Below are 51,960 nucleotides of genomic sequence, written 5' to 3'. Positions count from 1 at the left end.
TTACAACGGGTTCAATCATTTTAACAAGAGCTTTTAAATTGGCAATTGCATTTTCTTTGGGCAAAAATTCATAAAAGAAAATCTTTACCAAATGGTCTTGTCTTGACTTTTCGAAAAGGACCGGTTCCGCAACCCAATTCAAAAAAGCTTCTTTTCCGCTCTCGGTGATCCGGTATACCTTCTTATACTTACTCCCCTCAACAGATTCATGAAACAGAACCAGGCGCTTACTCTCCAGCCTCTTTAGCGCCGGATAGATACTTCCAAAGCTCGCATCAAAGAAATAGGATGTTGAATAAGTCATCCATTGCTTTAAGTCATATCCGCTTTTTTCACCGTTCATGAGGAATCCAAGAATTATGAATTCTAGCATAATTGCCTCCTTTGTCTATTTTATATCGATCATATATATATCGTATCGATATATTGGTTTTATATTACACCTCAATATTTTTCTTGTCAATCTTTTTTTACCGCTATCTTACGCTATTTTCCGGTAGTAAAAAAGCCAGCATAAAAGTTTGATAAAAATCAACTCCTTACACCGGCTTTTCTGCACTCCATTAACAGGCCACAATTTCTTTAATCATAAACTCCCGTCCGCCAAGCAATTCCCAGGAAGTACTCCCGCAAACAGGGCATTTATGTAAGTTCTCCAGGACATGGAATACTTTACCGCATTGGCAGCATCGTCCATTTCCCGGAATGATTTCAATCTCCAGACGGGTGTTTTCCAGCAGCGTGCCGTAAACAGCGGCGGGATAACACTGCTCCACATAATAAGGTACCACCGAAGCCAGCTCGCCGATCTGCAGCACCAGCGTTTCCACCTTTGTCAGCTGCTGCTCGCGGGCGATATTCTCTACCACGCGCACTACCTCAGCGATAATACCCAACTCATGCATGGAACGCCTCCTGTCTGCTCATTGCCTTACGAATTTTTTTCATGGTTATTTTCGCTCTGCGTTTTACCACATGGGGCAAAACCGCTTTTTTCATATCCAGCAGGGATACGCCTTCCCCGTCATATCGGCGTATCAGTGAGATTGCATCAAATTTACACTTGGTGGTACACTGGCCGCAGCCTACGCACAGGAATTCATCCACCACTGCGGCCCCGCAGCCCAGGCAGCGTTCCGTCTCTTTTTGTACCTGCTCTTCGGTAAAGGTACCGCGTTCATCGGAGAAGCTGTGAGGATTTGCCTTTTGTCTGACCTTCTGACGGGGCATGCGGTCATAGGTCTCCAATACAAGGGAATCTTTATCCAGGGACTTATATTCACGGCGGTCCCGTCCAATGACGAGGCTCTGGCCCGGCTGTACAAACCGGTGGATGGAAACCGCTCCCTGCTTACCCGCCGCAATCGCATCAATGGCAAATCCGGGGCCGGTAAACGCGTCTCCGCCGGCAAAGATATCCGGCTCATCAGTCTGGTAAGTAAAGGGGTCGGCCTTTATGGTACCGTCAGGATTGCAGACAATCCCTGTGCCTTTAAGCAGATTGCCCCAGCTTATGGTCTGACCGACGGAAAGCAATACCCAGTCAGCTTCCGCTATCATAGTATCACGATCATCGAACACAGGCGTAAAACGGCCGTTTTTATCAAACACCGATACACAGCGCCGGAACTCAACCCCCGTAACCCGTCCGTTTTCCGCAATAATCCGGACCGGGCCCCAGCCATTATGAATCCCTATGTTTTCTTCCTTTGCCTCCTCCAGTTCATCATGTGAGGCCGGCATTTCCTCCGGGCTCTCAAGACAGTAAAGCTCCACGTTTTCAGCCTCCGCACGGGCAGCCGTGCGCGCAACATCTATTGCCACGTTTCCGCCGCCGATCACAATGGCCTTCCCAAACAGCTTCACATCTTCCAGACGGTTTATACGGCGGATAAAATCAATGCCGGAATATACCCCCCCGGCTTCTTCGCCTTCTATCCCAAGACCGCGGCCTTCCTGAGCGCCGATTGCCAGGTAAAAAGCCTCAAATCCCTGTCTGCGCAGCTGCCCGATGGTAATATCCCTTCCCACTTCCACGCCTGTTTTGAATTCCACGCCCAGCTTGCGGAGTACATTGATTTCTGCATGAACCACGTCTTTTCCCAAACGGAAGGACGGGATTCCCATCATCAGCATCCCGCCTGGCTCCTTTTCCTTTTCAAACACGGTCACCTTATATCCATCCACTGCAAGAAAATAGGCACAGGAAAGGCCGGCCGGACCTGCTCCGACCACAGCTATGGGCCGGCCATAGCTGTGGCGTTTTTCCGGAACAAAACAACGGGCTTCATTTAAGTCCTGATAAGCGATAAATTTTTTAATCTCATCAATTGCTACGGGTTCATCAATGTCTCCCCGGGTACAGGCCGATTCACACCGGCGGTTACAGATGCTTCCGCAGACAGCAGGGAACGGGTTTTCCTTTTTAATCAGTTCCAGTGCTTCGGTATACCGTCCCTGGGCGGCAAGCTTTATGTATCCCTGTACTGCAATGTGCGCAGGGCATTGGGTTTTACAGGGAGAAGTGCCGGTATCAACAACATTTTTCCGGTTGGTGCGGTACTCTGTATTCCAGCGCTCCGGCGTCCATTCCGTATTCCGGGGTGTTTCCTCACGTACGATCCTGTTTATCACCGGCTTTGTTGAACAGATCTTCTGGCCGAGCACAAGTGCATTGACCGGGCAGTTTTCCACACATTGTCCGCAGGCCACACATTTTTCCCGGTCAATCTGTGAGATATAGTTTGACCGGACCATATCGGCATTCAGAAACATCTGTGCGGTCCGCATGGAAAGACAGCCGCATCCGCAGCAGTTGCAGATGGCGTGAGTCCTGCCGTCTCCGTCCAGGTTCGGTATCTCATGCATCAGGCCGTTTTCCTCTGCCCGGTGCAGGATCTGGCAGACTTCTTCTTTTTCCACCTTTCTTCCCCGCCCGGTCCGTATGTAATATTCGGCTGCATGCCCCATCTGGATGCACATATCCTCCTTTAAATGTCCGCAGCCCTCTCCCATGATCTCCCGCACCGTACGGCAGGAACAGTTGGACACGGAAAAAATGTCATGCTCATCAATATGCTTTGATAACTCTTCATAGGAAGCCCGGCGGCTCTCGCCGCTTATGGCTTTTTCAATAGGGATCACCCGCATGAGGCCGATTCCCACCGGTGTCATTCCTGCGGTCTTTCCGCCGCGGATGCGGCCGTAGGCTTCAAATGCCTCTGGGATCTGCGGATACCTGATGGGATTGGTGGGGTGATTTGTCATCATCTCCATAATGCCCGGTACCCAGGTATCATACCAGAAGGTATCCTTTCCTTCTATGGTATTGACAAAGCACACGCCAATATCCGCAAGCTCCAGAAGGAGCCGGTGGCATTCCTCTGCCGGTTTCTTTAAGCGTCCCGCAACCGTTTCGGCAGTTACCTTCTCGCGAATGGCCATGGCCATGCAGATATCAGCCATGGAATCGGTAACTACCGGCTCCAGGATCCGGTATTCGGGTGCATTGTAATCATAAGCGTCTTTCGCCCCCGGTTTCTTTCGTCCAATGTGATTTGCCAAAGCAAGAATTTTAGGATTCCCGATGTATTTTTCATTTCTGTCCACGGTGGAAGGTTTTATTGTTTTTTCAGCCATATTCAAAGGAACCTCCTTACCTCATCGCGCAGCCAGCCGGCCCATTCGTCCATTCCTTCTCCGGTACGGGCGGAAATCGGGATCACTTTTGCACCTGGGTTCCGCTCCCTGATCCGTTCACGTACTGCTTTAAGATTGAAATCAAAATAAGGCAGCACATCAATTTTATTGATCAGGACCACCTGGCAGACGCTGAACATGAGCGGATATTTAAGCGGTTTGTCGTCCCCCTCCGGCACTGACAAAATCATGGCGTTTTTCACCGCTCCGGTATCAAACTCAGCCGGGCAGACAAGGTTTCCCACATTTTCCAGAATAGCGAGGTCAAGCCCAACTGTGCCAAGGCCTGTAAGCCCCTGCCTCGTCATGCCTGCATCCAGATGACACATACCGCCGGTGTGCAGCTGTATGACCTTTACACCGGTCTCTTCTATGGCACGCGCATCTACATCAGAATCAATGTCCGCTTCCATAACTCCGATGGAAAACTCATGTTTCAACCGTTCCAGGGTCCCCCGCAGAGTTGTTGTCTTCCCCGCTCCGGGAGAGGACATTAAGTTAAGCAGAAATACGCCCTGCTCTTTCAGCTCACACCGCAGTTTATCTGCCTCACGGTCATTATCTGCGTACACGCTCTTTTTGATCTCCAGTATTCGTAAGTCATTCATGCCCGTTTCTCCTCCTTTCTGTTATCTTGCCGCTGCTGATTCTTCTGCCAGAATTTTTACGGTATGATAGGCTTTTAAATCAATATAGAGTTCCTGGGTATAAGGGTTCCGGTGACTCTTTCGTGCTTTGTAAACCATATAAATTGTAACGCCGGCATTGAACAGCAATGCGGTCAGGCTGACTGCAAAATAAATCCCTGGATTATAGGTGGAATCGACCCGGAAGCGTCCGGTATCCTGAAACATCGGAAACGTCTGGGCAAACATGCACCACAATGCCAGCGTATGCGCCCGGTGCTGCAGCCATGCCCCTTTTCCAATGGTAAATGAGCAGACGGTGGGTGCCAGCAGCAGGGCAAGGCCGCAATACCACGCATGATGGGGCAGGCAGTTATAGGTGTAAGCAAAATTCCACAGATCGTAAGCTGCAATCCAGAACCACAGCATATCCGGCCAGAGCATATCCCGGCTGCCGTCTTTTTTCGTAACCTTACGGAGACAGATGCCGGACCACCCGGTTATGGTGACGATATTAAGCAGTCCTGCAGCCGCATTCATAAAATTCCAGGGACCTCCCATCAGAAGAACCGGCACGTCAGCGGTCACCTCCTGTGACATCAATTGACAGGTAATTCCCACTTGTATATCCCGGGTAACAGCCTCCAGGATGTTAACAGCCAGTATCAAAGGCGGGAAACACAGTGCAATGCGGCTGTCGGCAAGACGCCAGACCGTTCCATCCCTGCGTTTTCTCACAAAATAGCGGATCAGCCAAAAGCCGATGCAGCCCGCTGTTGCAGAATAGACCTTGGCAAGGTGGAACCAGTCGGTATAGGTTCTCTTTCTCAAAACCGTGAACCAAAGGGCCGATAAAACAACCGGCATCACAACAAAAAAAAGGACCCCCATGACCTTATAACGGCGGGACACCTCATTGAAAAGGAATAACGCAGCAAAAACACAAAGCCATGCAAGCAGCGAAGAACTGAGGGAAGCTCCCTCACCATAATGAAATACAAACATTTTCATACCTCCATCATGTAAACCTTTGGCGACTTCTTCTGGTCATACCAAAAGTAAAATATTTGTTTATATTTTAACGCTTTCTTAATTTGAATGTCAAAGACGATTTGATATATTGTTCTAAAATCAGGATATTCAACAGATTTAGCCCTTGCTTTTTGTATAGGATAACTGTAAAATAATGGTTGTGGTCATTGGTCATACCAGTGACAATAAAATAGCAGCGGGGGATCATTTATGATGGAATTCAGAAAGCTTAGCGCACCTACATTGAAAGAACTTTTTATAAAAGAACTGGAGTCTTACATTCTCTCCGGCCGCCTGCCGGTGGGCACCAGACTTCCTCCCGAGAGGGAACTTGCCTCATCCATGCAGGTCAGCCGCTCGGTGGTCAACGCCGGAATCGCAGAACTGGCCGGCAAGGGTTTTCTCGTGATCCGTCCACGCTTAGGTATTTTTGTAGCCGATTACCGGAAGGATGGTACCATTGACACCTTTTTATCAATCGTTAATTATAATGGCGGCATCTTGCGGCGAGAGGAAGTCCGTTCCATTTTAGAGCTCCGTATTGCTCTGGATACGCTGGCCATCGAACTTTTTGCGGCGCGCATCACGGATCAGGAAATCGCACAGCTTCGCGCCTTCACCGAAGAAATCGGCCGTATCAATCACCCGGAATACGCCGTAGATCAGGCATTTTCATTTCATCATCATCTTGCGCTGTTTTCCGGCAATTCCCTGCTGCCGTTAATCTTTCGTTCTTTTAAATCACTGACCTGTACCCTGTGGCTGCGCTTTTGCGCATTATACGGAGTTCCTGCACTGTATGAAAATACAAATGAACTTTGTACCCATATTGAAGAACGGGACTTTTCCGGAGCGGTCAGTTATTTGAAACGCTCCCTGCAGGAGAGCATTGACGGTCACCGGCAGATTTATTATTAACAGCAATAAAAAAACTGGTTATATCCGTATCTTTGCTTCATCAAGCATACGGATATAACCAGCCTCGCGCCAATTACAATCAGCTTCCCATTTTTTCATCCACTGCAATCTTTATAAATTCCGCCATAAGCAGTATATAGCTGAATACAAAAACAACACCCGCTGCTGCAAGAGGCCATTTCCTCTTTTTCTCAGGAATTGATAATCCTATCATGATCCCTACTGCACACAGGCATATCTTTAAAAGTGCGAAATCCTTTAACTCACACCTTTGAACATATATGTTTGCATAATCAAACAACTTTTTCATCATTGCCGCCTCCTTAAATTAATTTTCTTCCGCTTGTGCATCTGTCCTGTCATTAGTATACGCTTTTGGTAAAATTTTATTATGTGCGAAGAAAATCATTTTAAAAAAGCAGATGCCGCCTAGATCCTGTTCTCACTGCCCCAGACGCACATCATATCCAGAACAGGTATTAGCGACTTTCCTCTCTCGGATAAACAGTATTCCACTTTTGGCGGAATCTGAGGATATTCCGTCCGGATGATCAGCTGGTCCGCTTCCATTTCCTTCAGCGTGGTACTCAGCGTCTTAAATGAAATGGTACCGATACATCGCTTGAGCTCATTGAACCGCATGACCGTTTTATGCTCGGATAACCAGTACATAAAAATCAAAGAGTGTATGCTTCTTACATGCGGAGAAACAGGAGATACCGCTGATTTTGATGGCATAACCGCTACCTATAAAAGCATAGCCGCTTATCAAAAATGGACTGACAGAGGGATCCTGGCCGTACCCGGCGTTAATGCAAGAAGTGATATCAGAAACACTTCCGCGCTTGAGACCGCAGAAAGACTGGGGAAAACGTTTTAACCATTTCCCGTTATATTCGGATAATACATGAAACATATACCGGCATATCAGAAGGAAAAGGCAGGCCTGCCTTTTCCTTTTCCTGCATTACCGATAGTCCTGTACATCAAATTCTCTATCCTTATAATAATATTTCCGGTCCTCCTCCACGATCTCCCGGATTACCCTGCAAGGGCTTCCCACAGCAATCATATTATCCGGTATATCCCTGGTCACAACACTGCCCGCGCCGATCACCACATTGTTTCCTATGGTAACCCCGGGATTAATGATGACATTGCCTCCGATCCACACATTGTCCCCTATGATAACTGCGATCCCGTATTCATACCCCGAATTCCTGGAATCCGGATGAACCGGGTGGCCAGCGGTATAAATTGAAACATTGGGTGCGAACATCACATTATCACCGATCACCACCTTGCCGACATCAAGGATCGTACAATTGTAATTGGCAAAAAAGTTGTTTCCAACCTCGATATTCGTTCCATAATCACAACGAAACGGCGCTTCAATGTGGACATTCTCTCCTACTTTTCCAAGAATACGCCGAATTAATCCATCCTTTTTTTCTTCTTCATCCGGGCGCAGCGAATTATACTCATAAATCTTAAGCTTATTCTCCATTCTCTCTTCACTGAGTCCATCCAGCCAGGCTTTGTAAGGCAGTCCTGCAAGCATTCTTTCCTTCTGGTTCATAATCACTGATTCCTTTCCTTTATTCTATTGATTCGAGCAGATAATTGTTCGATATCATTTCTTATTTATACGGACATGCTTAATTATATCATATCATAAGCAGAAATGAGGAGCGGTATTCCGACCGTTCCTCATTTATTTTGACACATTTTCTTTTTATTTTCAACCGGAAAAGTGCCATCAGCAACCTGGCTTCTCTCTTTTCAGATGATGATATGGGAAGGAATTCCATTCACATACATGACATTCGCTTCCCCCTGTATCAGAGGGAGCAGATATTGCATCATTTCATCAGTAATATCATGACCATTTTCATGTATCATTTCAGCCGGAACCTTTTTTTCGCGGTTGGCTACGCGGCCCACCGGAACCGATGTATACTCCACGGCATAAGGGCTGGAACCCAGCCTCCGGATGGACGCCATTACTCCGTTTTTTCCCTCCACCGCACACTGCAGAGCTTTCCCGCCAAGCATTCTGGCTTCCTTTAAATCCGTATCGCTGGCGACATGGGCAGCGCAGCGCTGCATTAAGTTCAATTCAACTGACCTTACTTTGCACCCGATTTTTTCACGGATAAGCGATTCCAGTATCCTGCCTGTTCCGGAAATATATTTGTGGCCAAAGGCATCCGCCATATCCGATTGTGCTTCTTCCGATATATACTTGCCGTTTCGGTCCTTCAGTCCTTCGCTGACCGCGATCAGAAGTGCTTTTTTCCGTTCCATGGCTTCTTTTACATCGGAAAGAAATTTCTCCTTGCTGAAAACATGTTCACACAAATAAATCAATTCCGGCCCTGCTCCGCCGTTTATCCTGGATAGAGCCGATGCCGCAGTGAGCCAGCCGGCATTTCTTCCCATGACCTCCACAATGGTAATAGCCGGTACAGGATAAACGGATATATCCCTCTCCAGTTCTGCAAACGTAGTTGCGATATATTTCGCCGCCGAACCAAACCCCGGACAATGGTCCGTTTCTGCAAGATCATTATCAATGGTTTTCGGCACTCCTGCAACCATGATATCTTCGATCTGTTTTTCCCTGCAGTATTCGGAAAGCTTATAAACCGTATCCATGGAATCATTTCCCCCGATATAAATAAAATAGGAGATGCTGTATTTCCTCATGATGCGGATAAATTCCTCATACTGTCCTTCCTGTTCCTTCCAGGGTTTCAGGATGAAACGGCAGGACCCCAGAGCAGAGGAAGGGGTCTGGCAAAGCAGTTCAATATCCATGGCGCTCTTTACTGCTTCTTTTAAGTCAATGATTTTCTCTTCAAACACCCCCTGGATTCCATTGACCGCACCATAAATGCCATCCACCCCAGCACTAATGAGTGCGGCTTCCATGACTCCCGCCAGGCTTGCATTGATCGCTGCCGTAGGCCCTCCGGACTGGGCTATCAAAAGATTCTTCATAAAAACTCCTATCTGATATAAATTTTATCTCTTGTCACATTTTCTGCAATCAGCTTCATTACCGGTATAAAGAATTCTCCAAAGCTTTCCTTCGGTAATATGAGCGCTTCCTCTTTGCCGACATAAAAGGCAATGTCCTTTGGAGTTGAAATGGCTTTTTCAACCTGACTCCAGGAATAGCTGTTCTCACGTTCCAGAATCCGTTCCGAGATCCCTTGTTCATGGAATACATAGGAGATTTCCTGCTGATAGCAGGGAGCCATCATCATTTTCCTGGCTCTCATCTTTAGGGTAAAGGGTGTATAAGATAAAAACAGCATACCTGCAGCTGCATACATGACTGCCTGGGGGACTTCTATTTTATCCATGCCAAGCAGGATCCCGCCTGTGATCATGACGGAAAGACCAAGTACATTTATCAGAAAGCCTGAAAATTTTGAATAAGTATGGAACAACAATAAATCATAGAGAAACTCACTTTTCATTCTGACGTTAATTTTCATAGATACCTCCAATCCGCCTGCTTAAGACTTAAAACCTGCCCCCTTATGATTTTATTTCGCTTTAGCAGCCGCCCAGCCTTCCGGAGAATAGATTCCTGCTTTCCTCTTTCTCATCATGTTGTCAAAAAAGGCCACAATAAACGGACACAGGAACAAGGTTATGATGGAAGCTGTGGCACATTGAGCGGTTGCCATTTCTGTGTACTGGGCCATGGTTGGATCTGCCTCGGCAACGGCAGCCGGTGTCATGGCGGAATTTAAGGCTGTGGTACCGATTGCCGCTCCCATAGCGTTTCTCTCCTTCTTTGGAAGAAGAAGATTAAACAATAAAAAGAACACCACTGCAGTAGCCGCAGATATAAGGCCAAGTATGATTCCGGAAGCGCCGGCTGTTATGATTGTTTTCATATCCGTTTTCGCTCCGATTGAAATGGTCATAAAGAATGTGATGATCGGCTGTGCGGTGGCACACACCCTGCGGAACTCTTTGTCGATATTTCCCCAGATAAAACCGATCAATATGGGGATTATGGTTGCGACCAGGCTGTTGATCGGAATCGAAGCAAGTCCTGTTGCCCCCAATGCGATCAGGGTAAAGAACGGTCCGTCATTTAAGGATAGTACGGAAATCGCGCCTGTGTCCGTCGCATTGCCAAACTGTGAGGATAACGAAATATATAAGGATCCGTTTGAGTTTGTAATGGCAGCGATCCATACAAAGGGAGCGATTCCCAGGAAACCGTTCACACCGCATAATTTTCCCACCAGCAATCCGATCACAACACCAAAAATAAATTTGATCCCAGTCAGGGTGATGCCTTTATAAAGGGGCATTCCAACCTGCCTGATATTAATGGATGATCCGCAAACGATCAGGAACAACCCCATCATGGCAGCGTTCCCCTGATAGAACAAAGCCGTTACATATCCTCCGATCTGAAATGCCTGCGGAAAAAATGTTGCAATTAAAACAGCCATTACCAATGGTATGATAACCAGACCACCAGGCAGCTTTTTCATCTTATTCAGTAAATCCAGATCTGTCCCCTGTTTCTCTGCATTATTTGCATCCTTCACCGTAAATACCTCCCATACATTTGATTAATTACTTCTTTCCTTCTCCAGATACTCTCTTTCATATTCCATGATCTTATCTACCTTTGGCGCGGAACCACCTCCTGAAAAATCGCATTTTAACCAGATATCAACCAGACATTTTGCAAGCTCTGCCCCGATGACCCGTTCCCCCATACACATGATCTGCGCATCGTTGCTTTTTCTGGACCGTTCTGCTGAGAACGGATCATGGCACACCGCGGCACGGATACCCGGAACCTTATTTGCAGTGATCGCCATTCCGATTCCTGTTCCGCAGACCAATATCCCCCGTTCAAAATCACCTCTTGCAACTGCCTCCGCAACCTTTACTGCCACATCCGGATAAAGAACCACTTCTCCCGGTCCGGCGCCAAAATCTTCATATTCCACACCGATATCATTAAGATGCTTCATGACTTCCGATTTCAAACAATAAGCTGCTTCATCACATCCAATTGCCACTTTCATTTCCTTATCCTCCTTTAAGTTCTTGTTGCTTCTAAAAACAGACGGTCCACAATATCGATTGCGGTGCGGTCCGTACCGGTAAGCCCTCCCTTGCCTACAATCGGCAATCCGTCATAATTTCCCGACAGCCGGCCGACATCCGTCTGTGCAATCACGTAGTCCAGAACTTCAATGCATTCAACACCCAGCTGATAACAGACATTCACCATGGTATCACCGCCTGTTGTATAGAGTCCGGCTATCTTATCTCTTCCTGCTGCTTCCAGTATTTTTGATACAATCATCCCAAGCCCTGCATTGATTCTGTTTGCGCACATGCCACCGGAATACTGTCTTTTGGCATCCTCTTCCGATAAGTTTAACAACTCTCCGTGCAGTGCTGTTTCAATAAGAATGGCTCTGGGCAGAGTCTCTTCCTTTAAGCATTGAAGTGCGGAGCGGACTGCTTTTCCCACTTCTGCCAAAGCTTCGTCGCTCCCATTAATAAGCGGTACCGGCTCAACAGGGATTCGTATCACCCTTTGATCCTCACACAATACCTCCATCTGGCGTTTGGTCACAGGGGTTGCACTGCCTGCCGCGATTAATACGGTCTTGTTTAATCCTTCTCCGCTGCCATCCGGAATATTGGGTTCCTCTCTTTTTATGAGGTTCCTGCAAAATGCCAGCTTCGCCGTAAACGCACCGGGATCAACGGCTACCACATTCCACTCCAGCTCCACACAGGCTTTTGCGGCCGCCTCCACATCATCAAGCGTGACCCCGTCCACTACAATTACCTGTTTCCCTTCTGATCTGACCTTAGTAAGCCTATCCTTTATTGCCTCGGCCCCCTGCAATACCGTATCCAATGTAATAAGCCCCACGCACCGTCTTGTCTGCTTTTCCAACAGGCGCGGGATGTAGTTTTCATATACCGGTGTCCGCACATCCTGGGCTACCGGCGTACGTATCAGTGCCATTCCGTCAATGACGGAAAAACCGCCTACCAGGATCCGTCTGGACTGGGGCATGGCCGGTACAACAACCGCAACCGCATCTTCCTCCATACAATCCATCATCGCATCGATTTCAACCCCAACTCCCCCTCGAAGCGTTGTATCGATCCGCTTGGAAAAATACTTTACCCCCATTCTCTGCAGTGCCAGAGTTGCTGATCGCACTTTTTCATAGGCTTCGTCTGCAGGCAGGGCCCTGCTGTTGCTGCTCACTAATATCGCGTCCAGCTGTTCCGCCTGCTGCGCATGTTCTGCGGCTTCTTCGTTAAAAAACACTGCTGTTCTTGCTTTCGACCTGGCAAGCAGCACACCGGTGGTGGTGGCTCCTGTTAAATCGTCAGCTACTGCTCCAATAAGCGGCATACCGTCTCCTCCATTCTCCGGCTTCATTACCTGTCACTTTTCTTGCGGTGCATGAGCGCTGCATATTCTGAAACGACTCTGGTGGACTCAATCAGGCTGACTGCTCCTGCGATTCCCTTGCCTGCAATATCAAACGCGGTCCCATGGTCTACGGAACTTCGGATAAAAGGAAGTCCAAAGGTCAATGTAACGGACTTTTCAAAATCCAGGGTCTTACATGCGATGTGTCCCTGGTCATGATATAACGATAAAATCCCATCATAGCATCCGGATTTTCCGATATGGAATACGGAATCCGCAGGACAGGGACCGATAGCATCTATTCCCATATTCTGTGCCGCCTTAACAGCCGGAATCAAATGATCGATCTCTTCTGTCCCGAATAATCCGTTATCACCGCCATGGGGATTTAATGCAGCTACCGCAATACGCGGTCTTTCAATTCCAACCTTTTTTAGTTCTTTATCAATGTTGATGACATATTCCAATACTCTCTCCTTCGTAGCATATCTGCATGCATCCAAAAGGGACATATGCCTGCTTACAAAGAAGACCCGCAGCTTATGACAGGAAAACATGGTCAATGCATAGGGGGATTTTGTCACGTTCTGATAGATTTCTGTATGCCCCGGTTCTTTGATACCAATCAGCTTGATCGCACCCTTATGTATGGGTGCGGTAGAAACCGCATCCACCCGGCCTGCCATGCCCAGCTCAATGGATTTCATGATCCAGTCAATGCTCATCTGTCCGGCCAGCGCCTGTACTTCTCCCCAGACAACGGAATCCGTATCATAGCTTCCGGTCTCAAGCACATCAACGCATCCCATTTCATAGTTCGCTTCCGAAGGATCTGTAATCTTATGATAGCTTAATTCCTTATTTAATATTTTGGCTGCCCGCTTCAGGATATCGATGCTGCCAATGACGAATGGTTTGCAGCACTCATGAATTTCCGGTGCCAGCATGGCTGCGGCAACTGTCTCCGGTCCTATGCCCGCCGGATCTCCCATGGTTATTGCGGTAACCGGTTTAAACTTTACATCAATCATTTTACTTTCCTCTCATTTTTTGTTTTGTTTTAACTTCTTTTTTCTTTTTTCTTGTTTGCTTTATTTATGTTTCATTTTCGTGTTTATGTATATATTACAACTATTTTCTATGTTTTTCAATACAAATATATTTTTTTGTCATTATTACTGTTTTTATCCGACCGTTTTAGTGCATTTTATACAAGCTATTTATTTTCGTTTAATTTCTTTTATCTTATTATTTATTCTTTTTTATTTCTTTTTATCTTGAAAAATATACTATTTTGTTTTACACTATTCTCATAATTAATCTGCTGCCTCATTTTAAGATTCATTCCAGAAAGGAAAATCATTCATGAAGAAAAAATTATTTTTCGGTACCAATTTAAAAATGTATAAAAACATCAGAGAAACAACGGAATACGTACGGCTTTTGCAAAGCCTTACAGAAGAAATCAGCCGGGAGGAAATGGAATTATTCGTCATACCTTCCTACACCTCCTTAAGCAGTGCTGCTTCCAGCATTGATAAACAGTACATTACTCTGGGAGCTCAAAATATGTGCTGGAAAGAAAACGGGCAGTTTACGGGCGAGATTTCACCCTTGATGTTAAAAGAAATGGATATCAATCTGATTATGATCGGACATTCGGAAAGGCGTCACGTATTCGGCGAGACGGACCCCATAGAGAATCAGAAAGTCAAATGCGCCCTGGAGCATAATATGACCGCTCTTCTTTGCATTGGCGAGACTCTGGAAGAGAAAGATTACGGTATCAGCGTTGAAGTGCTCCGTACCCAATTAAAAATCGGCCTTCATGATATCCCGGTTGCCGGACTTTCAAACATCTGGATCGCTTACGAACCCGTCTGGGCCATTGGGGCAAACGGAATTCCGGCTTCGGCAGAATATGCGGAGGAAAAGCACCTGGCAATCAAAAAATGCCTGATAGAGTTGTTTGGAGAGGCCGCCAGGGATATCCCCGTTTTATACGGCGGAAGCGTCAACCCCGGAAACGCCGGCGAGCTTATCAGAAAGCCTTCCATTGACGGATTGTTTACCGGAAGAAGTGCCTGGGAAGCCCATGCCTTTAACAAACTGATCCGAAATACGATGCAGGCTTACAAAAGTTCGGGGTCGTTTGGCTCGTTGCCCGCGTAAATAAAAAACGGCAGCTGCCGATTTCTCAACAGCTGCCTTATCTTAAACGATATCAATCGCCACATGATCCCGATGGGCCATTTCAAGATATTCTTTTTTTATTTCATTATCTGTAATGATTCTGGTTATTTCGGACAGAGGGCTTACCACAAGTACATAACCGCCCCCGAATTTACTGCTGTCCACCAAAAGATATACTTCTTTTGAGGCTTTTAGGATTGCTTTCTTCACCTGCATCTGCGGGGACCCGATCGACGTGATCCCTACATCAAAATTGATTCCATGGGCGCTGATAAATGCCTTATCCGCATGGCATTCCTCCAGATTACCAATGGTCGCATCTCCCATTGTCGAAGACAGCTTTCCGCCAACCTGTCCTCCCAGTAAAAATAAATTCACATGCCTGGCATCTGACAGTTCTCCTGCTGCCACCAGCGAATTAGTAATTACAAGCAAGTGCTTGGAAGGATTCTCCTTTATGATACGTGCAAGATAATAGCTTGTTGAAGCATCATCCAAAATAATGGTATCGTTATCTTCGATATATTCATAAGCTTTTTCCGCAATTCTCTGCTTCTTATCGGCATTTTTATATACGGTTTCCGCATTGTACAATACCACTACCTGGGCTCCTGCTTTTGTCGCGCCGCCGTGGATACGGTTTAATAATCCCATCTCTTCCAGCTTCTGGATATCATTGCGGATGGTTACTTCCGAACATTCCAGCTGTTTGCTGACATCCGCTACTCTTATGCTGCTTTTTTCTTCCAATTCCTGCAGTATAAATTCCATCCTCTTGTTTATCAATACAGTCTTCCTTTCCTTCCCATAATTTTCTCTTCTATTATCTTACTATTTTAACATTGTTTTCACAAGTATTATTTATGTTTTCTTTTTTTTATTTTCGTTTATGACTATTATATGTGTCCCCGGAAAAACCTGTATCCCAAGATGTATCTCTCTTTCTGTTAACGGAAGAATAACTCTTTCACTTCTTCTACCGGCATTTCCCGGCCTGTATAAAGCTTGAATGCGGCAGCTCCCTGCCACACAAGCATTCCCTGTCCGTCTATGCAGGTACATCCGGCCCCTTTTGCCTCTTTTAACATCCTGGTTTCCTTTGGATTATAAACAGCATCCACAACAACCAGGCCCGGATGGAACATGGTAACGTCCTTGACAACGCTTTCGTCATCCATTGGCTTCATACCTACGATTGTCGCATTGGCAAAAATATCGCTGGAAGCAATTTCTTCCCTCATCTTCTCCATATCTGCAATATCGAATACATTCACCACGCATTCCGGCATTTCCTGCCTGATTTTTTCTGCAGTTTGGATGGTCCTCTCAAAGAATGCATCTTTGATATTGAAAATGGAGACTTCCTTTGCTCCCTCTAACGCACACTGCACCTGGATTGCGGTAGCAGCCCCGCCGCCGCCGCAGACAGTGATTTTCTTACCTGCGATTTCAACTCCATGATCACGGAGATTATCTACAAAGCCCTGTCCATCTGTAATGTGGCCGATCAATCTTCCATCTTCATTTACAATGGTATTAACCGCACCGATGATACGGGCAGCCGGCGACAACTCATCCATGTATTTCGCAGCTTCGTTCTTGCATGGCATTGTTACATTACAGCCTCTCATATGAAAGGTTTTCATGGCATCGACTGCCTTTACAACTTCATCAACCTTAATATCAAAAGCAAGATATGCGTAATCCAGTCCCAGCTTCTCAAAGCTGTAATTATACATAGCCGGCGATCCGGAATGTCCTACCGGTGAGCCAATCAGTCCTAACAAGCCCGTCTTTCCTGATATTCTTTTTTCCATCGTCTTTTCTCCTTAAGTCAGATATTTTTTATTACCGATAACATACACTTCTTTCGCCGGCTTGTCAACTTCTTCTCCTAATGGGGTCTTCTCCTAATGGGTTATCATCGGGATATCCCAACTGATTCAGCTCACTGATGACAGCTTCTCAATGCCTTCATCCACGGTACCAACAAAGAAAAAATCCTTTCCGTGATTACATTCATACATAAAATCTTTGAACGGCTTACCGGTATAACCGGAAAAATCACCGACGATGGCAATTTTTATGCCATAGTTTATAAATTTTTGAAGGATTTCTCCGGCAAGACAAGTACTTAATTTAAAAAAATCTTCTGTTATGGCCGCCTTATAAAGTACCATACAGTCACTGCCCGTTTCATATTTTACCGTTGCAATCAAATCAAGAGCTGATGGGACATCCTTGATCAATGGATACTCACTTTGTATCCATGCAACCGGTATGCTGTTTCTTATTATTATTTTTACATCCATGCTTATCATTCTCCTTAAAGAATACCCTTGATCTGTGTTTTCATATCTATTACTGTTTGTTTTCATATCCTGTGTCATCGAGCATGGAAATGGTACCTAACATCTCTTCCATAAAATCAAGCTCACCCCAAAGCAATATCTTCAATTTCCCATCCTTTTCGTAATATTTCATATTTATGGTTGAATTCTGCATCGAAGGGTCTTTGCCATTCATAATGGCAATCAGCGTGTTGGATATCCGCATATACTGGTCTTTATGGATCTGCTCCATTTCCACAACCGTTGAAACATTAACTGTTCTTTTTGTAAAATGGGGGCGCATATCCTGGGAGGAGAATGCAACAACCTGTTCTTCCCCCGACCGGCCCTTATTATGATCCAGAAAGGCATTTAAATCCTCTTCCGATACCCTCTGGACTTGTTTCCATAAACTCCATGGCGTGGGGCAGCTTTCTTGGCGTACTCAAACCCAAAAGCAAACAGGGCATTTCCCATGGCGATGTCATCGACCTGACCCGCAAAAACATTGAAGGCTTTGATGTTTGTGAGTTCTATGTTGACCTGGTAAATAAACTGAAATTAAAAGGAATGTAATATCGATTTTATTAAAAACCACAAAATCGGTACAAATAAAGATGGCAGCATATTTAACGTCCTGCAATCCTTGATTTTCAGAATGGAAAGACCGGAACTGAAAATCAGAAAGCCGCCTACAATGGATATCTCAGTCAGTAATTCAGCCGTCAAAAAAGCAGATAAGTACCCGGAAAGAAGATAGATGCTTCCCTGCCACAAGAATAAAACAACTGCAGATAAGACAATCCCAATCCCATAGGCAGATGCCAGGACTAATGAAGTAACGAAGTCCAGCGTTGCATTTGTAAACAGGTAAGTATTGTCGCCATGAAGCGCGCTTTCCATGGGACCCAGAATTGACAGGGTTCCAATACAGAATAACAGTATTGCAGAGGACAGCCCCTGCCCCAGATTTCCTTTTGAGAAACGGGCTGTGACCATTTCAAACCGTTCTACCAGATTAAGCATGGTGCCCATGAGGCTGCCTGCTGCAAGACTGATGATAAACAATACAGGGAAACTGCTCTCAGGCATATTCTGAACCATTGCATTGATGCCCAGGCCGCAGGCAGCAAGTCCCATTGCATGGTATAATGCATCCTGATATTTTTCTCCTATCCCTTTCTTAACACAGCTTCCAATTACGCTGCCTGCCAGAATGGCAGCAGTATTTACAACCGTTCCTATCATAATAATTCCTCCTTCCCCCAAAATATAAACCCTCCAATAGTTAGAGGGTCAATATTTTTTGTATGGAATTTGTATTTCAGTCGTAAACCTGGAAGTATCGCTGGTGAGTCCATAATCAATCAAAGCAAACTCAATGGAATCTCCGGCAAGCTCATACCCCTTTTGTTCCATATATCGAAACAGGTTATTATAGGCAGGTTTTGCATCCTTATGTGTTCCGTGAAAGCGCATGGTGAGATAACTGCCTCCGGTCAGGCACATGGCACAGTCCGTGCTGTCGTCCTCTGGTTCCATGATCACAAAAATTGCAGAAAATTTATCAAAATTACCCTTCTTCAGATTCTCACTTGAAATCGATACCCCGACTTTCCCCAGAAACATGACTGAGTTTAGTCCATTGCTTCGCTCTAATTCACGAATCGGAGGCTCCAGATCGTCAGCAACGGAAATTTCTTTCTTTAAAATGGCAATCATTCTATCATCCAGCCGGCGTTCTGCAATTCTGCCATATTCCGTTTGATAAGCATCCTCGATCTGCACGATCCTGCTCTGAATTTTTCTTTCTATCCGATCTAAGTACTCCCATTCTTCTTCGACCTGCCTTTTCTGCTCTTTCAGAATTTCAAGCATCTTCTTATCATCACGGTTTTCAAAGAAATCCCGGATTTTAGGAAGGGGCACATTTAAGGAACGGAGATAACGGATTGTGTTCAGACACTCAAACTGCCGGGTGGAATAATACCGGTACCCGTTTTTTTCATCCTGGAATTCCGGCTTTAGAAGGGAAATCTTATCATAGTGGCGAAGCAGGCGGACGTCTATATGAAACAATTTTGAAACTTCTCCTATTGAAAACAATTCATTCATGATATCCCTCCCTAAACAGCCATTCATAAAAACAGTATAGCAGATTTTTTCCATTTTACAAGCCATTGCACCGGTATTTAAAATGGCACCACGGTTAATTTGTTTATGAAACAAAAGTATTGATAAAATTCTTCTGCTTCCTGCCGGCGCTCTTTATCGCTGATTATATTTTTCATATCATTTAAAATCTGCTGCATGGTTATATTGGAAAAATATTTTAATTCCACATTTCCCCACTTTGAAATTTCCGAATCTTCGGAAAAATAATCCCAATAGTACAGGGTCTCTTTGCCTTCCAGACAGATCCTGTATTTTTCATGGCTCCGGATCATTCCATCCCTGCAGGCTGAACTTTCAAAATTATCCTTCAGCATAAAAGCACCTATGATACGCCGTCTCTTTTCTGCGGTTCCCTTTGGACATTCCGTAAGGAGGCAGGCTGAATTTAACTTGAGCCTCACCGGAAGCTTGGGTTTTCCTTTCGAGCTTCCGCTCTGGTAGGAGCCTGCATATACCGACCATGAAGAAAAAACGCTTTGCCTGTCATTTTCGACAAATCCAAAGGCCGCCTGTGAATCCGGACGGACTTTCAAGCTGTGTATCTCCTCCAGGCGTTCCTGTTCACTGATTTCATCTGCTCTTCTGCTTTCTTCCTCCTGTATGATGTGTTCCAGCATTTTATCCATTTCTGTTTGCATATTTTTGTCCTTGAGGGTCAGAAATTTCACAAAGGAATTTGGATATAAAAACTTTTTTTCTCCCTGCGGAAACAATATGGTAATATATTTTTCCCCTAATTCCTTTACGGTACCCTCTCCGAACTTCATATGGCTTACTGCCATTCCTTCTAACTTCATATTTCCTCTCCTTTCAAAAAAAAGAAGGGCTTTTCATATCTGTGCCTTAACACAATACCAAAAGCCCTTCTTTAAAAGACGGTTCTTTACTTGTAGATCATTCAATTGTTAACGAATATTAAATACAATCCCGAAAGAATACATCTATTCTTTTAAAAATCATTGTTTTAACAATCAATTATATTATAACACAAAAAAAATAATAAGCAATACCCTGTATCGCTCCGGCTGCAGACATACAGGGGCTTAAAGCCAAACCGGCTGTTTTTCATTCTTATTTTCTATATCTGATTGCCAGACCTTTTAAGAAATTTCTGACATACCGATCCTGGCATTCTTTATAATTCCGCTGCCCTTCTCTTCGCAATACTGCACTTAATTCACCGTTTGACAGATTTAATCCGGCGGCCTTAAATATAGCGAGCATGTCGTCTCCCGTAAGAGACAGCGCAATTTTTACTTTTTTCAGGAAGACATTATTGACCGATTTATTATCTCTGATCATATACAAGGGCTTCTCCGGTTCCCCTGGTTTTGGCTCCTGTTTTCCACGTTTAAAAATAATGAAACCATTCAGAAAGGATTCCAGCATAAAATTATCACATATCCTTCTGTTTTCATTGACAGGCTTATCCTCACCGGAAAGCCCCTGACCGGCCTGCGGCTTTAACAGGATCTTTTGAAGTTCTTCTTTCGTTACTGTGATTCCGCCCAGTTTGAATATCCCGACCATATCCGAATCCTTTATATCCACTGCATATCTGAATCTTATTAATATATCGTTGTTATCCATATGACTCCTTTTTTTAAACATAACCGTTTCTGTACCATAAAAAGAATTATACTAATTTGTATGTGAAATGGCAATATCTATTTTCTCCCGCCCAATCATACGAACAGCAAAGTTTTTGATGTGATGTCCTTAAAAATATGATATACTGGGAACACAAACCGCCTTATCATCAACTCAAGACCTTGTTATCCGATTGCATACAAGAGGTGAGATCACATGGACAAAGAAAAAGTGATAAAAAGTATTAAGATTGCCCTTGCAGCAGTATTTGCAATTACGGCTGCAGCCGAGATCGGTTTAAAATATTCTGCTACAGCCGGCATCATTACGGTGCTCAGCATTCAGAACACAAAGAGGGAAACCATCAAAAGTGCCAGAAACAGGACACTGGCATTTGTATGGGCTTTGATACTGGCCGCAGGTGTATTTCGCCTTCTGGGCTTTACCCTCATTGCTTTTGCAGGATATCTTCTGCTCTTTGCCCTTCTGTGCCTGTATGCGGACTGGGGAGAAGCAATTGCCATGGACTCCGTTTTGATCACCCATTTTCTGTCAGAGAAGTCCATGTCCGCCTCTCTGATGATGAACGAGATCGCTCTGTTCCTGATCGGCACTACGGTAGGCGTCCTGGTCAATATGCACCTGCGCAAAAGGGGAAACGTGTTTCAAAAACTGGCGGATGATGTGGATCATCAGATTAAGGGAGTCCTGAACCGCATGTCCCACTGGCTTTTAGAAGAGGATAAAAGCAAATACGGTCCGGAATGCCTGGACCAGCTGCAGGAAAGCCTGAAGCTGGCAAAAGCATGCGCGTGGAATAATTATAACAATGCACTCTGGAAAAAAGACACCTATGAAGTTGATTATATCCAGATGCGGCAGCAGCAAAGCATAGTACTGAAGGAAATTTATGAAAACATCAAAAGCATTACCTGCCTGCCCAGACAGGCAAAGCAGGTAGCGGAACTGTTGGAAGGGATTGAACGCGGTTATCACAGAAACAATACGGTGGAAGGGCTCTTACAGGAATTGGACCTTTTGTTTCAGGATTTAAAGGGCCACGAGCTTCCTTCTGACCGGGAGGAATTTGAGGCCAGGGCGATCCTGTTTTATATTTTAAATCAGATCAAAAGACTGCTGATGCTAAAACGGGACTTTGTTTTGTCCCACTCGTGAAGAAGGCTATCTGTTATCCACCTTTTCCGGATATAAGTCATGACCGGCCAGCCGGTTCCATGCGGTCTCTTCCCATCTGGTATCCGCCCGGCCGTAATTGCAGTAGGGATCAATGGATATTCCGCCGCGGGGAGTAAATTTCCCCCACACCTCAATGTATTTGGGATCCATCAGGGAAATTAAGTCTTTCATGATGATATTGATGCAGTCCTCGTGAAAATCCCCGTGATTGCGGAAGCTGAATAAATAAAGCTTCAGGGATTTGCTTTCTACCATTTTTTCACCGGGCACATAGGAAATTGTAATGGTAGCAAAATCCGGCTGTCCGGTAATGGGACAAAGGCTGGTAAATTCGGGGCAGTTAAATTTGACAAAATAATCATTTTCCGGATGCTTATTGGGAAAGGTTTCCAATATGCCCGGATTATAATCCATTTCATATTTTGTTCCCCGGCTTCCCAGAAGCGTGAGCTCTTTTCTTTCTTCTGCATTTCTTCCTGTCATAATTATTCTCCCTCCACTATTCCATTGCCGGATCGCTTATGCCGTTTATCTCAAAGGCTGCTGCGCGGTCAATGCAGGTGCCGCATTTTCCGCATGGCTTCTCTCCACCTTCATAACAGCTCCAGGTCAATTCATATGGAACCTTCAGCTCCAATCCTTTTTCAACCACCTTCGCCTTGGTCCATAAAACAAAAGGAGCCCGGATCTGCAGCTGGTTACCGCTTCCTATGGTTATTGCCTGGTTCATGGCTTCCTGAAAGGCGCTGCTGCAGTCCGGATACGCATTTCCCGCCGCATCATCACTGTGAGCACCATAATAAATCAGGCTGCAGCCTTTTGATAAGGCAATGCTCGCTGCGGCCGATAAGAACAGCCCGTTGCGAAACGGGACATAGGTCGGCACCGGTTTCCCTCCGCTGGTTTTCAGCTGCTTTCCATAGGCTTCCTTTGGAATCTCCTGATCCGAATGCTGCAAAAGGGAACAGTCACTCTGCTCAAATATTTTTGCCAAATCCAGGCACAGAAACTCCACCTGGTAATAAGCCGCTATTTTTTTCGCTGCATCTAATTCCTTTGTATGTTTCTGTCCATAGGAAACAGCCAGTGCGGACACATTTTCCCTGCCATATTGACGGACCGCCAGCCCAAGACAGGTCGTACTGTCAACTCCGCCGCTTAATAATACCAATGCTTTCATTTTTCTTCTCCATTCCATTTTATAATTTCAAACGCATCTGCAATGCGGCATCCGTTTGAAAACGGCCCCGCAATGTGGAGGTATGGGTTCTGGCCGATGGCTTCTTAATCCCCCTGCTCCCCATACAGCCGTGACTTCCTTCGATCAGGACCGCAACATCTCCGGAACCGGTTATTTCCTGCATGATTTCACAAATATCAGAGCCGATCCGCTCCTGAAGCTGCAGCCGCTTTGAGACCATATCCGCGATTCTTGCGATCTTACTGAGCCCGATCACCCTGCCGTTTGGTATGTAAGCCACGGTAACCTTCATATCATACATCAGTGCCAGATGATGTTCGCAATAGCTGAACACTTCGATATCCCGCATAATGACCATATCGTTCCTGCCCTGTTCCATCTCCGGATTCTCTTTAAATGTTTTCTGAAACATACGGGCAATTTCATGATTGGTATAGTTCATGCCCTCAAATACCTCTTCATACATGCGTGCCACACGCGCAGGAGTATCTTTTAATCCCTCCCGTTCCGGATCATCGCCCAATGCCGCAAGTATGCCTTTTACATGCTTTTTGATCGCTTCCGTATCAATTGCCATTTTCGGCCACCTCACCTTTCCCCAATGGATCAGACCCCCGTTTCCCCGGGGCCCCAGATGATTTTGTGCATCTGCAGCTGCAGGGTCACATCATTCATCCCATTCTGCTTCATATACTCCACCACTTCTTTTAAACCGAGTTTTCCGAATACGGTGCTGATATGGACATGGCATTTCTTCGTCAGCTCATGGGCTGTCATGATTTCTTTTGCGCGGTTTAAATCTTCGGTACTGCCTGCCACAAATTTTACGGTATCTTTTTTAGTCAGCAGTTTCAGATTCGAAATGAGCATCTCTGATTCCATGAAGCTGCCCGGAAGCTTATAGTCCATCGTAAAAGAAGGAGGATTCTTAAAGTTTATAAAATCCGACAAACCGATGCTGCCATTTGTTTCGATTTCGATATGCAGATCCTTATCCCCGGAAAGCATACTGAGAAGGTCCCGGATATCCGGCTGCAGCAGGGGTTCACCGCCTGTTAATGTTACATTTTTTATACCGGTTTCTTTTATATACCGGTAGATCTGAAGTCCGGTCATGAAAACAAAGTCTGCCTGCTTTTCATTCGCCCAGGCGGTATCACAGTAGGAGCAGGAAAGATTGCACCCTTTAAAGCGTATGAAAACAGCCAGCTGCCCTGCCAGAACGCCTTCGCCGTTGATGCTTACAAACTTTTCCACAACCTTATACCGTGTCATCGGTTTCCTCCTCATAAGAAGCGCAATTGGACGGAGTTTCATAAACAGCCGCAGATTTCACCCCATATCCCCTGCGGGTCATCCGGTCATAAAAATATTTGGAGAACCGTTCGGCAGTCGGGCGAAAATCCACCTCAGCCATACGGAATCCCTCTTCTTTTAATGCCGCAAGGGTGAGCGCCTTTAAGGACCCCTTCTCAAGGATCAATGCATGATCAAATAGATCGGTTTCTTCTTTCAAATCCCTTTTTAACTGCGTAAAGTCCACAACCATGCCGTTTAACTGTTTTTCTTCCTGCAGAGTCAAACTCATCACTTCCACTGCCACGCGCCATCTGTGACCATGGATATTCCTGCATTTGCCTTCATAATCCGCCAGAAAATGAGCCGAATCAAAGCTTTGCTCTGTTTTTAAATAATACATAAGCCTTTACATCCTTTCATGATCAAAGGGCCAATATGATTAATTTTTCAGGATATTGAAATAACCGGACAAAAAAATAGGCATATCACTATGCCTATTTTATATATTCATCCGCAAGAGAAACAGAGAGATCCTCTGCCTTTCCTCTTACCCTATCATATTTAAAATCAGCCCTAGTTTTATTTAGAGACAGGATGGTACAAATGAACTGTCTTTTACTGCGATAAAAAGTATAGCACTTTTCCGCTTATGATGTCAAGTTTTATCCATTGGCTTCCAGAGCCTCAATTTTCTCCTGAAACCGGGGCAGATGCTTTTTATGGGCCACCAGAAGCTCATCCAGAAGCTTCCCTGCTATTTTGCCGCTTGGGACCAGAGGATTTAAGGTAAAGGCCTGGAGAGCGGTATCATAGTCGCCGGTCACTGCTGCCTTTATGGTCGTCAGCTCCATATCCTTCATTAACTGCAGTAAGCCTCTGCTGGAAGGCTCAAAGCTTCCCCAGGATATGGGAACCGGCCCGTGAGCGGTAATGATGCTGCTCACTTCTACGACCACATCATCCGGCAGGTCTGAGACCGCGCCGTTGTTTCTTGTACTTACTACCATATGGCTTTTCTTATCATTAAAAATGGAGGCGATCAGTTCACAGGCTGCGTCAGAATAGAACGCGCCTCCCCGTTTTTCCAGCTGAACCGGCTTCACCTTTAGATCCGGGTCCTTATAGAGCTCAAACAGTTCCGCTTCCGTGCGTTTTACCAGTTCCGCCCTGGTTTCTCCCTTTTCATAGGCTTCCAGCTCTTCCTTCAGCATATCGTCGGTAATATAATAATACCGGTGATACATACACGGAATGATCCCAAGATTCCTGATTTGTCCTGCCAGGAAGGAGATATTGGGAATATTCTGGACGCCGGAGCTCTTGATTCCCTGCATTGCCTTTTTAAGTCCCTCTGCCGAGGTATATGCTTTTTCAATTACCTCTCCGGTCTTTTCTTCCCCTTGCCTGTTCCATACCCGGTGCCAGTGGAAATGATTCAGTCCTCCAAAGCGGAAAAACAGGTCCTCTTCCTTCTCCTGCAGGGCTCCTGCCGCAATTTTTCTGCACATAATGGGAACATTGCACAATCCGACCACCTTATCCCATTTTCCGTAACGCATCACTGCCTCTGTCACCATACCGGATGGGTTCGTAAAGTTCACCAGCCATGCATTGGGGCAAAGTTCCTTCATATCTTCTACAATATCAAGGATTACCGGGATGGTACGGAATGCCTTTAACATCCCTCCTGCACCGTTGGTCTCCTGGCCCAGAATCCCGTGGGACAGAGGGATCCGTTCATCCTTGATGCGGGCATCCAAAAGCCCCACACGAAACTGGGTAGATACAAAATCCGCATCCTTTAAGGCGGTTCTCCGGTCCAGGGTCAGATGAATTTCCCAGTCAAGGCCGGCTGCCTTTACCATACGTTTTGCCAGATTTCCCACGATCTCGAGCTTCTCTTTTCCTTCCTCAATATCAACCAGCCAGATCTCACGGACCGGCAGCTGATCCTTTCTTTTGATGAAGCCTTCTATTAATTCCGGCGTATAGCTGGAACCGCCACCAATGGTTACAATCTTTAAATTCCCTTTCATAAGTCTTCCTCCTTTTTCATGTCGATAGCTAAAGCATACTCCAAAACAGATTTATTTGAAATAAGGCCGGCTCATTTGGTCACAAACCATACTGTTTAGGCATTTGTTTCATAAAAAAAACAGGGTGTTTCATCCCTGCTTTCTCTGCACCGTTAACCTTGCCAATGCCTCCACAATATAAACTGCCGGTATCTGGGAGGTGATGTCCACCCTCATCTCCTTGTCCGCCGCCAGTTCCCGTTGGATATAATAGGAAATATTATAATCGGATATCCTGGCCAATGTACTGTTTTTGCTGTTGGTGATGGACACGACCGTGCTGTTTTTCTGCTTTGAAATTGCCGAATTTTCTATCAGTATATTCGTTTCTCCCTCAACGGAAAGAACAATCAGGATGCTTTCCCCGGGAAATTCAAGATTGATCGGAAACATGGGATTGCTGATCCCCGTGGAAAAAATACCGATATTGCAGAAGTACCGGCTGGCATACTCAGCAATGATCCCGGAATTTCCTGTGCCGAGAAAGATGATCTGTTTCTTTTTTGCCATAATTTCCGCTATGGTCTCCAGCTGCTTTTGAAATGTTTCCGTATTGACCCTTTGAAAAAAATCCTGGATGGAACTGAAATCGAACTCCTTTTTCCGTGTATTTTCGTGCTCTTTTTCCAGCTTAAACCGGACCTTAAACTCAGAAAATCCGCTGCAGTTTACCTTCCTGCAGAATCGGGTTATGGTGGTCGTGGAGACATGGGCCTCCCCTGCAACCTCTCTTATGGTCATATAGGGAATCTTGCCGCTGTTTTTCAAGATGAAATTATAGACCTCATAATCAAGTTCGGTAAACCGGCTTAATACCTGATTGGAAAACAATGTCATATTTTATCACCGCCTTTGTATGATTGATCGATTCTTTTCTTCTATATATTATACACACAATACGCCTTCTCATCAACATCAGGCTTTCCAGGAAAAAGCAAAGACGCACTCCGGAGCCCCGGACTGCGCCTTCCACATTATTTATTCTCGTTGCGGGCCTGCAGAGCCATCTTAGCCTGCAGCTTTCTCTGGAACTGGTCAATGATGACCGCCAGTATGATAACAAGCCCTCTGATGATTTTCTGCCAGAATTCCGTGACACCGCACATGGTCATGCCGTCGTTGATCACGCCGATTACAAATGCCCCCACAATCGTTCCGCCGATCGTTCCCACACCGCCGGCCATGGAGGTTCCGCCAAGCACCGATGCCGCAATGGCATTCATCTCCCATGACTCGCCTGTCTTTGGTGTCGCAGATACCAGCTGGGAGGTCGCGATGATTCCTACCACTGCCGCACAGAAGCCGGAAAATGCATATACCCAGATCTTCACCCTGTCAACCTTTATCCCTGACAGCCTGGAGGCTTTCTCATTGCCGCCGATGGAAAGGACATGCCAGCCAAAGGGTGTCTTCTTCAGTATTACGCCTGCGATCACTGCAAGGATAGCGAGGATGATAACGCCCACAGGAATTCCTGTATTTCCCAGGGTGCGTCCGAAGAATTCAAAACCGGTATTGCCAAGGCCTGCATGACCGGACAGTTTGGAAAATGTCTTGCCGTCGGAACGGATATTGGCCAGTCCCCGGCATATATACATGGTACCAAGCGTTGTAATAAACGGAGCCACCTTGCATTTTGTGATCACGATACCATTGACCATGCCCATGACCGTACCCAGAAGCACCGTAACCAGGACGATCAGCGGGACATTAAAATACATGGTCACACCAAACATCTTAAGAGTCAGGCCCTCTTCGATCAGCCCCCCTGCGATCATGCCTGCCAGGCCAGCAATGGAACCCACGGATAAGTCAATGCCGCTGGTTATGATGACATAGGTCATACCGATCGCCAGGATGCCGTATAAGGCAACGTGTTTTGCCACAATCATCAAGGTACCGGGGCTTAAGAAATTATCAGCCCTGATGCTGAAGAAAACCAGCAATATGATTAGTACAATAAAGGTCCTCCCCTTTAAAAGGGTCATGGCCAATTTGTTATTTGACATCGTTTTACCATTTCCTGCCATAATTTTATCTCCTTTTCAAACTTAATCCTGATGATGTCCCTTATACGAGGTCAGTACCAATAAGTCTTCCTGTATTTCATCGCCAGAGAACTCTCCGGTCTTTCTGCCGTTTGAGAGCACCATGACCCGGTCGGCAATCGCCATGATTTCCTGAAGCTCCGAAGATATCACTATGATGGAAAGCCCTTCTTCCGCATATTTGTTTATGATCTCAAATACTTCGGTCTTGGCGCCGATGTCAATGCCCCGGCTTGGCTCATCCATTAACAGGATCTTTGGCTCCGTCAGAATTGCCTTACCGATGACGACCTTCTGCTGATTGCCGCCTGATAAGGATAAAATTGGCAGTTTCTTGTCTGCTGCTTTAATATGAATATCGTTGATCTGCTGGTCCACCTTAATGTTTTCCAGCCTGCTGTTTAAAAACGGTCCGATCGTATAGCGTTTTAATGCCGACAGCGAGCAGTTTTTCTCTATATCCAGAGTCTGCACCAGGCCCTGCTCCTGCCGGCCCTCCGGTATCAGCGCAAACCCTCTGTCGATCTGCTGGTCAATGGACTTAATGTCAAGCCTGTTTCCCTCCAGATAAACCTCTCCCGTGTGCTCCGGCTGCAAACCCATAAGGCATTCAAAAACTTCCGTCCGCCCGGATCCCATAAGCCCATAGATTCCCAGAACTTCTCCCTTTTTAAGCTCAAAGCTTACATGATCCACCAGAAAACCGCCGCCCGGCTTGGGAAGGCACAGGTTTTTTACCTCCAGCACGGTCTGTGTCTGCTTCCAGTCTACGGTACGGTCCCGCTTGGGGTAAGATTTTTCCCCTCCGGTCATCTGATGCACGATCCACGGAACATCGATGTCCTTCACCTCTGCATTGGCCACATATTTTCCATCCCGGAGTATGGTGATGTGATCTCCTATCTGCATGATTTCTTCCAGCCTGTGGGATATGTAAACGATCGAGATTCCCTCTGCCGTAAGCTCTCTCATGATTTTAAACAGAACGGAGACCTCCTGCCGGCTTAAGGAGGATGTGGGCTCATCCATGATCAGCACCTTTAAATCATCCGCCACAAGGTTGCGGGCGATTTCTATGATCTGCTGCTGTCCCACCCGCAGTTCTCCCACCGGTGTATTTAAATCAACGGGATGCTCCAGCTTTTCCAGCACCTTTTTTGCCCGTTCCATATGGATCTTATTATCCAGGATAACCCCGCCCTTTATTTTCTCGCGGCCCATGAAAATATTCTGGTATACATTAAGATTGGGAAACAGGCTTAATTCCTGGTGAATGATGCCGATTCCATGTTTTCTCGCTTCCGTTGTGTCCTTAAAACACACTTCATGATCCCCAATGTACATTTTGCCCTCGCTGGGCTGCTCAATTCCGGCGATCATCCTCATTAATGTGGACTTGCCTGCACCATTTTCCCCGATCAGCACGTTTACCTTCCCTTTTAACAAATCAAAGGAAACGCCATCTAAGGCTATGGTACCGGGATAAATCTTACTGATCTTTTCTGCGTGCAAAAATACATCATCCCTGCATTGGTATTCGTCAGCCATACCTTGCCTCCTATCCTACTGCACCTTAAGCACGACCGGCGTGATCAGCAGTTCTTCATTTCCGTTTACGGTAAATGCACCTGTAAATGATATGCTCTTCTCCTGTAAGGAAGCCGGGTCCGCAGGCTGTACCACAGTTTCGTCAATCAGCTTATTAATGTTCTGGGATATTGCCGCCCAGTCCTGCTGATTCTTATAGTCGCCGAATTTGATGAAATCCAGGGAATCACGGACGGAGGATCCTTTATACACCGGCCCGATCTGAAGCTTCACGGTCTCCGGACCTTCATAGCCGTCAAGGCTCACCTTCACATATCCGGCCCTTGACTCCGTATTGACCTCTGTAACCGTGCCGGTTCCCTTTACCACATAGTTAATTTCCCCGGATGTCCCCATGGAGTACTTTCCGTATTTGTCAGCCAATGACGCCAAATTACCTCCTGCCTCTGTCAGGAAATCCTTTAACTCCACTGCTTTTTCATTTAATTCCGGCATTGCACCGGATTCCCATATCTGTGCCACATCATCGCCTGCATTGAATTCCGCATTCCCCGTGTATTTCCCCTCTTCTCCGATCTTTACCACTTTTACACAGCCTGTAAGCGCCGGAAGGGATGCTGCAATTACCAGTATCAGACAAAATACTGACATACGTCTTTTCATAAGGGCCTCCTTCACTCTTCCATAAGCGCGTTATTCCGAATAAATAAATCCTTTCAGCTTATCAACATTGTCCTTTGTAATTGCGACACAATCGATCAGCTGTTTTTCATCTTCTCCTGTGGTCCCTTCTTTTAAATACTTGTCTGCCTGGACTACCGCGGTCTCAGCGATTTTGGCAAACTGCTGCAGTGCCGTACCTGTGGCTTTTCCGGAAGCAATGAGAGCCGCCACTTCATCCGATCCGTCCACGCCGATGACCGGTATGTTTAAACCATGAGCCTCACAGGCTGCTACCGCCCCTTCCAGCATGGTGTCGTTTCCGCAGATGATACCGTTTAAATCCGGGTTTGCCTGCAGAATGGATTCCACCTTCTCAAATGCCTCTGTCTTTTCCCAGTTTGCTGTCTGCTGTGCCACCATAACAAGGTCCGGATACTGGTCGATCACTTCATGGAATGCGCTGGAGCGTACGCCTGCGTTGGTATCGGATTCCTTTCCCAGAAGCTCGGCATAATTTCCCTTTTCTCCCATGGCTTCCACCCATTTCTCAGCAATGGCTTTTGCTCCCTGGTAATTGTTGGCCACGATCTGCGCGATGGCAGCTCCTTCTTCGTTGATCTCACGGTCAATCAAAAACGTGGGGATTCCTGCCTCCCGTGCCTTCTTGACCGCTTCAATGGTGGCATCCGCACCTGCATTATCACAGATGATGGCTGCTGCCTTATCTGCGATCGCACTGTCGAACAGCTCTGCCTGTTTGGTGGGATCATCATCGTGGGAGGCTGTCTTTATTTCATAGCCCAGTTCCTTAGCCTTTGCTGCCGCCGTATCTGCCTCCGCCTTGAATGCCGGATTGGAAACGGAAGGGGTAATGATATACATGATATTGGAGCCGCCGCCCTTTAACGCAGTTTCCGAATTGCCTTCTTCCTTTGCCGTTTCCTCTTTTGCTGCTGCCTCTTTTGTTGTCTCTTTTGCTGTTTCCTCTTTCGCAGTTGTTTCCGCCGCCGGTTTTGTGCTGCACCCCGCAATCATTGCACCGGTCATTGCTGTTACCGCCAATACTGATAAAAATTTTTTAAATACCTTCATCCTAACTTCCTCCTCTAATTGAAATATTTCATTTATCTGGATAAGACAGAATTCACTGCCTCTTTCCATCCATCATATTTCTGCTTCCTGCGGCACTCTGTAAACCCGGGTTCATACACCCTTCTGTCCAGCCTGTTAAAAATGTCTTCTTCATAAATATGAAGCGCAAGCCCTGCCGCATAAGCAACCCCGATCCCAGACAATTCCTCTGCTTCAGGTACCATGACCCTGGCATTTAAGATATCGCTCTGGAATTGCATTAAATATCTGTTTTTTGCAGGTCCTCCGTCCACCCGGATTTCCTCTGCCTGTAACCCTGTATCTCTCCCCATTGCATTTACAATATCCGCAATCTGGTATGCAATGCATTCCACGCCTGCCCTGACGATCTCAGCCCTTCCTGTTGTCCTTGTAATCCCTGTCAGAGAGCCTTTTGCGCGGCTGTCCCAATAGGGCGCACCCAAACCGGTGAACGCAGGCACGAAATATAAGCTGTCAGTCTGGTCCGCTTCCCGGCAAAGGGCTTCGGTTTCCCCGGGTGATGAGATCATATGCACCTCATCCTTCAGCCAGGTAATGACCGCACCCGTGTAATTGATGTTCCCTTCCAGTACGTAGCTTACCGTTCCATTCATCATCCACGCAAGGGAAGTCACCACTCCATGCTTACTTAAGACCGGCGTCTCTCCGATATTCATCATAATCGAGGAGCCGGTTCCGTAAGTGGATTTCATCATCCCCTTTTTTAAGCAGCCCTGACCGAACAGGGCGCCGTGGGAATCCCCCAGCACAGCATGGATCGGAACCGGTCCGGAAAACAATCCTTCAAAATCCGTTTCTCCAAAATAACTGTCTGAATCGCAGACCTCCGGAAGATCAAGGGGATCAATCCCGAATATGCCGCAGATTTCTTCATCCCATTTGAGTTTAAAAATATTGAAAAGCTGTGTTCTGGAGGCATTGGAAAAATCCGTCTTATAAGAACGTCCATTTGTCAGCTTATATACCAGCCAGGCATCCATAGTCCCGTAACAGAGCTCATGACGCTCTGCCTTTTCCTTAACGCCTTCCACTTCTTCCAGAAGCCAGGCTATTTTAGAAGCCGGGAAATAGGGAGAAAGCTTTAATCCTGTTCTTTGGCGTATCATTTCCCCAAAGCCCTGCCGTTCAATCCGTTCGCAGATTCCGGCCGCCCTGGAACACTGCCACACAATGGCATCCGCCGCCGGTTCTCCTGTTAACCGGTCCCACGCAAGGGAAGTCTCCCTCTGGTTGCTGATTCCGATCCCAGCCACCTTTTCTTTATCAATTCCCGACTCTTCTATTAGAGCTTTCACAGCCAGGACCGTATTCCGGTAAATTTCCACGGGATCATGGGACACCCAGCCCCTGTCATCAATGATCTGGCGGTGAGCCAGATCCGTCCGTTTTAACAGTGCCCCTCCGCCATCGAACAGAAGTGCCTTGGTGCCCTGAGTGCTTTGGTCAATGCTGATGATATATCTCTCCGGCATTCTCGATTCCCCCATTATCATTTTTCTGTTTTATTTATCCTGCTACTTTAAAACCTCTTTTACTTTTTGTGCGATTCCTTCCGCATTCAGTCCGTAATAATCAAACACTTCCCCGGAGGTTCCGGTAATCACAGGTTCATCCGGAAGCGACATGGAAACCACTTTCCTCGGACAGTTTGCCCCAACTACCTGCGCCACCATGGAACCCAGACCGCCAAATGGAGAATGCTCCTCAACCGTTACCACTGCCCTTACTTTTTCTGCTGCTGTGATAATTGCCGCCTCATCCAGAGGTTTTACACAATACATGTCGATCACGCAGGCGCTTATTCCATCTTCCTTCAGAAGCCGGGCCGCAGCCTTTGCAGGCCCTGTCATTTCCCCGCAGGCAATGACGGCCACATCATTTCCTTCCTGGACAACGGTTGCCTGATCCATTTCAAACGGCACATTTCCTTCCTCGTATACCGGTTCAACAGCATTTCGTCCTACCCGCACATACGCCGGCTTTTCGTCCTCTAAAAGTGCTTTTATAAGCTTTTCTGTCTGGAGATGGTCACTGGGAAGGTATACCCTCATATTGGGAATGGCGCTCATGGCCGCTATATCCTGCAAAGAGTGGTGGCTCATTCCCAGAGCCCCATAGCTGATACCGCCGCTGATTCCAATGAGCTTTACGTTGGTATTGGAATATGCCACGTCAATCTTGCACTGCTCGTAGCTTCTTGCTGATAAGAAACAGGCCGGAGATGCGGCATATACTTTCTTTCCGCATTTTGCCAGACCTGCGGCAATGCTCACCAGATTCTGTTCCGCGATTCCCGTTTCCACGAATTGTTCCGGATAGGTGTCTGCAAAGGCCGTCAGGGAAGCGCTTCCCCTGGAATCACTGCACATTACCACAACATTTTTATCCGTTTTAGCAGCCACCATCAGCGTTTCGCAAATGATCTGCTTATTTGCAATCTTTTCCATTACCCCAATGCCTCCTTTGCCGCTTTTAAATCCGCCATGATCTGTGCATATTCTTCATCCGTCGGTACCTTGTGATGCCAGCCCGCCTTGTTCTCCATGACTGGAGACCCCTTGCCCTTTATGGTATTGGCAATGAGTACGGTCGGCTTTCCTTTCACTGCTTTCGCCTCCTCAAATGCCACATCCAGTTCATCTATGTGATTTCCGTCTTTTACATCGATCACATGCCAGCCAAAGCTTTTAAACCGCTCATGCAGATCGTCGTGAGCCATTACGTCCTCTGTATTTCCTGAAATCTGAAGGCGGTTTCTGTCTACCACCGCACATAAGTTATCCAGCCTGTAATGGCTGGCCGCCATGGCGCCTTCCCATACAGAGCCCTCTGCCAGCTCCCCGTCTCCCATAACGGTATATACCCGGTAGCTTCTGTTATCCATCTTGCCTGCCTTCGCCATACCCACGCAGACCGGAAGCCCGTGTCCTAAAGAACCGGAATTCATCTCCACTCCCGGAAGCTTGTTATTCGGATGTCCGATAAAGCGGGAACCAAACCGGCTGTATTCTTTTAAGAGCTGCTCTTTTGGAAAAAATCCTTTTGCCGCAAGAACGGAATAATAGGCTTCTACGGAATGCCCCTTACTGAGTACAAATAAGTCCCGGTCTTTCTCATCCATATTTTCCGGGCTGATATTCATCTGTTTAAAATACAGCTCCACCAGTATCTCCATCACGCTCATATCTCCGCCTATATGCCCGGTCTTTCCTGCACGGATGACGTCAATGGTATCCTGCCTGAGTTCATAAGCCAGTACTTTTAAATTCATCACATTATCTTCCTTTCACCTTTTTTAATCCCCTGTTTACAACAGCCTTAAGCATCACTCCCCGCGCAGATATGCTTTTACCTCCTCTTCGATCGGATCATAAAAATCAGGTTTTACACCAATGTATTTGCATGCCTCATAGAGCACCGGAACCACATCTTTGTGGATTCCTACGCAATGATGGATATATGGGCCCTCCACGATCTTTGCCTCCAGGCGCTTGATGTTCTCGACCTCGACCCAAAGATAAGTGCCCATACAGGCCGGGCCGTCCACGCCCTTTGCCTTTCCAAGCAAAAGCGAATATTCCCCGTTGTCCCCGTCAAACCTGCACAGGGTCACCTCGCCGTGTTTTGCTTCTGCAGTGAGGCTGCCCGGATGGTCAAATGCCAGCGGATAAGTAAGCTTTGCTTTTTCTCTGGCAACTGAGATGGGCCACGGCCCGCAATGCTGTAATAATTCGCCGTTTGGAATGTCAGGGTGGCGGATGGTCCAGTCCGCAAAGAAGCTTCTTGTCTCATCCATGCCTGCGGCTTCTACCAGCAGCGCCGTAACGGCTCCGTGGATATCCGTTTCACAGACAACCGGGATCCCCTCATCATTCAAGATCGCATTGGCTGCGCACGGCATGACGCCCAGCTCGGTCTGCAGCGCATTCCAGCACTGAATGGCCGCCGCATTGCATCCATATTTGTTTACCAGGTTCTTGACCGCCACTGCAAGAGCTGCAACATTCTCTACTTCATTATCCTTTATAAGGACCTCCATATTTTCGCAGATATAGGAAACCATTTCCTTCAGTTTCCCGCCCTCTGCCTTCACAGCCTTAACTTCTTCTGTCAGTTCTGTCATGGGAATGGGAGACAGCTGGATATTGAACCGCTCCAGCAGTTCGCCTTCATTGCACATGGTAGTCCAGAAATCAAACGGTCTGGGGGCGATCTGGAGAATGCGGGTCTTCCGGAAGGTTTTTACCACATTGCATACTGCCATGAAATCCCTTACGCCCCGCTCAAATACAGGGTCACTCAGCCTGCAGTTGGTCAGATATGTAAATGGAACTTTAAATCTTCTTAAAACCTTCCCGGTAGCAAAGAGGCCGCACTGTGTATCCCTCAGCCTCACCCCATCCGGTTCCGGCCGCTCATCTAACGGTCCCCATAACAGGACCGGAATCCCCAACTCCTTGGCAAGCCTTGCACACACATATTCCGTACCGAAATTGCAGTGAGGAAGCATGAGTCCATCCACACCCTCTGCCTTAAATTTAGCCGCGATTTTTTCAACATCCTTATCGTCATACAGAAGTCCTTCCTCGTTGATATCGGTTATATCCACAAAGTCAATGCCCAGCTCTTTAAGCCGTCTGGCCGTCAGTCCCCTGTACTTAATGGCATCGGGAGCGCTGAATATGCTTCTTCTTGTCGGTGCAAATCCTAATTTGATTGCTGCCATTGGTGATTCCTCCTTTTAGTCATCTAAACATTTACTTCATTTGTTCTGTTTTTATTATAAATATTTGTATAAACATTTTCAATAGTTTTTCAAAACAAAATAACACTTTGTTGATTATTTCCATTTATAAAGCTATTTTTTTGTGCATTATGTATATATTTCTTTCTGATCCCGCTGGATATTTTACATCGTTTCTGTTAATTTCCAGTCCCAGTCTTTCAACCATTATTATTTTTTTCATATGAATGTTTATATAGCTCTGTTTGTAAAAGGTCATGGCTTATCCTGTTTTTATCTGCTACGCTTTCTCTTTCCTCAAACCTGGTTTCTACCTGTATCTTTGTCATGATCCCGCCGGCCGGATGCCTAGCCTTATCCAATACTCTGCGGACTGCCATTCTGGCCATTTCTTCCTTGAACACATGCACCGTAGTCAGCCCCGGATTTGATACCACTCCAAATTTCACATCGTCAAACCCAACAACGGACACATCTTCCGGTATCTTATATCCCTTTTCCTGCAATGCCCGGATCGCTCCCATGGCAATCAGATCATTGTCCGCAAAAAACCCATCCGGAAGCTCTTTTTCATGGCTTTCCAGATATTCCATCATCCCCTCATAAGCTGTCTTTAGCTGAGTCCCGAGGGTAATCTCATATTCCGGATGTTCCTTTAACCCCGCTTCCTTAAGCGCCCTGCAATAGCCATATTCCCTGTATTCAAATGCCTTGATCCTGTAACAGCCTCTCAGATAGCCGATGACCTTATGGCCCCTGTCGATCAGATAACGGACCGCATGATATGCAGAATCCGTATTATTTATCAATACCGCGTCAAAAGTGACCGTATCGCTCCAGCAGTCCACCAAAACCATATCCCCTTTAAAACCCTGAAATAACAAAAAATCTTCTTCCATCATCTCCGTCCCCAGAAGAACCAGAAAAGATGACACATCCTCCAGTACACCGGCAAGCTGGCCATAAAACTCCTGAGATTCATAATTCAGATAGATAAAGGTGGTCTCATACCCATATTCCCTGGCCTGCATTTCCACCCCCTGGATCAGTTCCGCAAAGAAAGGATTCTCATCAATGATCAGCCCATTTTTCCGGAAGGTAACAAACCGGATCTTAGCAGCCCGTCCCTCGTTTGAACTTATTTTCATCGCCCTCTCCCTTCCCAAAAGCATTCCATGTTTTATTCCTGATTTCATTATAAACGTTTATATAAATATTTCAATATTTTTTTTGATTTTCACCCGAAATTATCTATATATCGTTTATTTTCTTCCTAATTCCACTTATTTCTCCCTCATTCGTCCTCCTTATTGTTATCCAGGCATAAATAATGCATATAATTTTTTACTAAACATTTCCCGGTGCATACAAAAAACCGGCTGTTCATCCCAAAACAGCCGGTTTACAAATCTTTCATTTTCTATTGAACCACATCCCTCACGCTCCCGCGCTCGATAAACTCCGTACAGACCTGTATTTTACATTTCATTTTATTCTTATTCTGCATAGCCTCTGCCAGCTCCCGAACCGCAATTTCCCCCATCTCCCTTTTGTATACATGAACTGTGGTCAGAGGCGGATTGGAAACCAGACCGAAATTTAAATCATCAAACCCGACAACAGAAACGTCTTCCGGAATCCGGTAGCCTTTTTCCTGAAGAGCCCGCATTGCACCGATTGCTATAATATCATTGTCCGAAAAAAAAGCTGTCGGCAATTCGTTGTTATGTTCCAGATACTCTTTCATCTTCTCATAAGCAGTCTCGATCTTCGTCCCCACCAGAACCTGATATTTGTCCTCTACAGGCAGACGGTATTTTTCCATAACCCTCCTGTATCCGATCTCCCTGTATTTAAAAGCCTGGATCCTGAAATCACCGCCGATATATCCGATCCTCCTGTGTCCTTTTTCAACAAGGTATTCCATGGCCCGGCAGGCCGCATCGGTATTGCTGATTAAAACCGCATCGAAAAAGAAGATATCGCTCCAGCCGTCGAGAAGTATGATGTGGCATTTTGCATCTGCGAACAGTTTAAAATCCTCTTCCAGCATCTCAGTCCCAAGAAGTACCACCGCCGCACTGGTGTCTTCCGTAATGCCTTTGATCTGACTGCAGCTTTCCGGATCGCTGATATCCACATAAGTGAACACCGTCTCATACCCCATTTCCTTTGCCTGCTTCTCCACCCCTTCGATCACAGCAGGGTGAAAAGCACTGTCATCAATGATCAGGCCATTCCTTCTGAACATGACAAATTTAATTTTGGTAATCTTCTCCCCGGAATGATATCCAAGTTTTTCGGCTGCTTCAAAAATCTTTTCCGCAGTTTCTTTATTCACTCCTTTTTTACGGTTTAATGCATTGGACACGGTTGCCGGTGAAAAGCCCGTCACTTCACTGATTTTCCGTACACTTACTTTCATTTTCTCCATCCATTCTTTAAACAGTTTTTATGAACTTTCATATATCTGTTTATGATTATACAAAATTTTTAATGGAAGGACAAGAAGAAGTTTTTTGACATCTTCCCCTTAAGCGTCATGCGCATCCTGCACGGAGTGAGAGCTTTCCTGTAAAATAAAAAAGGAGCCATTGTAATATCAACGCTTCCGTTCATTTTACAAAAACTCCTTATTTTATGAATTTAAGTATTACAGAATGCCTTTTACGATTTCGGCAACTTCCTTCAGATAATCTTTACGGGTTTCCTCTGTCACATAGGGAACTGCTCCGTAGAAGGTATGCTTTACTTCTTCCACACCGCAGAAATGAAAAATTCCCTGATCTGTGATCTGCTTCATGGAATGATGCATGCCGTTTGCTTCATAAGCTTCGTTCGGCGAACCGCTTGTCGCAAAAACCATCCCTTTCTTTCCGGAAAGAAGGCCATGGGCTGCGCCATCGACATATTCATAGGCAAATCCATTGGAGAATACCCGGTCAACATACCCCTTCATTATGCCAGGCTGTGCAGACCACCAGATCGGATGAATAAAGGTAATAACATCGGCCCATTTAATATATTTCTGTTCTGTCAGGATATCTTCCGGAATTTTTCCGCTTTGAAAGGCTTCAAAATCCGACGGTTTGAGAATTGGATCAAAGCCCATCGCGTACAGATCCCTGACCTCAACGTTTGCTCCTTTTTCTTCTGAAGCTTTTACTGCCGCATCAACGATTCCTTTTCCAAAACTGTTTGGATTTGGATGCGCAAAAACGATCAAATGATTCATGATAATGTCCTCCTTATTGTCTCACTCTATATTTTCCTCTAGTATAATATTTTTATACTTGGCCTTTATAATTATGTGACATTATCATAGCATTAAATGCCTTAAATTTCCAGAAAATATTATGCAAAACCAAAATATCTCATGAACCCCAGATAAATGCCATAAGCAAATCCGTACTGGTCATCACGTAATTTCTCGGCATCCGACAGATTGCTCAAATATCCCATTTCAATAAGATTAGCCGGCATATCCGCATTTCTCAAAACATACAAAGACGGGTTTTCTCTGATCCCATTATTTCTCGTTCCCACCATCTGGGTCACTCCGGTCATGATCTGCTCCGCCAGCCATTGAGCTTGTGTAAAAAATTGATAAATATATACCTCTGTCCCATTGATTGCAGGATTCGGATTTAAGTTGCAGTGAATGCTGATAAAATAATCGGCCGGCCAATCATTGGCCATCCCAACTCTTGCTGCCAGACTGGTGGTATTATTTGTTCCCAATACGGTGTCAGGTTCCGGCCTTGACACACGGGCCTCAAACCTGGGATCATTATTTAACAGATTCTGTAAATACAGTCCCACCTGGAAATTTATCTCCGATTCAAAAAGGCCATTGGCTTCCGCACCACTGTTAAAAAATCCGCTGGGGTTGTGACCTTGATCGATAAATATTTTAATAGCCATATACGCATTTCCTTTCCTATTTCACTATAATAAATATATTCAATAATCCAGCAAATGCTACATTTATTTCAACTTTTTTGTATATTTTTACATACAAAATTATAAACTTCAAAGTCCTTTTTCAAGCGCAAGCAGGGTCTTTTTCATTTCCAGGCCGCCTGCATAGCCAATCAGGCTGCCGTCCGTCCCGACCACCCGATGGCACGGAACAGCGATGGTAACAGGGTTTTTGTTATTGGCCATGCCAACAGCCCGGCCGGCCTTTGGATTTCCCACAGCCTCTGCGATCTGTTTGTATGTACGTGTTTCTCCATAAGGAATCCGGCAGAGAGCGCCCCAGACCTTTTTCTGAAAATCCGTACCCTCCAGTTCGTATGGGAAATCAAAGGACCTTCGCTCTCCTTTCAGATACCGGCATACCTGGTCATAAGCCAGATCCGAAAGCGCGGAACGTTCATTTTGGGCATCGATTTCATCCACTTTCTTCAAAAATACGATTGCCGTATCGGTATATCCAATTTTCAGAATTCCAAATTTAAAATCATAAAATCCGTACCGTTTCATATACGATGCTCCTTCCTGTATCTGGCAGGTGACATGCCTGTCCGGTTCTTAAAAAAGCGGTAAAAGGAAGACACTCCATTAAATCCTGCAGAATATGCAACATCAATGATCCCGTCATCCGTATCCGACAGAAGCCGTTTCGCTTCTGCCAAACGCAGGCGCCCCACATACTCAAACAAAGTGATCCCGTATTCCTCTTTAAATATTTCAGCCATGCGGCGCAGGGAAATTCCCATGTCTTTTAACTTCCGGTCCAGTTCCAGTCTCTTATGAAACGACTGCTCCAGCAGCTGCTTTGCTTTTTCTGCAATTTCCTTCATAGGCTGGTAATCGAAAAGATCGCTTCTGCACCGCTTGCATGGGCAAAAGCCGGCATCCCTTGCTTCTTTTGCAGTTTCAAAAAAACATATATTTTCCTGTTTCGGCCTCTTTGATCTGCAGGAAGGACGGCAATAGATTCCTGTGGATTTTACTGCATAGAAAAAGATGCCGTCATAGGATTCATCGTTTTCGATTACCTCCCTCCACATTTCCTCTTCCGTCATCCCATTTCTGTCTCCTTTTTCTTTTTGGGTGCATAATCCCTCATTTCCGGAACCGCGCCTCCGGCAATGGCCCAGAGGTATAAACTGGCCACCGTGCCATAGGGGGAATACCTTTTCGCGTATTTCTCAAACTTTTTCCGGTCAATGCTTCTGTGATGGTACAGCATGCGCATTCCCCTGTGAATGGCAAGATCCCCAAAGCTTACAACATCCGGGCGCTGCATGCAGAATGTCATGATCATTTCAGCCGTCCATACACCGATCCCTTTCAAAGCAGAAAGCCCCTGAGCGCTGGTGGAAATCTGCTGTCCGATGATATGATGGACCACCGATGAAAACAGGCTGCAGTCCACGGCCCGTTCAATATGTCCGATCCGGTCGATCGCCGCACCAAGCAGCTTGTCTTTCTTTTTCAAATACTCCGTTTCCTTACTGCCATATTCAAAGTACAAGCTTTCACCTCCCTGCTGATATTATAACAAAGGCTCCCGGTGATTTTCTTCCCAATTCCGGATATTCAATTTTTAAACGGCTCAGCGCTTATGAAGGATCCTTTCCCCATGCCCGCCGATCCAATAGCATATGCCAGGATATTTGGCCGTAATGTAATCCGCAAAAAGCGCCGGGTCTTCCTTGTTTTTATCAAACATCTCATAGTGCGCCGGAATGACAAGGCCGGGCTTTAAAGTACCGGCCATATCTACTGCTTCCTGATATGTCATATTCCCAATGATATTTTCCCTGTATCTCCTGGCGTCCCGTCCATTGATGGGAAGGAACATTACATCAATTTCCCCGAATTTCTTAAGCTTGCCGTACAGACCTTCATAAATACAGGTGTCACCGGAATGGTACAGGAGGCAGCCGTTTCCTTCTATCACGCAGCCCAGATATGGGTATGCGCCCGTAGCCGGATCCCTGTCAAGGAATTCATGGGCGGCAGCAATCCCTGATATTCTGATATGATCTGTCAGCTGAAGCGTCATTCCATCATCAAGTCCGATGAACCGGTCCTCCTTAATGTTAAGATCGTGGGAAAGAGAATGGACCAGCAGCCTGGGAACTATGAATTTTGCATTTGGAGAACTGACTGACAGCTGATGCCAGATTTCCCTGTCGATATGGTCCTTATGGTCATGACTGCCAAAGAAATAGTCCGCATTTGTCACTTCCTCGGGCTTTAGCAAGGGAGGGACCTTCCTGTCCGGCTGCCCGGATAAGAAAGCATCCAGATAAAGCGTTTTATCTCCCAGCTTTACTGCAAAGCCCATCTGGCCCAGCCACCAGATTGCCGCCTCTCCGGGAACCGGCATGCACCGGTTTATCTCATTGATTAACCCTACGCCTTTTTTCATGCTTTCCTCGCTGTGATTTTGGTTTTTGCTTTCCGATATGACCATGATTTTTCCACCTTTCTAATCGCCTGCCTGACCTAATACATGTATCATACCATAATGCTTTCCCCAGGTGTAAATATTTTTGCAGATCATGAATTGAATGGACGCCCTTAAGCTTTCCGGTATTTTAACGGAGTCATTTTCATCTCCTCCTTAAAATATTTAATATAATGACTTGTACTGTTAAAACCAGTCATATAAGCTATTTGGGTCACAGTATCATCCGTGTTTTTTAACAGCTCTATACTTTTTGTAAGCCTCAATTTCATCAGATATTCGTAGGGCGTTGTCTGCAAAATACTCTTAAAGCAGCGGATGCACTCTGTTTTGCTGACATGGGCACTCCCTGCTATATCCTCTAAGGACAAGCTCCGGTCAAAATTGTGCTCCAAAAAAGAAAGAAAACTACGCATTCGTTCCTGCCTGGAAAAATCCGATTTTGGCAGATCCGTGCACGGCACCTTTATGTTAGCAATGATCTTTAACCAGATGCTCACTAATTTTACAAGAACCGTATACTCATAAAATTCCACGTTCTCCCTTTTTTCTGCCAATTGATCCAACTGGCTCAGTAAGCTTATAATCTGCTTTTGCCATTGTTTTGAAGGCTTGAAGACAATCATGGGGAGAGCGGCATTATTTGTAATGGGCAGTACATTGTTTTTCGCCATAAAGCTTCCCGGATAAAAGGTAAGAAAAGACTCCGGAAAAATAAAACTCCTGTAATGGCAGCCCATTTGAGGTTCTGTCTTGTGCAAAACCCCTTTATTTATGAAGACAGCCTCTCCCTCATTTAAATCCATTGAGCTGCCGGTCGTTTGAAAACGGGCTTTTCCCTTCAGAATAAAAATAAATTGTATATCTTCATGCCAGTGCATCTTTTTAAACCCAAAATTCGGTGGAAAACACTCTGTATTTTCTATTTTTAAAGTTAAAAACGGAAAACCGGTATCCTGTAAAGGGTTCACGGAATGCACATACCAATTTGAATTTTTCATTATTAACCCCTGTATGTTAATATTATTATATAAAACAGCCAATATTTATATATTTCTATCATATAAATGATGATATTATCATATCACCGGAGATTAATAAGAGTCAATTATATTTACTCTTAGCTGCCGCTGATAAAAAAGGAAAGGAATTTTGAGATGACAATTGATGGAAACCCTAAGGAAAAAAAGGCGATGAAAGCGTTCCGCCGTGGGAACCGGGCGGAAGGATTAAAAATTCAGGATGAGTTTGTTGATGAGCTGCGCAATGTGCTAAGAACGCAAGACCATTGTTCCTGCAAAAAAGCGTGCAAATTTCACGGAAAATGCATAGAATGTGTATCAATACACCGGGCACACCAGGATCATCTGCCCAATTGCTTTCATATCATGGTCAACCAAAAATTGGAACCTCTGTTACAGCTTACAGAATATAAAGTAAATGATACGATACAGCCGGATTCATAATCCGGCTGCTTTATGTGCACTGCTATTCAATAGTTGTAAGGCTGCATCAGGCTTCCGATACCATTTTTAGAGTAAAGATAGTTATAAAGAATTCCGTGCCGGATTTCATCTGTAATGATTTCGATCATCATATTCATATGAATGCGCGATTGCATGGCATAAAAGATTTTACGGTATTTTTGTACGGCGTTCTGTTCGCCCATCAGGGCCTGAGCCAGGCCTTCGAAATAGGATACGGGCTGGTTAAACTCCTCTTCTCCTGACTGCGGCAGTATCACGCCGGTCAGATCATAGTAGATCTGCCGAAACAATGCATAATGCCGGATTTCATTGTCACGGATACCGGAAATAATCTCTATGTCTTCATCCGAAGGCGCCTGCGAGATCAGCCAGGTATAAAACATCCTGTCCTCGGATTCACCTGTAACTGCCTCCCGGATCAGGTCCAGGGCATCCTGAAGATTCTGCGGATATGTGTATATGTCTGCATCCATTGTCTGTTGATATGACACAGGCTCAGCAGCCGGAATCATATACGGCTGAATCTGTCCATGGGAATAAGGACGATAACTGCCGGATTCATAATAATTCATTGTGTCATCTCCAAGAAATTTTCTCCCCATATACTATGAGTCCTACATAAGGCCGGTGCTGAATATGTACAGAAATTTCTGAAAATACCGCGAAGCTGCTTTGCAGAATACAGATGCCGGTCTGATATGGAATTCAAAAAGTACCATTAATAATTCAGGCCCCATGACGATATCTATATTGGAGTTTTTAATAGACAATTGATAAGGAGATCTGATATGGTTACATTTAAAAATCTTTATGACAATGGCAATATGCTGAAAATTGCCGAACGCGGCTGCGTAAAAGTTTTTGAACATCAAAAAGACTTAAGCGTCAATGCTTCCTCTGCCATAGCGGCTTATTATGCAGCAAAAATGAATGTCCGGAAAAGGCAGGTATTAATCGAACTAAACGGAAATTCATTCACGCTTCAGGCGGGTGCAATGCAATGGACATCCGGGTCTGTATCAATGACCTCCGGAATTAAGGGAGTCGGAGATCTGCTTGGAAAAGCACTGGCTTCCAAGGTCACAAAAGAATCTGCCGCTAAACCGGTGTATAAGGGAAACGGCCTGATTATGCTGGAACCTACCTTTAAGCATATATTGCTCGAGGATATTTCCGAATGGGGAAGCATGGTTCTGGAGGACGGACTCTTTCTCGCCTGCGACTCTTCCATTAAGCAGAATATAGTAGCCCGCACGACATTATCCTCTGCAGTAGCCGGAAAAGAGGGATTTTTTAATCTTTGCTTAACGGGAAACGGCCTCGCCATATTGGAAAGTCCTGTGCCAAGAGACGAATTGATCGAATTTGAATTAAAAGATGATGAAGTAAAGATAGACGGAAGCATGGCCATCGCCTGGTCAAACTCTCTGAAGTTTACGGTAGAACGCTCCTCCAAGTCTTTGATAGGTTCTGCTGTTTCCGGGGAAGGACTGGTCAATGTATACAGAGGATCCGGAAGAATTCTCATGGCTCCTACCGAATAAATCCATATGGCTCACAAATGCGTGAGCGGCACAGGGCCGGTGCAAGCACTTTCTTGTGTATGCCCGGCCTTTGAAAGGTTCCCTCAGCTTTTACACCAATGGTGTATTATCCAAATAATTTCTCTCTTACTAATTTTTCTATTGAATCAAGCTTTTTGTGGTAAAATAAAAATGAGCTTTACAAAATGCAAAGATTAAAAACAGAAACAGGAGGTACGTTATGCCACAGGAAGTCCCAACCACCATTGATGAATACATTGCCGGCTGCAATCCTGAAATACAGCCGGTTCTGCGAAAGCTGCGCAGCGCCATTGCAAAAGCTGCACCGGAAGCAACTGAGAAAATAAGCTGGGGAATGGCTACATTTGCCTATCATGGAAATCTGGTGCATTTTTCGGCTGAGAAGAAGCATATTGGATTTCACCCGGCGCCAAGTGCCATCGAAGCCTTTCAAAAAGAACTTGCTGATTACCGCTGCTCAAAGGGCACGGTCCAGTTTCCCTATGAGAAACCATTGCCCCTTGATCTCATCGGCAGAATGGTCCGGTTTCGGATAGCGGAGCAGGAAGCGCTTATAGAAGAGAAAAAAGCGGGTAAGAAAACCGAAAAGGTGCTGCGTCCGCGTTATCCCATGCCGGATGATGTAATGACAGAGCTACAGCGCGAAGGACTGACGGAGCAGTACGAAGCCCGCCCGCCTTACCAGCGAAATGACTATATCGGCTGGATCAACCAGGCCAAACGTCCGGAAACACGGCAGAAGCGGATCAACCAGATGCTTGACGAGCTGCGCTCCGGCGATGCCTACATGGGCATGGCATATTCCGCAAGGAAATAGGAAATAAAAGCCTGTTGTTCTTTGATTTCCACATGAAAAATAAAGGATAAGATTTGTTACGGTACAGAGAATTCATTTTCTCTGTGCCGTCTTATTTTCTGTAAACACTTCTTAAGTTTTATAATAATATTTTTGTAACAATTTATAAATATAATTTAAACATAATAGCGCTAGAATCAATTCATTGGGTCACGCTATAATAAAATTGTTTTGTGATTACAATAAAAATCCCAATAAAGGAGAATTCAGGATGAGAAAATGGAAACAGATCAGCGCATGCTGTCTTGCGGCAGTGCTCACTGTTTCCGGACCGGCGGCCACAGCCTGGGCCGGCAGTCCGGAATTTGCCAGGACCCANTTTAAAGTTAAAAACGGAAAACCGGTATCCTGTAAAGGGTTCACGGAATGCACATACCAATTTGAATTTTTCATTATTAACCCCTGTATGTTAATATTATTATATAAAACAGCCAATATTTATATATTTCTATCATATAAATGATGATATTATCATATCACCGGAGATTAATAAGAGTCAATTATATTTACTCTTAGCTGCCGCTGATAAAAAAGGAAAGGAATTTTGAGATGACAATTGATGGAAACCCTAAGGAAAAAAAGGCGATGAAAGCGTTCCGCCGTGGGAACCGGGCGGAAGGATTAAAAATTCAGGATGAGTTTGTTGATGAGCTGCGCAATGTGCTAAGAACGCAAGACCATTGTTCCTGCAAAAAAGCGTGCAAATTTCACGGAAAATGCATAGAATGTGTATCAATACACCGGGCACACCAGGATCATCTGCCCAATTGCTTTCATATCATGGTCAACCAAAAATTGGAACCTCTGTTACAGCTTACAGAATATAAAGTAAATGATACGATACAGCCGGATTCATAATCCGGCTGCTTTATGTGCACTGCTATTCAATAGTTGTAAGGCTGCATCAGGCTTCCGATACCATTTTTAGAGTAAAGATAGTTATAAAGAATTCCGTGCCGGATTTCATCTGTAATGATTTCGATCATCATATTCATATGAATGCGCGATTGCATGGCATAAAAGATTTTACGGTATTTTTGTACGGCGTTCTGTTCGCCCATCAGGGCCTGAGCCAGGCCTTCGAAATAGGATACGGGCTGGTTAAACTCCTCTTCTCCTGACTGCGGCAGTATCACGCCGGTCAGATCATAGTAGATCTGCCGAAACAATGCATAATGCCGGATTTCATTGTCACGGATACCGGAAATAATCTCTATGTCTTCATCCGAAGGCGCCTGCGAGATCAGCCAGGTATAAAACATCCTGTCCTCGGATTCACCTGTAACTGCCTCCCGGATCAGGTCCAGGGCATCCTGAAGATTCTGCGGATATGTGTATATGTCTGCATCCATTGTCTGTTGATATGACACAGGCTCAGCAGCCGGAATCATATACGGCTGAATCTGTCCATGGGAATAAGGACGATAACTGCCGGATTCATAATAATTCATTGTGTCATCTCCAAGAAATTTTCTCCCCATATACTATGAGTCCTACATAAGGCCGGTGCTGAATATGTACAGAAATTTCTGAAAATACCGCGAAGCTGCTTTGCAGAATACAGATGCCGGTCTGATATGGAATTCAAAAAGTACCATTAATAATTCAGGCCCCATGACGATATCTATATTGGAGTTTTTAATAGACAATTGATAAGGAGATCTGATATGGTTACATTTAAAAATCTTTATGACAATGGCAATATGCTGAAAATTGCCGAACGCGGCTGCGTAAAAGTTTTTGAACATCAAAAAGACTTAAGCGTCAATGCTTCCTCTGCCATAGCGGCTTATTATGCAGCAAAAATGAATGTCCGGAAAAGGCAGGTATTAATCGAACTAAACGGAAATTCATTCACGCTTCAGGCGGGTGCAATGCAATGGACATCCGGGTCTGTATCAATGACCTCCGGAATTAAGGGAGTCGGAGATCTGCTTGGAAAAGCACTGGCTTCCAAGGTCACAAAAGAATCTGCCGCTAAACCGGTGTATAAGGGAAACGGCCTGATTATGCTGGAACCTACCTTTAAGCATATATTGCTCGAGGATATTTCCGAATGGGGAAGCATGGTTCTGGAGGACGGACTCTTTCTCGCCTGCGACTCTTCCATTAAGCAGAATATAGTAGCCCGCACGACATTATCCTCTGCAGTAGCCGGAAAAGAGGGATTTTTTAATCTTTGCTTAACGGGAAACGGCCTCGCCATATTGGAAAGTCCTGTGCCAAGAGACGAATTGATCGAATTTGAATTAAAAGATGATGAAGTAAAGATAGACGGAAGCATGGCCATCGCCTGGTCAAACTCTCTGAAGTTTACGGTAGAACGCTCCTCCAAGTCTTTGATAGGTTCTGCTGTTTCCGGGGAAGGACTGGTCAATGTATACAGAGGATCCGGAAGAATTCTCATGGCTCCTACCGAATAAATCCATATGGCTCACAAATGCGTGAGCGGCACAGGGCCGGTGCAAGCACTTTCTTGTGTATGCCCGGCCTTTGAAAGGTTCCCTCAGCTTTTACACCAATGGTGTATTATCCAAATAATTTCTCTCTTACTAATTTTTCTATTGAATCAAGCTTTTTGTGGTAAAATAAAAATGAGCTTTACAAAATGCAAAGATTAAAAACAGAAACAGGAGGTACGTTATGCCACAGGAAGTCCCAACCACCATTGATGAATACATTGCCGGCTGCAATCCTGAAATACAGCCGGTTCTGCGAAAGCTGCGCAGCGCCATTGCAAAAGCTGCACCGGAAGCAACTGAGAAAATAAGCTGGGGAATGGCTACATTTGCCTATCATGGAAATCTGGTGCATTTTTCGGCTGAGAAGAAGCATATTGGATTTCACCCGGCGCCAAGTGCCATCGAAGCCTTTCAAAAAGAACTTGCTGATTACCGCTGCTCAAAGGGCACGGTCCAGTTTCCCTATGAGAAACCATTGCCCCTTGATCTCATCGGCAGAATGGTCCGGTTTCGGATAGCGGAGCAGGAAGCGCTTATAGAAGAGAAAAAAGCGGGTAAGAAAACCGAAAAGGTGCTGCGTCCGCGTTATCCCATGCCGGATGATGTAATGACAGAGCTACAGCGCGAAGGACTGACGGAGCAGTACGAAGCCCGCCCGCCTTACCAGCGAAATGACTATATCGGCTGGATCAACCAGGCCAAACGTCCGGAAACACGGCAGAAGCGGATCAACCAGATGCTTGACGAGCTGCGCTCCGGCGATGCCTACATGGGCATGGCATATTCCGCAAGGAAATAGGAAATAAAAGCCTGTTGTTCTTTGATTTCCACATGAAAAATAAAGGATAAGATTTGTTACGGTACAGAGAATTCATTTTCTCTGTGCCGTCTTATTTTCTGTAAACACTTCTTAAGTTTTATAATAATATTTTTGTAACAATTTATAAATATAATTTAAACATAATAGCGCTAGAATCAATTCATTGGGTCACGCTATAATAAAATTGTTTTGTGATTACAATAAAAATCCCAATAAAGGAGAATTCAGGATGAGAAAATGGAAACAGATCAGCGCATGCTGTCTTGCGGCAGTGCTCACTGTTTCCGGACCGGCGGCCACAGCCTGGGCCGGCAGTCCGGAATTTGCCAGGACCCAGGAGGAATGGGCGAAGCTTAAAGATAATGTGATGGAGTATGATGAACTGTCAGGTCTGATTCATGAATACAATGTGACGGTCCAGAAAAACCAGCTTGATATCAATGACAAGAAAAAGGATGACCGGATCACCAGCGACGATTATGCCCAAAAGTACCGGGATGCGGCCAGCGATTACCGGAGTTCTATAAGTGGAGATGATCCGGCTTCAGACGCCCAGAATGCGGTCAGTGCCGCAACGGCTGATGAGCAGGCAGACAAAAACGTAGAGGATCTTACTGTATACCAGCTCACTTATGATCAGGAAGAAGCAAATCTGGTGGCAACAGCCCAGTCTTCCATAATTTCCTATTTCCAGCAGACATATGAGCTGGAAAGCGCAGAGGACAGTTTAGTGCTTCAGCAGGCGGTATACCAGTCCACATTGGCAAAGCAGAGCGCGGGTATGGCGACCCAGGCCGACGTGCTGACAGCCCAGGAGAGCATACAAAATAGCCAGACTTCCATTGAAAAGCTTCGTGGGTCAATCGAAGAGACAAGGCAGAAGCTCTGCATTATGCTGGGTTGGAAGTATAACGATGCTCCTGAAATAAAGGATATTCCGGCCGTGGATATGGACCGTATCGCGTCCATGAACCCGGAAACGGATAAGGAAACCGCCCTTCAGAATAATTACACCTTGAAAATCAATAAACGGAAATTGGAAAATGCAGCGGCAGATATCACCAAGAATACATTGAAACGAACAATTTCCAGTAACGAACAGAACATAAACAAGGAACTTGTTAAGAGCTACCAGGCAGTTCTGCAGGCCAAGGCATCCTATGAACAGGCAACTGCGGAATACGATCTGGAAAGCAAAAATATGGATACGGCCGAGCGGAAACATCAGATCGGCATGATGAGCCAGCTGGATTACCAAAACCAGAAAAATGCGTATAACACAAAGAGCATTGCCGTAAAGACGGCTGAGCTTACTTTGTTCCAGGCAGTTCAGACTTATGATAACGCAGTAAATGGGCTGGCTTCGGCGGGAGGCTGATGAGATGAGAAGAAGATGTTTTCAATCGTTCTGCCTGGC

Annotated in this window: 59 protein-coding genes and 1 pseudogene; 12 read left to right on the top strand and 48 right to left on the bottom strand. The window is 45.5% G+C overall.

The annotated features are described in order from the left end of the window. The 5 genes from BQ9856_RS06735 to BQ9856_RS06715 form a co-directional block, all read right to left on the bottom strand. Positions 1-373: PadR family transcriptional regulator (locus BQ9856_RS06735; RefSeq protein ID WP_077610350.1), on the bottom strand; the 373-nt coding region annotated here is incomplete at its 3' end. Between the two features lie 190 nt (positions 374-563). Then, positions 564-905 (bottom strand): hydrogenase maturation nickel metallochaperone HypA/HybF, encoded by a 342-nt coding sequence (locus tag BQ9856_RS06730; protein WP_077610349.1) that lies wholly within the window; start codon positions 903-905, stop codon positions 564-566. Next, positions 898-3,588 carry an FAD-dependent oxidoreductase gene (locus BQ9856_RS06725; RefSeq protein WP_139348762.1) on the bottom strand — a complete coding sequence of 897 codons (2,691 nt, stop codon included), beginning with the start codon at positions 3,586-3,588 and terminating at the stop codon, positions 898-900. The genes BQ9856_RS06730 and BQ9856_RS06725 overlap by 8 nt, the downstream gene beginning before the upstream one ends. Positions 3,589-3,641: 53 nt before the next feature. Further along, complete coding sequence (gene hypB, locus BQ9856_RS06720) at positions 3,642-4,307, bottom strand: hydrogenase nickel incorporation protein HypB (protein WP_077610347.1); 666 nt, start codon at positions 4,305-4,307, stop codon at positions 3,642-3,644. Positions 4,308-4,328: 21 nt separating this feature from the next. Then, positions 4,329-5,330: a DUF5692 family protein gene (locus tag BQ9856_RS06715; protein ID WP_077610346.1), complete on the bottom strand. Its 1,002-nt coding sequence runs from the start codon at positions 5,328-5,330 to the stop codon at positions 4,329-4,331. A 237-nt stretch (positions 5,331-5,567) separates the two neighbouring features. Between BQ9856_RS06715 and BQ9856_RS06710 the strand changes: the two genes are divergently transcribed. Further along, positions 5,568-6,275, top strand: coding sequence for a FadR/GntR family transcriptional regulator (locus BQ9856_RS06710; RefSeq protein ID WP_328587237.1), 708 nt, complete (start codon positions 5,568-5,570; stop codon positions 6,273-6,275). Positions 6,276-6,354: 79 nt separating this feature from the next. Here the strand turns inward: BQ9856_RS06710 and BQ9856_RS06705 are convergent, their stop codons facing one another. Further along, positions 6,355-6,588: a permease of phosphate ABC transporter gene (locus BQ9856_RS06705; protein WP_328587236.1), complete on the bottom strand. Its 234-nt coding sequence runs from the start codon at positions 6,586-6,588 to the stop codon at positions 6,355-6,357. Between the two features lie 116 nt (positions 6,589-6,704). Continuing rightward, positions 6,705-6,923, bottom strand: a pseudogene (locus BQ9856_RS06700) (winged helix-turn-helix transcriptional regulator); the annotation flags it as partial. Here BQ9856_RS06700 and BQ9856_RS25675 point away from each other — a divergent pair. Next, entirely contained in the window at positions 6,823-7,155 is a 333-nt protein-coding gene (locus tag BQ9856_RS25675; RefSeq protein ID WP_442855606.1) for a hypothetical protein, read from the top strand. The pseudogene BQ9856_RS06700 and the gene BQ9856_RS25675 sit on opposite strands and share 101 nt — an antisense overlap. Positions 7,156-7,242: 87 nt before the next feature. On the opposite strand, the gene BQ9856_RS06690 is transcribed toward BQ9856_RS25675, so the two are convergent. The 7 genes from BQ9856_RS06690 to pdxA all read right to left on the bottom strand — a co-directional run bounded on the left by BQ9856_RS06690 (position 7,243) and on the right by pdxA (position 13,760). Next, the gene (locus BQ9856_RS06690) at positions 7,243-7,854 is read right to left on the bottom strand and encodes a sugar O-acetyltransferase (protein ID WP_077610342.1); all 612 of its coding nucleotides are present in this window, start codon (positions 7,852-7,854) and stop codon (positions 7,243-7,245) included. Positions 7,855-8,057: 203 nt separating this feature from the next. Continuing rightward, on the bottom strand, positions 8,058-9,278 hold the full coding sequence (locus BQ9856_RS06685) for a 6-phosphofructokinase (protein ID WP_077610341.1): 1,221 nt from the start codon (positions 9,276-9,278) through the stop codon (positions 8,058-8,060). Between the two features lie 8 nt (positions 9,279-9,286). Then, positions 9,287-9,781, bottom strand: a complete 495-nt coding sequence (locus tag BQ9856_RS06680; protein WP_077610340.1) for a YcxB family protein — start codon at positions 9,779-9,781, stop codon at positions 9,287-9,289. A 51-nt stretch (positions 9,782-9,832) separates the two neighbouring features. Beyond that, on the bottom strand, positions 9,833-10,858 hold the full coding sequence (locus tag BQ9856_RS06675) for a 2-keto-3-deoxygluconate permease (protein WP_442855496.1): 1,026 nt from the start codon (positions 10,856-10,858) through the stop codon (positions 9,833-9,835). Between the two features lie 24 nt (positions 10,859-10,882). Continuing rightward, positions 10,883-11,347, bottom strand: a complete 465-nt coding sequence (rpiB, locus tag BQ9856_RS06670; protein ID WP_077610339.1) for a ribose 5-phosphate isomerase B — start codon at positions 11,345-11,347, stop codon at positions 10,883-10,885. 14 nt (positions 11,348-11,361) lie between these two features. Beyond that, on the bottom strand, positions 11,362-12,708 hold the full coding sequence (locus BQ9856_RS06665; protein WP_077613275.1) for a four-carbon acid sugar kinase family protein: 1,347 nt from the start codon (positions 12,706-12,708) through the stop codon (positions 11,362-11,364). A 26-nt stretch (positions 12,709-12,734) separates the two neighbouring features. Beyond that, positions 12,735-13,760 (bottom strand): 4-hydroxythreonine-4-phosphate dehydrogenase PdxA, encoded by a 1,026-nt coding sequence (pdxA, locus tag BQ9856_RS06660; protein WP_235839166.1) that lies wholly within the window; start codon positions 13,758-13,760, stop codon positions 12,735-12,737. Between the two features lie 334 nt (positions 13,761-14,094). Here pdxA and tpiA point away from each other — a divergent pair, with 334 nt between their 5' ends. Beyond that, positions 14,095-14,901 (top strand): triose-phosphate isomerase, encoded by an 807-nt coding sequence (tpiA, locus tag BQ9856_RS06655; protein ID WP_077610338.1) that lies wholly within the window; start codon positions 14,095-14,097, stop codon positions 14,899-14,901. Between the two features lie 42 nt (positions 14,902-14,943). On the opposite strand, the gene BQ9856_RS06650 is transcribed toward tpiA, so the two are convergent. The 4 genes from BQ9856_RS06650 to BQ9856_RS06635 all read right to left on the bottom strand — a co-directional run bounded on the left by BQ9856_RS06650 (position 14,944) and on the right by BQ9856_RS06635 (position 17,505). Further along, the gene (locus BQ9856_RS06650) at positions 14,944-15,708 is read right to left on the bottom strand and encodes a DeoR/GlpR family DNA-binding transcription regulator (RefSeq protein WP_077610337.1); all 765 of its coding nucleotides are present in this window, start codon (positions 15,706-15,708) and stop codon (positions 14,944-14,946) included. A 161-nt stretch (positions 15,709-15,869) separates the two neighbouring features. After that, complete coding sequence (aroE, locus tag BQ9856_RS06645; protein ID WP_077610336.1) at positions 15,870-16,739, bottom strand: shikimate dehydrogenase; 870 nt, start codon at positions 16,737-16,739, stop codon at positions 15,870-15,872. A 126-nt stretch (positions 16,740-16,865) separates the two neighbouring features. After that, positions 16,866-17,234 (bottom strand): DUF4180 domain-containing protein, encoded by a 369-nt coding sequence (locus tag BQ9856_RS06640; RefSeq protein ID WP_077610335.1) that lies wholly within the window; start codon positions 17,232-17,234, stop codon positions 16,866-16,868. 49 nt (positions 17,235-17,283) lie between these two features. Then, positions 17,284-17,505, bottom strand: a complete 222-nt coding sequence (locus BQ9856_RS06635; RefSeq protein WP_139348668.1) for a hypothetical protein — start codon at positions 17,503-17,505, stop codon at positions 17,284-17,286. Positions 17,506-17,570: 65 nt separating this feature from the next. On the opposite strand from BQ9856_RS06635, the gene BQ9856_RS06630 reads away from it, so the two are divergent. Beyond that, positions 17,571-17,828 carry a hypothetical protein gene (locus BQ9856_RS06630; RefSeq protein ID WP_077610333.1) on the top strand — a complete coding sequence of 86 codons (258 nt, stop codon included), beginning with the start codon at positions 17,571-17,573 and terminating at the stop codon, positions 17,826-17,828. Here the strand turns inward: BQ9856_RS06630 and BQ9856_RS06625 are convergent. The 4 genes from BQ9856_RS06625 to BQ9856_RS06610 form a co-directional block, all read right to left on the bottom strand. Further along, complete coding sequence (locus BQ9856_RS06625; RefSeq protein ID WP_077610332.1) at positions 17,814-18,500, bottom strand: DUF554 domain-containing protein; 687 nt, start codon at positions 18,498-18,500, stop codon at positions 17,814-17,816. The genes BQ9856_RS06630 and BQ9856_RS06625 overlap by 15 nt on opposite strands. Before the next feature lie 48 nt (positions 18,501-18,548). Further along, complete coding sequence (locus tag BQ9856_RS06620) at positions 18,549-19,367, bottom strand: MerR family transcriptional regulator (protein WP_077613273.1); 819 nt, start codon at positions 19,365-19,367, stop codon at positions 18,549-18,551. 77 nt (positions 19,368-19,444) lie between these two features. Continuing rightward, a complete protein-coding gene (locus BQ9856_RS06615) occupies positions 19,445-20,224 on the bottom strand; it encodes a hypothetical protein (protein WP_077610331.1) in 780 nt (259 codons plus the stop codon). Positions 20,225-20,498: 274 nt separating this feature from the next. Further along, positions 20,499-21,017 (bottom strand): DUF1456 family protein, encoded by a 519-nt coding sequence (locus tag BQ9856_RS06610; RefSeq protein ID WP_077610330.1) that lies wholly within the window; start codon positions 21,015-21,017, stop codon positions 20,499-20,501. A gap of 216 nt (positions 21,018-21,233) precedes the next feature. On the opposite strand from BQ9856_RS06610, the gene BQ9856_RS06605 reads away from it, so the two are divergent. Next, positions 21,234-22,193 carry an aromatic acid exporter family protein gene (locus BQ9856_RS06605; protein ID WP_077610329.1) on the top strand — a complete coding sequence of 320 codons (960 nt, stop codon included), beginning with the start codon at positions 21,234-21,236 and terminating at the stop codon, positions 22,191-22,193. Between the two features lie 6 nt (positions 22,194-22,199). On the opposite strand, the gene queF is transcribed toward BQ9856_RS06605, so the two are convergent. The 24 genes from queF to BQ9856_RS06485 form a co-directional block, all read right to left on the bottom strand. Next, entirely contained in the window at positions 22,200-22,697 is a 498-nt protein-coding gene (gene queF, locus BQ9856_RS06600; RefSeq protein ID WP_077610328.1) for a preQ(1) synthase, read from the bottom strand. A 16-nt stretch (positions 22,698-22,713) separates the two neighbouring features. Then, positions 22,714-23,394 carry a 7-cyano-7-deazaguanine synthase QueC gene (queC, locus tag BQ9856_RS06595; protein ID WP_077610327.1) on the bottom strand — a complete coding sequence of 227 codons (681 nt, stop codon included), beginning with the start codon at positions 23,392-23,394 and terminating at the stop codon, positions 22,714-22,716. Positions 23,395-23,413: 19 nt separating this feature from the next. Further along, positions 23,414-23,992 (bottom strand): GTP cyclohydrolase I FolE, encoded by a 579-nt coding sequence (gene folE / locus BQ9856_RS06590; protein ID WP_077610326.1) that lies wholly within the window; start codon positions 23,990-23,992, stop codon positions 23,414-23,416. Positions 23,993-24,021: 29 nt separating this feature from the next. Then, on the bottom strand, positions 24,022-24,690 hold the full coding sequence (gene queE, locus BQ9856_RS06585) for a putative 7-carboxy-7-deazaguanine synthase QueE (RefSeq protein ID WP_077610325.1): 669 nt from the start codon (positions 24,688-24,690) through the stop codon (positions 24,022-24,024). After that, a complete protein-coding gene (locus BQ9856_RS06580; RefSeq protein ID WP_077610324.1) occupies positions 24,677-25,114 on the bottom strand; it encodes a 6-pyruvoyl trahydropterin synthase family protein in 438 nt (145 codons plus the stop codon). The genes queE and BQ9856_RS06580 overlap by 14 nt, the downstream gene beginning before the upstream one ends. Before the next feature lie 262 nt (positions 25,115-25,376). Next, positions 25,377-26,750 (bottom strand): 6-phospho-beta-glucosidase, encoded by a 1,374-nt coding sequence (locus BQ9856_RS06575; protein ID WP_077610323.1) that lies wholly within the window; start codon positions 26,748-26,750, stop codon positions 25,377-25,379. A 129-nt stretch (positions 26,751-26,879) separates the two neighbouring features. Further along, positions 26,880-27,626: a MurR/RpiR family transcriptional regulator gene (locus BQ9856_RS06570; protein WP_077610322.1), complete on the bottom strand. Its 747-nt coding sequence runs from the start codon at positions 27,624-27,626 to the stop codon at positions 26,880-26,882. Positions 27,627-27,763: 137 nt separating this feature from the next. Then, a complete protein-coding gene (locus BQ9856_RS06565) occupies positions 27,764-28,819 on the bottom strand; it encodes an ABC transporter permease (protein WP_077610321.1) in 1,056 nt (351 codons plus the stop codon). A 21-nt stretch (positions 28,820-28,840) separates the two neighbouring features. After that, entirely contained in the window at positions 28,841-30,385 is a 1,545-nt protein-coding gene (locus tag BQ9856_RS06560; protein WP_077610320.1) for a sugar ABC transporter ATP-binding protein, read from the bottom strand. 15 nt (positions 30,386-30,400) lie between these two features. Then, positions 30,401-31,048 carry a DUF2291 domain-containing protein gene (locus tag BQ9856_RS06555; RefSeq protein ID WP_077610319.1) on the bottom strand — a complete coding sequence of 216 codons (648 nt, stop codon included), beginning with the start codon at positions 31,046-31,048 and terminating at the stop codon, positions 30,401-30,403. 30 nt (positions 31,049-31,078) lie between these two features. Then, positions 31,079-32,140 (bottom strand): D-ribose ABC transporter substrate-binding protein, encoded by a 1,062-nt coding sequence (locus BQ9856_RS06550; RefSeq protein WP_077610318.1) that lies wholly within the window; start codon positions 32,138-32,140, stop codon positions 31,079-31,081. 32 nt (positions 32,141-32,172) lie between these two features. Further along, a complete protein-coding gene (locus BQ9856_RS06545) occupies positions 32,173-33,654 on the bottom strand; it encodes an FGGY-family carbohydrate kinase (RefSeq protein ID WP_077610317.1) in 1,482 nt (493 codons plus the stop codon). Between the two features lie 42 nt (positions 33,655-33,696). After that, positions 33,697-34,629 carry a transketolase family protein gene (locus tag BQ9856_RS06540; RefSeq protein ID WP_077610316.1) on the bottom strand — a complete coding sequence of 311 codons (933 nt, stop codon included), beginning with the start codon at positions 34,627-34,629 and terminating at the stop codon, positions 33,697-33,699. Further along, positions 34,629-35,453, bottom strand: a complete 825-nt coding sequence (locus BQ9856_RS06535; protein WP_077610315.1) for a transketolase — start codon at positions 35,451-35,453, stop codon at positions 34,629-34,631. Before BQ9856_RS06535 ends, BQ9856_RS06540 begins: the two co-directional genes overlap by 1 nt. A 54-nt stretch (positions 35,454-35,507) precedes the next feature. After that, positions 35,508-36,908 (bottom strand): L-fucose/L-arabinose isomerase family protein, encoded by a 1,401-nt coding sequence (locus BQ9856_RS06530; protein ID WP_077610314.1) that lies wholly within the window; start codon positions 36,906-36,908, stop codon positions 35,508-35,510. 218 nt (positions 36,909-37,126) lie between these two features. Next, the gene (locus BQ9856_RS06525; RefSeq protein ID WP_159441962.1) at positions 37,127-38,074 is read right to left on the bottom strand and encodes a substrate-binding domain-containing protein; all 948 of its coding nucleotides are present in this window, start codon (positions 38,072-38,074) and stop codon (positions 37,127-37,129) included. Positions 38,075-38,346: 272 nt separating this feature from the next. Beyond that, positions 38,347-39,351 carry a LacI family DNA-binding transcriptional regulator gene (locus BQ9856_RS06520; protein ID WP_077610312.1) on the bottom strand — a complete coding sequence of 335 codons (1,005 nt, stop codon included), beginning with the start codon at positions 39,349-39,351 and terminating at the stop codon, positions 38,347-38,349. A 228-nt stretch (positions 39,352-39,579) separates the two neighbouring features. Beyond that, on the bottom strand, positions 39,580-40,161 hold the full coding sequence (locus tag BQ9856_RS06515) for an NAD(P)H-dependent oxidoreductase (RefSeq protein WP_077610311.1): 582 nt from the start codon (positions 40,159-40,161) through the stop codon (positions 39,580-39,582). A 119-nt stretch (positions 40,162-40,280) separates the two neighbouring features. Further along, positions 40,281-40,850: an N-acetylmuramoyl-L-alanine amidase family protein gene (locus tag BQ9856_RS06510; protein ID WP_077610310.1), complete on the bottom strand. Its 570-nt coding sequence runs from the start codon at positions 40,848-40,850 to the stop codon at positions 40,281-40,283. Between the two features lie 108 nt (positions 40,851-40,958). Beyond that, positions 40,959-41,414 (bottom strand): methylated-DNA--[protein]-cysteine S-methyltransferase, encoded by a 456-nt coding sequence (locus BQ9856_RS06505; protein WP_077610309.1) that lies wholly within the window; start codon positions 41,412-41,414, stop codon positions 40,959-40,961. Continuing rightward, positions 41,411-41,959, bottom strand: coding sequence for a bifunctional transcriptional activator/DNA repair enzyme AdaA (locus BQ9856_RS06500; protein WP_077610308.1), 549 nt, complete (start codon positions 41,957-41,959; stop codon positions 41,411-41,413). The genes BQ9856_RS06505 and BQ9856_RS06500 overlap by 4 nt, the downstream gene beginning before the upstream one ends. Then, positions 41,956-42,411: a DNA-3-methyladenine glycosylase family protein gene (locus BQ9856_RS06495; protein ID WP_077610307.1), complete on the bottom strand. Its 456-nt coding sequence runs from the start codon at positions 42,409-42,411 to the stop codon at positions 41,956-41,958. The genes BQ9856_RS06500 and BQ9856_RS06495 overlap by 4 nt, the downstream gene beginning before the upstream one ends. Positions 42,412-42,492: 81 nt before the next feature. Beyond that, positions 42,493-43,359 (bottom strand): MBL fold metallo-hydrolase, encoded by an 867-nt coding sequence (locus tag BQ9856_RS06490; protein WP_235839165.1) that lies wholly within the window; start codon positions 43,357-43,359, stop codon positions 42,493-42,495. A gap of 107 nt (positions 43,360-43,466) precedes the next feature. Further along, complete coding sequence (locus tag BQ9856_RS06485) at positions 43,467-44,354, bottom strand: AraC family transcriptional regulator (RefSeq protein WP_077610306.1); 888 nt, start codon at positions 44,352-44,354, stop codon at positions 43,467-43,469. A 156-nt stretch (positions 44,355-44,510) separates the two neighbouring features. Here BQ9856_RS06485 and BQ9856_RS06480 point away from each other — a divergent pair, with 156 nt between their 5' ends. Further along, entirely contained in the window at positions 44,511-44,819 is a 309-nt protein-coding gene (locus BQ9856_RS06480) for an LPS biosynthesis protein (protein WP_077610304.1), read from the top strand. Positions 44,820-44,845: 26 nt separating this feature from the next. Here the strand turns inward: BQ9856_RS06480 and BQ9856_RS06475 are convergent, their stop codons facing one another. Continuing rightward, complete coding sequence (locus tag BQ9856_RS06475) at positions 44,846-45,412, bottom strand: ferritin-like domain-containing protein (RefSeq protein WP_077610303.1); 567 nt, start codon at positions 45,410-45,412, stop codon at positions 44,846-44,848. 216 nt (positions 45,413-45,628) lie between these two features. Here BQ9856_RS06475 and BQ9856_RS06470 point away from each other — a divergent pair, with 216 nt between their 5' ends. The 3 genes from BQ9856_RS06470 to BQ9856_RS06455 all read left to right on the top strand — a co-directional run bounded on the left by BQ9856_RS06470 (position 45,629) and on the right by BQ9856_RS06455 (position 48,119). After that, positions 45,629-46,384 (top strand): AIM24 family protein, encoded by a 756-nt coding sequence (locus BQ9856_RS06470; RefSeq protein WP_077610302.1) that lies wholly within the window; start codon positions 45,629-45,631, stop codon positions 46,382-46,384. Between the two features lie 220 nt (positions 46,385-46,604). Further along, entirely contained in the window at positions 46,605-47,222 is a 618-nt protein-coding gene (locus BQ9856_RS25540) for a DUF1801 domain-containing protein (protein WP_077610301.1), read from the top strand. A 588-nt stretch (positions 47,223-47,810) separates the two neighbouring features. After that, positions 47,811-48,119 carry an LPS biosynthesis protein gene (locus BQ9856_RS06455; protein ID WP_077610304.1) on the top strand — a complete coding sequence of 103 codons (309 nt, stop codon included), beginning with the start codon at positions 47,811-47,813 and terminating at the stop codon, positions 48,117-48,119. A gap of 26 nt (positions 48,120-48,145) precedes the next feature. On the opposite strand, the gene BQ9856_RS06450 is transcribed toward BQ9856_RS06455, so the two are convergent. Next, positions 48,146-48,712, bottom strand: coding sequence for a ferritin-like domain-containing protein (locus BQ9856_RS06450; protein ID WP_077610303.1), 567 nt, complete (start codon positions 48,710-48,712; stop codon positions 48,146-48,148). A 216-nt stretch (positions 48,713-48,928) separates the two neighbouring features. Between BQ9856_RS06450 and BQ9856_RS06445 the strand changes: the two genes are divergently transcribed. From BQ9856_RS06445 to BQ9856_RS06435, 3 genes are all read left to right on the top strand, one after another. Beyond that, positions 48,929-49,684 carry an AIM24 family protein gene (locus BQ9856_RS06445; protein ID WP_077610302.1) on the top strand — a complete coding sequence of 252 codons (756 nt, stop codon included), beginning with the start codon at positions 48,929-48,931 and terminating at the stop codon, positions 49,682-49,684. Between the two features lie 220 nt (positions 49,685-49,904). After that, complete coding sequence (locus tag BQ9856_RS25535) at positions 49,905-50,522, top strand: DUF1801 domain-containing protein (protein ID WP_077610301.1); 618 nt, start codon at positions 49,905-49,907, stop codon at positions 50,520-50,522. Between the two features lie 250 nt (positions 50,523-50,772). Beyond that, positions 50,773-51,921 carry a TolC family protein gene (locus BQ9856_RS06435; protein WP_077610300.1) on the top strand — a complete coding sequence of 383 codons (1,149 nt, stop codon included), beginning with the start codon at positions 50,773-50,775 and terminating at the stop codon, positions 51,919-51,921. Positions 51,922-51,960 lie beyond the last annotated feature (39 nt).

Origin of the sequence: Clostridium sp. Marseille-P2415, assembly GCF_900155545.1 — a bacterium.
Taxonomy (GTDB): Bacteria; Bacillota; Clostridia; order Lachnospirales; family Lachnospiraceae; genus Lacrimispora.
The sequence above is the reverse complement of the archived record's forward strand: the minus strand, read 5'-3'. Positions and strand labels throughout refer to the sequence as shown.

Excerpts from the sequence above, each read along its gene's own strand:
- BQ9856_RS06730 (WP_077610349.1), bottom strand. The coding sequence starts at position 905 with ATGCATGAGTTGGGTATTATCGCTGAGGTAGTGCGCGTGGTAGAGAAT.
- hypB (WP_077610347.1), bottom strand. The coding sequence starts at position 4,307 with ATGAATGACTTACGAATACTGGAGATCAAAAAGAGCGTGTACGCAGAT.
- BQ9856_RS06715 (WP_077610346.1), bottom strand. The coding sequence starts at position 5,330 with ATGTTTGTATTTCATTATGGTGAGGGAGCTTCCCTCAGTTCTTCGCTG.
- BQ9856_RS06710 (WP_328587237.1), top strand. The coding sequence starts at position 5,568 with ATGATGGAATTCAGAAAGCTTAGCGCACCTACATTGAAAGAACTTTTT.
- BQ9856_RS06705 (WP_328587236.1), bottom strand. The coding sequence starts at position 6,588 with ATGATGAAAAAGTTGTTTGATTATGCAAACATATATGTTCAAAGGTGT.
- BQ9856_RS25675 (WP_442855606.1), top strand. The coding sequence starts at position 6,823 with ATGATCAGCTGGTCCGCTTCCATTTCCTTCAGCGTGGTACTCAGCGTC.
- BQ9856_RS06690 (WP_077610342.1), bottom strand. The coding sequence starts at position 7,854 with ATGAACCAGAAGGAAAGAATGCTTGCAGGACTGCCTTACAAAGCCTGG.
- BQ9856_RS06685 (WP_077610341.1), bottom strand. The coding sequence starts at position 9,278 with ATGAAGAATCTTTTGATAGCCCAGTCCGGAGGGCCTACGGCAGCGATC.
- BQ9856_RS06680 (WP_077610340.1), bottom strand. The coding sequence starts at position 9,781 with ATGAAAATTAACGTCAGAATGAAAAGTGAGTTTCTCTATGATTTATTG.
- rpiB (WP_077610339.1), bottom strand. The coding sequence starts at position 11,347 with ATGAAAGTGGCAATTGGATGTGATGAAGCAGCTTATTGTTTGAAATCG.
- BQ9856_RS06665 (WP_077613275.1), bottom strand. The coding sequence starts at position 12,708 with ATGCCGCTTATTGGAGCAGTAGCTGACGATTTAACAGGAGCCACCACC.
- pdxA (WP_235839166.1), bottom strand. The coding sequence starts at position 13,760 with ATGATTGATGTAAAGTTTAAACCGGTTACCGCAATAACCATGGGAGAT.
- tpiA (WP_077610338.1), top strand. The coding sequence starts at position 14,095 with ATGAAGAAAAAATTATTTTTCGGTACCAATTTAAAAATGTATAAAAAC.
- aroE (WP_077610336.1), bottom strand. The coding sequence starts at position 16,739 with ATGGAAAAAAGAATATCAGGAAAGACGGGCTTGTTAGGACTGATTGGC.
- BQ9856_RS06640 (WP_077610335.1), bottom strand. The coding sequence starts at position 17,234 with ATGGATGTAAAAATAATAATAAGAAACAGCATACCGGTTGCATGGATA.
- BQ9856_RS06635 (WP_139348668.1), bottom strand. The coding sequence starts at position 17,505 with ATGGAGCAGATCCATAAAGACCAGTATATGCGGATATCCAACACGCTG.
- BQ9856_RS06630 (WP_077610333.1), top strand. The coding sequence starts at position 17,571 with ATGCAACAACCTGTTCTTCCCCCGACCGGCCCTTATTATGATCCAGAA.
- BQ9856_RS06625 (WP_077610332.1), bottom strand. The coding sequence starts at position 18,500 with ATGATAGGAACGGTTGTAAATACTGCTGCCATTCTGGCAGGCAGCGTA.
- BQ9856_RS06620 (WP_077613273.1), bottom strand. The coding sequence starts at position 19,367 with ATGAATGAATTGTTTTCAATAGGAGAAGTTTCAAAATTGTTTCATATA.
- BQ9856_RS06615 (WP_077610331.1), bottom strand. The coding sequence starts at position 20,224 with ATGAAGTTAGAAGGAATGGCAGTAAGCCATATGAAGTTCGGAGAGGGT.
- BQ9856_RS06610 (WP_077610330.1), bottom strand. The coding sequence starts at position 21,017 with ATGGATAACAACGATATATTAATAAGATTCAGATATGCAGTGGATATA.
- BQ9856_RS06605 (WP_077610329.1), top strand. The coding sequence starts at position 21,234 with ATGGACAAAGAAAAAGTGATAAAAAGTATTAAGATTGCCCTTGCAGCA.
- queF (WP_077610328.1), bottom strand. The coding sequence starts at position 22,697 with ATGACAGGAAGAAATGCAGAAGAAAGAAAAGAGCTCACGCTTCTGGGA.
- queC (WP_077610327.1), bottom strand. The coding sequence starts at position 23,394 with ATGAAAGCATTGGTATTATTAAGCGGCGGAGTTGACAGTACGACCTGT.
- folE (WP_077610326.1), bottom strand. The coding sequence starts at position 23,992 with ATGGCAATTGATACGGAAGCGATCAAAAAGCATGTAAAAGGCATACTT.
- queE (WP_077610325.1), bottom strand. The coding sequence starts at position 24,690 with ATGACACGGTATAAGGTTGTGGAAAAGTTTGTAAGCATCAACGGCGAA.
- BQ9856_RS06580 (WP_077610324.1), bottom strand. The coding sequence starts at position 25,114 with ATGTATTATTTAAAAACAGAGCAAAGCTTTGATTCGGCTCATTTTCTG.
- BQ9856_RS06575 (WP_077610323.1), bottom strand. The coding sequence starts at position 26,750 with ATGAAAGGGAATTTAAAGATTGTAACCATTGGTGGCGGTTCCAGCTAT.
- BQ9856_RS06570 (WP_077610322.1), bottom strand. The coding sequence starts at position 27,626 with ATGACATTGTTTTCCAATCAGGTATTAAGCCGGTTTACCGAACTTGAT.
- BQ9856_RS06565 (WP_077610321.1), bottom strand. The coding sequence starts at position 28,819 with ATGGCAGGAAATGGTAAAACGATGTCAAATAACAAATTGGCCATGACC.
- BQ9856_RS06560 (WP_077610320.1), bottom strand. The coding sequence starts at position 30,385 with ATGGCTGACGAATACCAATGCAGGGATGATGTATTTTTGCACGCAGAA.
- BQ9856_RS06555 (WP_077610319.1), bottom strand. The coding sequence starts at position 31,048 with ATGAAAAGACGTATGTCAGTATTTTGTCTGATACTGGTAATTGCAGCA.
- BQ9856_RS06550 (WP_077610318.1), bottom strand. The coding sequence starts at position 32,140 with ATGAAGGTATTTAAAAAATTTTTATCAGTATTGGCGGTAACAGCAATG.
- BQ9856_RS06545 (WP_077610317.1), bottom strand. The coding sequence starts at position 33,654 with ATGCCGGAGAGATATATCATCAGCATTGACCAAAGCACTCAGGGCACC.
- BQ9856_RS06540 (WP_077610316.1), bottom strand. The coding sequence starts at position 34,629 with ATGGAAAAGATTGCAAATAAGCAGATCATTTGCGAAACGCTGATGGTG.
- BQ9856_RS06535 (WP_077610315.1), bottom strand. The coding sequence starts at position 35,453 with ATGAATTTAAAAGTACTGGCTTATGAACTCAGGCAGGATACCATTGAC.
- BQ9856_RS06530 (WP_077610314.1), bottom strand. The coding sequence starts at position 36,908 with ATGGCAGCAATCAAATTAGGATTTGCACCGACAAGAAGAAGCATATTC.
- BQ9856_RS06525 (WP_159441962.1), bottom strand. The coding sequence starts at position 38,074 with ATGAAAATAAGTTCAAACGAGGGACGGGCTGCTAAGATCCGGTTTGTT.
- BQ9856_RS06520 (WP_077610312.1), bottom strand. The coding sequence starts at position 39,351 with ATGAAAGTAAGTGTACGGAAAATCAGTGAAGTGACGGGCTTTTCACCG.
- BQ9856_RS06515 (WP_077610311.1), bottom strand. The coding sequence starts at position 40,161 with ATGAATCATTTGATCGTTTTTGCGCATCCAAATCCAAACAGTTTTGGA.
- BQ9856_RS06510 (WP_077610310.1), bottom strand. The coding sequence starts at position 40,850 with ATGGCTATTAAAATATTTATCGATCAAGGTCACAACCCCAGCGGATTT.
- BQ9856_RS06505 (WP_077610309.1), bottom strand. The coding sequence starts at position 41,414 with ATGAAACGGTACGGATTTTATGATTTTAAATTTGGAATTCTGAAAATT.
- BQ9856_RS06500 (WP_077610308.1), bottom strand. The coding sequence starts at position 41,959 with ATGACGGAAGAGGAAATGTGGAGGGAGGTAATCGAAAACGATGAATCC.
- BQ9856_RS06490 (WP_235839165.1), bottom strand. The coding sequence starts at position 43,359 with ATGGTCATATCGGAAAGCAAAAACCAAAATCACAGCGAGGAAAGCATG.
- BQ9856_RS06485 (WP_077610306.1), bottom strand. The coding sequence starts at position 44,354 with ATGAAAAATTCAAATTGGTATGTGCATTCCGTGAACCCTTTACAGGAT.
- BQ9856_RS06480 (WP_077610304.1), top strand. The coding sequence starts at position 44,511 with ATGACAATTGATGGAAACCCTAAGGAAAAAAAGGCGATGAAAGCGTTC.
- BQ9856_RS06475 (WP_077610303.1), bottom strand. The coding sequence starts at position 45,412 with ATGAATTATTATGAATCCGGCAGTTATCGTCCTTATTCCCATGGACAG.
- BQ9856_RS06470 (WP_077610302.1), top strand. The coding sequence starts at position 45,629 with ATGGTTACATTTAAAAATCTTTATGACAATGGCAATATGCTGAAAATT.
- BQ9856_RS25540 (WP_077610301.1), top strand. The coding sequence starts at position 46,605 with ATGCCACAGGAAGTCCCAACCACCATTGATGAATACATTGCCGGCTGC.
- BQ9856_RS06455 (WP_077610304.1), top strand. The coding sequence starts at position 47,811 with ATGACAATTGATGGAAACCCTAAGGAAAAAAAGGCGATGAAAGCGTTC.
- BQ9856_RS06450 (WP_077610303.1), bottom strand. The coding sequence starts at position 48,712 with ATGAATTATTATGAATCCGGCAGTTATCGTCCTTATTCCCATGGACAG.
- BQ9856_RS06445 (WP_077610302.1), top strand. The coding sequence starts at position 48,929 with ATGGTTACATTTAAAAATCTTTATGACAATGGCAATATGCTGAAAATT.
- BQ9856_RS25535 (WP_077610301.1), top strand. The coding sequence starts at position 49,905 with ATGCCACAGGAAGTCCCAACCACCATTGATGAATACATTGCCGGCTGC.
- BQ9856_RS06435 (WP_077610300.1), top strand. The coding sequence starts at position 50,773 with ATGAGAAAATGGAAACAGATCAGCGCATGCTGTCTTGCGGCAGTGCTC.